Genomic DNA, 56,255 nt, shown 5'->3' on the forward strand with positions numbered 1-56,255 from the left:
GAACAGTCGACGATTCGAGTTCCCATACATCGGAACGATGACCCGCACCTCAATCCCATTGTCGGCCAGATCGTACTCTTTCAGAGCCGTCAACATTTGAAGTGCAGCCTCAAAGGAATAAGAGTTTGTTACGCTTATCCTTCGGGCGACCAGTTCCCTGCAGCGCTGGAAAGCTCATGTATGACGGCGCCCGGAAATTCCATCATCGGAACTTCCAGCTCGGCAACAACTATGTCGTCAGACTCCTCGGGTTCCTCCAAGATGGCACGAGAAAGCCTCCCTTGCGGTGTGGCAACCCCGTAGAGAGATGGGATGACAGAGTCTCCAGGAAAGAATACAGGCACATTGATGCTCCGCGCCAGAAATATCGCTACCGCACCCTCTGTAGGCTGCACAGGAACCGAACCGGAGGCGTATATCCAGAACTCCCACCGGAGATCACCCTCCAGTTTGTCGATATCACATGTAACAGATGCGTGGGAATTTCGGACATCCCAATCGGTGTCCCGTGGCGCAATATCGACTTCGGATTCAGCTACTTGAAACAGTTCGGAAAGTATTCTCTGCAGAGAATCAGAGACATCACCACTGCCCGCCATTAAGGTATAGATCATTTAAAATACTCTCTATACAGTTCCCATGCCTTTAGTACAGCATCCAGATTGTCTCTGTACTGCGGAGCATTGCCGAATATCTTCTCCAAGCGTACCATGTCCCCGTTGGAGTTTATAATGTCCTGCAGCGCGCGATATTCGGTGCGACTCATTTCGATAAGCCCCGGGCCGGACATCGGATACACCCGACCGTTGGCTTCGACGCCGTAACTCCGACCATTAACCGTATAGGCGCCCGTCTTGCCATCGAATTCCGCTTTACCTTCAGCGATCTTCGCAATATCCTCACGAACGGCCTGTGCAGTCTCTGGCGGAATGACTGTATTCTTTTCATCTGCCCTACCCTTCCGCATCTGACTCATATCATGCCGACGGCGATTCGGGTACTTGAGATCCTTGCCTTTAGCTGGGCCGGGAATGTCGTCCCCACCCTTCCATGATTCTTCTTTTTTAGGCGGAGGGGAATCTTTATTCTTTTCGACTTCCGCCTCTTCGGCCTTTCTTTTCCCTGCCTCCCTTGCAGCTTGCTTTTGCCTCTCGACCTCCTCGGTGGCGGCACGCCGATCAGCCTCTTCAGCTGCTGCTTTTTTGGCCCTTTCCGCCTCTTCTGCAGCCTTTTTCTTACCTCCTCCAAAGATCCCGCCGATCATTTCGCCAGCTTTATTCCAAGCCGACTTGACACCATCTATCACAGCCTTGGCGCTGTCCGCGATTTTCTTGGCAGCCGCAGCGGCGGCGTCGGCTATCGCCTTTTTGACAGCTGCACTCTCGAGGAGACTCTTGCCCAACTTGAACAGAAGCTTGCCGCCGGCCTTGGCAAGCGCGCCAACGCCGAGCAGATCGGTAATTGCCAGAATGGCATTGATGGTGCCCATGACCCAGCGTCCGTTTTGGAAGTCGTCGATCGAGGATCGGGCGGAACCCCATACCGGGATCATGCCTTCCCAGAAGCCAGGCTGGCCGATCCCGTGTTCTTCCTCAGGTTCTTCGGATTGCGGTTGAGGATCTTCCTGATTCGTTTCAGGCGGAAGGTCGTCTTGTTCCTTCGGTTGAGGCTCAGGTTCGGATTCCGTCGGCGCGGCCGGGTCGGATGGATCTGAGTTCTCGTTCTCTGACGCGTCGGCAGTGGGCGCGGTGTCTTGTTGCTGCTCCGAATCGTCAGGCTCGGCGGGATCTGGGGCGGTGTTGTTGGTTGTCGGCCGCGAGCCCTGGTTGTCGGCGTCGCTCGGCGCCTTGGTCGAGCCTCCGCCATTCCCCGAGGTCGACGGCTTTGGCTGTTGCCCCGAGTCGCTGTGGTCTCTGGCAGGCTTGTTTTCAGCCGGGGCGTCGTCCACAGTGCCAGGAACGGGCTCCGGATAGCCGTAGCCGGTGACGTTGCCGTTCTCGTCCCGGTAGACATGTACTTCTCGGCCGTCTTCCCAGTGCGGGTGGTCGTTGTCCCAGATGACGTGATGGCCAGGAGGGTTTATGGTCTCCCGTTGTGTAGGCGGTGGCGCGCTTCCATTTTGGCCACCACCACCCGAGTCGCCCGGAGCGTTCTGATTGTTCCCGCCGGAAGTTCCACCGCCGCCACCACCCATGGAATTGCCGGAGTCCTGCTCCCATCGGTGCGGGAGCGTTTGATTGCCGCTCTCGTCCGGATAGGCTGGTTCCACATGGGAACCCGGCGGAATGTCCGACTGGATCTGCGGCATCGAGTCATCTGGTTTGCTGCCATCAGGCTTTGGTTTCTGGGGAATGACAATGTCGACGGGTTGCAGATGGGGGATTGCGTTGCTGGTCGATCGCGCTGTGGCCACCATGTCTCTGGTAGCAAAAACGCGTTCCAACCGTCTGCTGGCGCTAGCCGGTGTCATACCATTGAAGGTGTAGACGCGGCTCTCCTCAGCAGGTTTTGCAGTTTGGCGCTGGGCCGCACTGCCGGACGTCATCTGTTGGAATTGCGCTATACGATCGGCCCAGAAAGACGGCGGAGAAGGTTTCTGATCGAGCGGCTTTCGATAACTATCGGACACAACACAACCTTGAATGTTCGGGCGCCGAAGATTTCGGGCATTCATTTCCGGCGCCACTCCGAGAGCTTCGCTCGAAAGTAGGTCGGTTTCTAGGAGTAAGGATTCGCCGGTTTATCGTTCGGCACTGCGAAACCACCCCAATCGACGATCTCGTATCCTGGGTCGTAGTAGGTATTGGCCAGCTCCTCAATGAGCAGCTGCTTAACCGTCTTCCGACCCCAAACGCTCCTACCGAAGATACGGCACTCTCGCTTCGAATCCCCGTTCACCAGGTAAGGCTGGTAATACTCCGGGAAGAAAACGATCTCGAGCTGCGAATATGTCTTCCCCTGGAAATCAAGGTCTGGATAAAGATCGAAGACGTACGTCTTGGCGTCAGCACGCGCAAGCCGGGCATACCGGAAAGGCTCCGGCATCCACTTCACCAGGAGAGTTTCATCCTTCTTCAGGCTGATTTCACGCTGGACCATTACGAGCTCTCTTTCGTCTGCTCATGTCGTGCGTGCTCGATACGCTCACGCAACTGATCGACCACCCCCGCATACGCCTCGGTCTTCGTCGCCGCGTCGAACGACAACCCCCGCGGATGCACCGCGACCCACCGCCCGTCGTCGGTCTGGGTGACCTTGATGTCTTCCAGGTCGTAGAAGGATTCCGGGTCCGGGGACGGCCAGTGGCCGTTCTCGTCCTTGGTGATGTGTAGGCCGGTGTCGAAGGCGCCGGGTTGGCCGCCGGGGGTGGGGGCCCAGCGGATCTCCTCGAGTTCGGGGTGCATGCGGAGGCCTCGTTTGAAGAGGTATTCCGCTACGCGGGTGGCCTGTTTGAGGCCGGTTACCGTGGGCTCGGCCGTTTTCAGGGCATCGCGGCTGTGCCATTCGGGGAGGTGGATTACCGACAGTTCCTCGGCGAGGGCCTTCACCTCGGGGGTGGCGGCGTCCAATTCCTTCGAGGGGGCCAGTTTTCCGGTCAGGGTCTGCTGGATGAAGGCCAGGAATTCGGGGGTGACCAGCTGGCCGGTGTCGGTTTTCATGTAGTTCGAGGGGGACGGGTGGTCGCCGAAACTGACCGAGTCGATGATTTCCTTGCCGGACATGATGTTTGGGTTCGTCTCCAGATGAGGGGATTGGTCAGGCGGCGGGCGGGGGCACCACGGTGTCGGTGCAGCGCAGATACGTCCAGCCCGAGGGCGTGTAGGCGACACCCAGGTTGGTGCCGCCCGTGGTCGCGGCGCGATCCGGACCGGTCGCGGTGACCGAAACCTGGTGGATCTCCGTCACTTTCGCCGCGTCGTAACGGGCGTACAGCTCCACCTTGCCCTCGTCATCGATCTGCCGAACCTTGTCGATGGCAATGAAACCCGGGAGGTAGAAGTCGGTGCGGTCGATCTGACCCACCACCGCCGTGGTGCGCTCGCCCGTCATGGATTTAGCGGGTGCCACGACGTAATACAGGTACAGCCAGGTGCCATCCAGGAAGTAGACCTTGCCCAGGTCGACATACGGCTCCCCGCCGTTCGGCGGTGGGATTCGCGAATTCTTCACGGTGACGAGGGTGACCTCGTTCAGTTTCTGGTCGTCGTAGCGGATATACAGCTCGACCTTGCCGTGATCATTGATCTGTCGGAGCGGGTCGATTCGGAGAAATCCCGGGATCAGGAACTGTCCTGCGCTCGGGACGGTCAGTACGACTGCCTTGTCGGCCATCGCCATGCCTTTCGTGTCGAGGTGCGGTCAGCGACTCACGGCTTCCAGGTCGGGTCGTCCTTCTGCAGCGCCGTCACCAAATCGCCGATGAAGCCCGGGTTGGGAAAGGGCTGGGGCTGGGGCTGGGGCTGGCTCGGATCTCCGAAGAGCATCTGCTGGGTCGGGGTCAAGCCGCCATCGGAGTATTGCTGCACGATCAGACCCGCGCGATAAAGCTCGGATGCGAACTTCTTGGCGTAGACGTCGGTCGGCGTTCCGGATCCACTGCCGCGATCGTCGCGCTCGATCGTCGTCCTCAGGTTGAACACCAGGCTCCGAAGTGCCATCGCCATCCCCGATCCGGGCGAGTTCTCCCACGCGGACTTTCCGGCAGAGATCGTTTCGGCACGAGCCAGAAACGCCCTGGCATTGGCAAGCTTGTCGGTCATCGTCGATCTCCTCATCGTCCTTGGTTTGTCGTCATGCGATGTCGTGGTCCTGTTCGACCTCGGCCATCAGCTCGCGCGACATATGCAATTCGGGAATCCGCCCCTGCTGTGCGGCCTCTATCACGCCACGCAGTACCCCTAACGCCTCGCGGAAAAGCCCTGTGACCCGGTCCAATTCGCGGATCGAGGCCTCCTGCAACGCTTCGACGGCGTCCAGGCGCTGGGTGACCACGCGTAGTTCCTGCGAGACGCGGGCCAGCGTGGCCAAGGCCATATCGTTGACGTCCTTGGCGGCGGTGACCTCGTGCCGGAGCTTTTCCATCGGAACGCGTTTTCGATCGCGTAACCAGGTGAAGAAGGCGGTCGCGCCCGAGCCGCCGACGAAGGTGGCCGCACCTAAGGCGACGGTTTCGGCTAACGGCATCAGGCGGCCTCGTGCGGGTGTGCGATGGCGGTGACGAGTTCGGCGCCCGCGTCGACCGCGGCCTCGATGAGCGGTTCGTTCTTGACGATCCACACGTTGACGCTGCGCAGTACCTCCAGGACCGTCAGTGCTGCGGCGCCGAAACCGGCCAACTCGGCGGGGGCGTAATGGAACAGAAGGGCTGCTGCCGCAACGACATTGATCAGACCGCCGATGACGGAGACCACGGTCTTCGCATTGCGCGCGACCAGCTCACGGGGGCTCACGCCGCGGATCCTGTTCCACCCGCACAGATCTCGCCCGACAGTTTCGCCAGGGCGTCCACCAGCGTGAGGTGTCGACCGTCGGTGTCCTGGCCGAGCTGCGGCCAGCCCTGGCCGTCGGGACCGAGCAGCTGGTCCCAGATCTCGGTGACCTTGCGGTAGAGGTCGGACTGCTGCGCCTCGTCGAGCGCCATGAGAACTCCTTCGGTTGCGGGGGTGGGATGCCCGAGCAGGCGGCGCAGATCGTCGAGGCTGCCGCGGAACGCGTCGGCGTCGACGTGGTGGCCGGCCACCAGGGCGCTGTCGGTGAACTGCAGAATGTCGACGGTCTTGCCGCCGAAGCCGTTCCAGAACCGCGAGTCGTCGCCCGGGTAGAGCTCGGAGGCGTAACCGACGCCGGAAACGTAGCTGGATTGGATGAGGCCGGGCACCTGCGACAGATCGGGACTGCCGATCCGCTGCCAGTACCAGCGCGGGATATAGGACAGATCGACCTGCCGGCCGCGGGCGTTCATCGCCCGGACGAAAGCCCAAAAGGTCGACAGATCACCGGAATTCTCCTCGAAGTCGACCATCGAGGGTGCGTCGCCGAGATGTTCGAGGAACAGATCCGCCTGCGCCTGCACATCACAGTCGGCGCGCAGATAGTGATAGCCCGCCAGCAGCAGGCCGTTGGCCCGCGCGGCGTCGCGATAACGCGGCCAGGTGCGGTCCACGAAGTAATCGCCCTCGGTGACCTTCGCGAAGACGAACGAAAAGCCTTCGCGGGCAACCTGTGCCAGATCGATATCGGGGCCGTTGTTATTGGATATGTCGATGCCGAAGACGGTCACGAAGGGATTCCTCGAGGTCGGGCACGGCGATCAGCCGTGAACGTTGATAATTGCGGCGAGGCGGGCGCAGTAGCCGTTGTCGATATATCCGGTGGTATGAGTGCCTCCGACGAGGTATCCCTCCATCAGAGTCGCGGCGCGGGACCACTGCTCCCAGGCGTGGGCCGGATGCCGCCACCATTCGATTCGATTGGGCTGCCACCGATTTCGGCGCAGCCGGTCCGCGAGGTCGGCGGACCAGCCGCCCAGCTCGGCGAAGCCGAACGCCGAAATCCCGTCGGCCAGACCGCGTAGCGGTGAATCGGCGGGACAGGAGGTGATGCCGTCCACGGGGGCGGCCACCTCCCAGGTGAAGATGTCATCGGGCCAGGCGCCGCGCTGCCCGTTGATGCCGAATCCGATGGGATCGGGATCGATCGAATCGCCTTCTAGCCGTAGAGGATTGGCGATATTGGCGGCCCATACGAGCTCGCAGTCGTCGAAGGCACCACGCGCCTTCGCCTCCAGGAAGCGGGTGACCACCTGCGCACCGAGGCTGTAGCCGAGCAGCCCGACCTTGTCGGGGACCCGGCGGATGGCCGCGGCCAATGCCGCGACCCCGGCCTCGATGGACTGCCGCTCCGAGCAGCCGTCGGTCGCTCGGAGCGGATTGACCGGACCGATACTCGCCGGATAGTCGACATCTCCGCCGAGGGCGTACTTGCCCGGATCGAGCCGCTGCGTCACCGCGGTGAGCAGATTGGCGCTCCCACCCAGTGGTTCTCCGGTGCCGCGGCAGGTCAGGACGGTGATCATCGGATCTCCCTTCGAGTCACAGGCCGAGGATTCGCAGGATCACGGGCAGGACGACCGGGGCGACCCGGTAGGCCAGCTCGATCAGGTCGAGGGCGAGGGCGAGCATCTGTTCACCTCCTTTCAGGAGCTATGGGGGCGGCCCCACCCGCGTGAACGGGGTGCGGGTGGGGCCGCCCGTGCGCCCCGGCTTCCGGTGGCCTGCAACCGCTTTCGAGGGTGAGAAGGGCGGGAGGCGCGGCCGGGCGGGGCGGGTCGGGAAAGTCGTGTGCCCTGCCCCCGACCGCTCGGGCCGGGGGCAGGGCAATGGCGCCTCCACCGCTCTACACCGTCTGCGACCGCTGGCTATGGGGCGACGGGAACGAGGGAGGCGAGTTTGCGGCGCGCTCTACCCGGCCCGATAAACAAGGGGGTAAAGGGTTTTCATCGGGGGCGTGCCGCAGTCTGTGGTGCTTGTTGTCATGGTTGGTTCGGCGCGAGGAATCCGGAACCATCCGGCCCGCCGTGATCAGAGCCTGAGCGACACCCTTTCGGGTCAATCTCCGACGGCTCGTAGCCTAACACCATGTGCTGTGACAGAACGCGAGTAAGTGTTGAACAGCGCAGGTAGAAGGCCATTTTCGGGATAACGGCGGACTGCCGTGCGATCGCCGGTGTGCGGTGGCGAGAAGCTCGCAGGCACGAGCGGCGCAGTTCGGGAGGTCTTGCTGAGCGGATTGGCGCAAAATGCGCTGTGCGGGATGCCGTTTCGAGTGAGTCTCGAATCGCAGGCACAACTGTGGCGCTGCACATAGCTTCACGTAAGCGAAACGATTTGTCAAACCCCCTGTCGAAGATTTCTTGAAACTGACTGGTAGACAGCATTTTTGGTGACCGCTACCACCGTCTGGAGGAGTCGGGAACGACGTGCCCCGCGGCGATCAGAACATCGAAGGCGGCGCTCTTGTGCCCGCAGGAATCGACCGCGCATTCGCGATGGATGCGCATGAGCTCGTGGGCCGCCTCGACGGCCGGAGGCGTTCTCGGCGCGGCATGTGCGGCCATATCGAACAGCTGAGTCAGGGTGTAAGGCATGGGAATTGCTCCGGATACGGATCAGGCCGGCGAGTTCGTGGAACTCGTCGGCCTGGTGGGGGTGAATGGGGACGTGAGCGCGGCCGGATCAACCTGCGCGTCGGATTTCGATTCCGACCGTCTTCTTCGGAGGTGCGGAATCCTTGGCGGCAGTGCGCCGTCGGCGTAGCGGGTGGATCAGATGCGCGTCGAGCACCTCGCCCACCGCATACTGTTCGGGCCAGTCCGGCGCCCATGGGCCGGGTGCGGCGGCGATCCGTCCCGCCTCACGCAGGGTCTGGATGCGCCGCACCGTGAGACCGCGGTACTGCGCGCCCAGTTCCTTCGCCAATGTGGCGATTCCGGACGCATTCAATCGGCTGCGGCGGGCGAGCGCGAGCGCGGCGGTATCGAGTTCGATGACGGTCGCCGGGGGACACACGATCCGGGTCGCGGCCTCGACCACCGCCCGGATCTCGCCGGGCGCGTCCTCGACGCCCGGAGTCATGGCCAGGGCGATCAGATTTCGGTCCAGCCAGCGGGCCAGCCCGCCGGTGGAGGTCGGGCCGTCGTAATCCAGGCCGCGATGTTCGCAGACCAGCCGGACCCAGCCCACGAGCGCGGTATGTAGCCGATCCGAGGCCTCGGACGCCACCGGATTGAACGGCAGCGGCTGGGTGTCCGAATGCTGCCACCGTTGTTCCCGGGTGCCCAGGCGCGCCCGGCGGGTCACCGAATCGAGTAGATCCGTTGCCAGGTCCGGGATCTCGCGCAGTAGTTCGGCCAGTTCACGCACGGCGGCGCCATCGATGTAGAGCTGATCGCTCACTGGACCACCACCGCGGCACTCGCCGTGGACCCGAGCAGCACAAGCTTCCCCACTTCGCTGTTCGGGGTCCACGGCTTCGATGAACGATTCATGCGACCGCACCCCGTCGGCAGCATGCCGGAAACTCGCCACCGGCCGCGCAGCCCATCAAATCCGCCGGACTGCGGTCCAGTGCCAAGGCGAGACGCCCGAGTTCGGTCAGCCGCAGCGTCGCGGATGCGGCCAGCCGCTCGCTCAGGGCCGCCTCCGAGAGTCCGGTGCGTCGAGCCAGCTCGGGCAAATCCACCCCGGCCGCACTCATGGCACCTTCGACCCTGAAGGCGATGCATCTCTCTTCTAGTTCCATACGGAATACTTTAAGGTCCGTATGGACCTTCGGCAAGTCCATACGGACCGGCGGCCATGTCGACACGCGGAACTGGCGTCTCTGCGCCAACACGCCGAATGTGTTTGCAAGAACGCCGTTCGGACTTCACAATGGTCCGTATGGAATTGCGGGACATGGACGACGAGATCAATCGCGCGGTCGGCAGCGAGCTGCGGGCCGCGCGCGCCCGGCGTGGCCTCACCCGGCCGCAGCTGGCGGCGGCGTCGGGCTTGGCGGTGAGCACGATTCAGCGCTTCGAGGGCGGTGAGCGCTCGCCGGACATGCTTCAGCTACATGCCCTGTGCAATGCTCTCGGCATCTCGCCGCAGGAGATCGTCGCCAAGACGATCGAGATCATCGAACGACACCGGGAATAGCTCCCGCGGATCCCGCCCCAATTCCCACGCCGCTCGGATCAGATCGCTGACCGTGGCCGTGCCCAGCTGTATCCGGCGCACGATCTCACCGCCCAACCCCGCCCCGACCACAGTCAGTGCTTCACCGTCCAGCAGCGTGGCGAACCACGCCGCCCATCCACTCGCCTCCATGCGGCTTTAATCCCCTCTGAATTCCAAGACCCACAACGGATCCCATGACCTCCCGGCCACACAGGGCCGAATTTCCCGTCGCCGGGGAGCTGCGCCGGCCGGAAAACGAAGTTAGGACGCCCACCCCGCGAACAGCAGCTCCCGTTCGCCTGTGCGACCCGTTGGGGGTGACAGTCCGCCTCGCGCTATCCCATACCTTCCATCCGTCCGTTATGCCCAGCCGCGCAATTCATTTCGGACATATCCGACGGCCGGAGTATACACAGTCAAACGGGGTTTTCATCAGATACTCACGTGGACAACACATCCCGGACCGATGAACACAAGACCCCCGTATCCGGGTCCGCCCCGTCGACTGCCAAGGGAGGCGGACCCGGGCCCGGGGAGCGAGGACTCAGACCTCGCTACCGCCCCCGACCGCCAGCGCCGTCGTGATGACCACCGATAGGGGTGGGAGTTTGTTGTCCCGACTCGGCGGAACGACCCAGTGGCACCCTTCCCGGGTCCATCGGCCGAGTCCGGTCGGCAACATCACGGCGCTACCGAGGGCGGGGATGCCGATATCCAGCCGATTCAAAACGTCGAGAACCTGTGTGCCCGGTCGACTGTCGGGCACCACCAGGAAGCTCCACCGAATCTGACGCGCCAGCATGGGACCGGCCATCCCCTGTTCGGACAGGGAGTTTCGAACACGTTCGGCGCGCATCGTGGGTAGATGTACGACGCCGATGCGGCCGGTGATCGGCAGCATGACGAAGCCACCGCGTTCGGTGACCGGCAGCCCGAATTCGTGCCGGTAGAACGCTACCCAATCCTCGACGGTCCTGAGTTTCTCCACGTTCACGGCGAACTCCCTCGATCCTCTCTCAGGATCGCGCCCGCCGACCCCGCTCCGAAACGCCCGGCAGCCCTCCTAGCGCTGCCCTTACGCTGCCTTTGATCTCCGCACCTGCAAAGTCGCTGATACCAGCTCGGTTTCGGCTGTGGCCATGATCACCATGCGCTCGTACCCTGGATTATGGAGTAGGTTGCGGAAGGGATGACATCGTGGTCCGGCAGTGGTCAGGGAAAGAAGCCCGTGCCCTCCGCGATGCGAAGCGGATGAGTATCCGGGAGTTCGCCGCACATCTCGGTGTGCACGAGCGCCTGGTCTCGAAATGGGAAGCTGGTGGCGCCCGGGTGCATCCCCGCCCGGTGAATCAGGCCGCCCTCGATACATCTCTTGCCAGGTCCGACGATGTTGTGCGGGCACGGTTCGCGGCGTTGATCGATCATCCCCTTATCGATCGGCCCGCACCTGAATTCGATGTGCGCGGTGAAAGCTCCGCGCACACCCAGTATTCGAGCGACGCGGAACTTTTGGCACTCGTAGACGCCGGTGCGATGAGAGGTGATGCGTTAGCAGCGATTTCGGAGAGGGATCTGATCATGGCGGCTGCCCACGAAGCAAGCGAGCACGCCGGCCGGGCCGAGGCCACCAATGTCGGTGCGTCCACGCTGGAGCAACTCGACGCTGACGTCACGCGCATCGCAAACGATTACGTCCACGTGCCGCCGGTGCCGATGATGGTGGAGATGCTACGGGTCCGGCGGCGGGTGTACCGACTGCTCGAGGGTCACCAAAGACCCTCGGACACAGGCCATTTGTACCTGCTGGCCGGTACCCTTTCGGGCCTGCTGGCCAATGCCAGCACCGATCTCGGCTATCACGACGCCGCCGGCGAACAGGCAAGGTCCTCTTGGGCTTACGCGGAGCTGTGCGGGCACAACGGATTACGGGCCTGGACACGCGGTATGCAGGCGCTGATCGAGTACAAATCCGAACGCCCGCGCCGCGGGGTGCTGCTGGCCCAGAACGGACAGCAGTACGCCGAATCGGCCACGGCACGGGTACGGCTGCACAACATCGAGGCCCGCATCTGGTCGAAGCTGGGTAGCGTCAGCGACACCCAGCGATGCATCAGCGCCGCGGATTCCGCCCGGGAGAGCAGCGCCACCGATTCGCTGCACGATGAGGTCGGCGGAGTATTCGGCTTCAACGAACCCAAGAGCCAGTACTACGCCGGGGCCACCTATATCCACCTCGACCAGGCCGAGCCCGCGCTGGAGGCGACCCAGCGCGCGATCGATCTCTATGCCAGCGGTCCGGAGGAGCAACGCTCCTACGGTGCCGAATCGCTGGCACGGGTCGACAACGCGGCCGCACATCTCATCAACGGCAGCCTCGACGGCGCCACCGAGGCGCTGCGGCCCGTGCTGGAGCTGGCCGAGGACAAACGGATCGCACAGTTGGAGGAGCGCCTGACGAAACTGCGGCGCCGCATCGCGGCACCGCCGTACCGGGATGCGGTCGAGGCTCGCCACCTCGACGAACGCATCGAGGAGTTCTGCGGGGTGACGGCCGCCGTGCGGATGATTCCGGTACATCTGTCCGCATAGGGGCCGGGCCGGATAAGGGCTTGCCGACCAGTGGCACCATGGGACGGGTGAGCCCTACCAGCCAGTCACCTCATCTACCGCCGCGCGTCCTGGAGCAGTCCACCAAGCTCCAGAACGTCGTCTACGAGATCCGAGGTCCGGTACACGCCCATGCGGCGCGGCTGGAGGGCGAGGGCCATCGCATCCTCAAGCTGAACATCGGCAATCCGGCCCCGTTCGGATTCGAGGCGCCGGACGTGATCATGCGGGACATGATCGCGGCGCTGCCGTATGCGCAGGGCTACTCCGAATCCAAGGGCATCCTGTCCGCGCGCCGGGCCATCGTCACTCGCTACGAACTGGTGCCGGGCTTCCCGGAATTCGACGTCGACGACGTGTATCTGGGTAACGGCGTCTCCGAGCTGATCACCATCACCATGCAGGCACTGCTGAACAACGGCGACGAGGTGCTCATCCCCGCCCCGGACTATCCGCTGTGGACGGCCATGACCAGCCTCGCGGGCGGCACGCCGGTGCATTATCTCTGCGACGAATCCAACGACTGGCAGCCCGATATCGCCGATATCGAGTCCAAGATCACCGACCGGACCAAGGCACTGTTGGTCATCAACCCGAACAATCCGACCGGCGCGGTGTATTCGGCCGAGGTGTTGACGCAACTGGTGGCCCTGGCGCGCAAGCATCGGCTGTTGCTGCTGGCCGACGAGATCTACGACAAGATCCTCTACGACGATGCCGAGCACATCTCGCTGGCGACGCTCGCACCTGATCTGCTGTGCCTGACCTTCAACGGATTGTCCAAGGCCTACCGGGTCGCCGGATATCGCTCGGGATGGCTGGTGATCACCGGGCCGAAGGAGCATGCGGCCGGATTCCTCGAGGGTATCGACCTGCTGGCCTCGTCGCGATTGTGCCCGAATGTGCCTGCGCAGCATGCGATTCAGGTGGCGCTCGGAGGTCATCAGAGCATCGATGATCTGGTGCTGCCGGGCGGCAGGCTACTCGAGCAGCGCGATGTGGCCTGGGAGCGGCTGAACCTGATCCCTGGTGTGTCGTGCGTGCGGCCCCGGGGTGCGCTGTATGCCTTCCCGCGCCTGGATCCCGAGGTGCACGAGATCCACGACGATTCCAAGCTGGTCCTGGATCTGTTGCTGCAGGAGAAGATCCTGATGGTGCAGGGCACCGGGTTCAACTGGCCGTATCACGATCATCTGCGGATCGTGACGCTGCCGTGGGCGCGCGATCTGGCGGTCGCGATCGAGCGGTTCGGCAACTTCCTGGCCAGCTATCGGCAGTGACGATCCGGCGATAGGGACTGCGGGTCTAAACAAACTCCGAGTTCGAAAAACCGAGGTTTTTGAAGACTTAGCTAGCGCAAAGATCGGCCGTTTGTGTACAGTAGTCCATGGCACTTCAAGGTGCCCGGCCGAGCCGCCTACCCCCTGGGCCGCTCGGCTTTGGATTCGACCGCCTACCCCCCTGGGCCGTCGGGTCCCTGGGCGGCGGAGACATCCCCCTGCTCTCCGCCGCCCCCTCCCGCCTCTCAGCTGCGAATTCCTCGAAACCCCTCGCGCCGAACCACTTTCGGCACCGGTGCCGGATCGCGGCCCTCGTCCAGAGATCTTGAAAATCAAATCCGTTAAGCTCGCTTCGGTCAGGTACGCAATGGACAGGTAGGGACCGGTGAGCGACCACCATCACCACCACCATCACTCGGGGCCGATCGCCATCGGCGCCACCGCGGCTCGCGTGGTGGTCGGGCTACTCGCCGGCATCGGCGTGCTCGTCGTCATCGCCGCGATCTGGCTGTGGCCGAGTCATCAGCACATCGCCATTCCGCTGCCGATGCAGAACGGTGGCGGCGGTGCGGTGCAGACCGAGGCCGGCACGGTGGATATGCAGGACATCGGACCGTGCGGCAGCCAGTCCAACGGCAAGGTCTTCGACGACACTCCCCTACCGCCGCCGGCCAATTCCTATACCTGCCAACGCAGTATGGTCGCCATCGGCTCCGGCCCGCATCAGGGCAAGCACACACTGCTCGAAATCGCGCCCGGCCCAGGACAACCCGATCTGCACGCCGGTGACAAGATCCGGCTCGTGCGGCAGAACGATCCGAGCGGCACACCGGTCTATTCCTTCGACGACTATTCGCGCGGCTGGCCGCTGGCGTTGATCGGACTCGCGTTCACGGTCGTGATCGTCGCGGTGGCGCGCTGGCGTGGATTGCGCGCGGTCCTCGGGCTGGTATTCGCCTTCGGCGTGCTGGTGGTGTTCATGCTGCCCGCCATCCTGGACGGAAAGCCCGCGCTGCCAGTGGCTTTGGTTGCGGGGGCGATGATCCTCTATGCCGTGTTGTATCTGGCGCACGGGGTGAATCTGCGGACCAGTTCGGCGCTGCTGGGCACATTGAGCGCGATGGTGCTGGCGGCGGTGCTGTCGCTGCTGACGCTGAAGCTCACGCATGTCACCGGGTTGTCGCAGGAGGACAACACCAACGTCGCCACCTATATCCAGCACGTCAGCATCACCGGATTGCTGTTGGCGGGGTTCATCATCGGCTCGCTCGGCGTGCTCAACGACGTCACCATCACACAGGCCTCCGCCGCCTTCGAAATGGCCGCACTGGACGAGGAGGCCTCGCGCCGTGAGGTTTTCGCCGCGGCCATGCGCGTGGGCCGCGACCACATCGCCAGCACCGTCTACACCCTGGTGCTGGCCTATGCGGGCGGCGCACTGCCGCTGCTGCTGATGTTCTCCGTGGCGGGCCGCTCGATCCGCGACGTACTGACCGGCGATGCGGTCGCGATCGAGATCACCCGCTCGGCCGTGGGCGGTATCTGCCTGGCCCTGTCGGTGCCGCTGACGACGGCGATCGCGGTGCTGCTGGCCCGGCCGTTCTCCCTGCGCACCGAGCCCGCCGCGCCGGTGCGCCGCCGGGCGGGCGGGCGCGCACACCGGCACGACGATGAGGACGAGCACGAATCCGGCTCGCCGAGAAGGCGTTTCGCCACCAGGTCACGGGTCGACGACGATGACGACGAGCGGTATCCGGACGACGATTACGAAGATTTCGAGGATTACCGAAGCCCCAGCCGGACAGCCGGATTCGCCTCGCGGCAGGCCGGGCGAATTCCACAGGGCGGCTATGCCTCCGGGCAGACGCATGAGACCGAACCGCCCCGGCAATACGGCGAGAGCCGACCCCAAGCGGGCTACTCGGCGGCGGCCGGATATCGGGGCGAGGAAACCGCGTACGACAGTGAGCAATTCGACGGCTTCACGGATCCGGGCCAGGGTGGCCATCATGCCCGGCACGGGGACTATGACAGCGACCCGCGGGGCTCCTATGCCCAACCGGGTTATCTCGGGGATGGATCTCAGCAGCCATATCCCAGGCACGGGCGCGCGGAGGATCAGCGGGATACCGATCGGCCGCGGCATCGGTACCGAAGGGATTCGACCGACGATTACGACCGCTAGCGCCTGGCTACTGCGGCGGCGGCCCGGGGAACAGCGGGGGCAGCGGCGGGATCACCGGGACGACGATCGGCGGGAGGCCGGGGACCATGATGGTATTCGGCCCGGGCGCCGGCGGGGGCGGGTCGGTGGTGGGCTCCCAGCGCGGCGGCGGGGCGGCGACCGACTCGTTGGTGGTGTCGGTGGGCGACGGGGTGGTCGTGGGCTGGAGGAGGACCGGGCGCGGGGTGCTGGTGGTGCTCGTGACGGTCGAGGACTTACTGCTCTGCGAATTGCCCTGCAGCACTTGCGGCGCCCAGCCCAGGCCCAATCCGAGGGCGGCGACGACCACGAGCGCGCCCACCGCGACGCCCGCGACACTCATCTCCCGGCGCCGCCCGCGGGGTAGTTCGATGCCGAGTCCGCGCGACGATTCGCGGCGGCCGTGCGCGGCGGGTTCGTCGGCCAGCCAGGCGGGCTGCAGCTGCTCGGTGTCCTCGGTCCCCATCGGGCCCGGCTGCGGCGCGGCGACCGGGCGGGAGGGGCGCGCCAGCAATGCCGCACCGCGGGCCACCACCGATTCCGGATGCGCGGGGACGACCACGGGCATGCCCAGCCAGCGCCCCAAAATCCGAGTGACCAGCGGAATCTGGGCGCAGCCGCCGATCGCGACCACGGCCTGCACGGCCTGTTCGGAGCGCATGATCACATCGCGGGCCATCCGGGCCGAGGACTCCACGGCCAACATGATCAGCGCCTCGAAGTTCTCCTGCGAGATCAGCACCAGGCCGTGTTCGGACGGCAGCGCCACCGCGGTATCGACCGAAAGCTGTTCCTTGGCTTGGCGGCACAGCGCGTCCAGGGCGGCCAGGCCCTCCTGATCCGGCGGATGGGCGATCCGGCCCGAGGCGATCTGCTGTTCGCGGATCAGCGAATCCAGATAGTCGCCGCTGATATCGCTGGTGCGCTCGCTGTAGAGGATCTGCCGGCTGGCGACATCGACGATGCTCACCGACAGGCCGGAGCTGCCCAGGTCGTAGAGCGCGATCGTGCGGTAGCCGGACAGTTCACCGGCCGACTGGAGGAACTCCAGCGCGGCGACGACCTCGGGCACCAGTTCGTAATTGGTCAGCTGCCGACGGGCCAGCGCGGCGCGCAGGGCGCGGGCATGCTGTTCGCTGCGGAAGGCGAGGGCGGTGGCGGCGATATCCGGGGTGAACGCGGCGCCGAGGCCATCCGCGGCCACCTCCTCGACGCGCTGCTCGGCCACGAGCAAGGTCTGCACATCGAAACCATCGGGCTCGAAACGCTCGGCGGAGTTTCCCGGATGGGGACGCGCGACGCGGATCGCGCCCGCTCCCACCGAAACTCCCAATACCGAACTCATCTGCTGCCCATCTCGTATTTCACTCCACGACGTGCGCGGCTGCCGCCGCCTGCGGATGACCAGCGTCGCCTCACGGTGGGGCCACTGTACCTGTTCCCGACACCCTACGACGTGCCGAGCCCGGCGTACACCCATCCCTCCGCGCGCCATTCGGCACGATCCAGACAATTCCGGCCATCGATAATCGACCGGGACCGAACCACCCGATCCAGATCCTGCGGCCGCAGGGCCGTGAATTCCGCCCATTCGGTCAGCACGAGCACCACATCGGCGCGCTCACAGGCTTCGGTGATCGAGGTCGCATAGTTGAGTGTCGGGAAAACCTTGCGCGAATTCTCGAGTGCCTTCGGGTCGTACACGGTGACCACCGCACCGTGCAGCTGAATCATTCCGGCCACATTCAGTGCCGGTGAATCGCGCACATCGTCGGATTCGGGTTTGAAGGCCGCACCGAGCACGGCGACATTGGCGCCCAGCAGCGATCCGCCGCATGCCTTCGCGGCCATATCGACCACCTTGGTGCGGCGGCGCATATTGATGTTGTCCACCTCGCGCAGGAACGACAGGGCATGATCGGCGCCCAGCTCACCGGCGCGGGCCATGAAGGCGCGGATGTCCTTGGGCAGGCAGCCGCCGCCGAAGCCGAGACCCGCGTTGAGGAAGCGGCGGCCGATGCGGGCGTCGTGGCCCAGCGCGTCGGCGAGCACGGTGACGTCGGCTCCGGTCGCCTCACAGACCTCCGAGACCGCGTTGATGAACGAGATCTTCGTCGCCAGAAAGGCATTGGCGGAGACCTTCACCAATTCCGCTGTGGCCAAATCGGTCAGGATATAGGGCACCTCGGCGGCGATCAGGTCGGCGTAGATCTCGCGCACGAGTTTCTCGACCCAGGCGGAGTTTTCGCGAGCACGATCGAGGCCGACCACCAGCCGGTCCGGGCGCAGCGTGTCCTGGACGGCGAAGCCCTCGCGCAGGAACTCCGGATTCCAGGCGACCTCCACCTCGGTCGAGGCGACGGCCCGGGCCCGCGCACCCAGGTCGGCGGCGGTGCCGACCGGAACGGTCGACTTGCCGATGATCACCGCCGGACGCTCGAGCATCGGCACCAGCGTGTCCACCACGGCATGCACGTACCGCAGATCGGCGGCGTATTCGCCCTTCTTCTGCGGCGTCCCGACCCCCAGGAAATGCACATCGGCATGTGCCGCGGCCTCTTCATAGGAGGTGGTGAACCGCAACCGCTGCCGATCGAGGTTGCGCCGCAGCACCTCCTCGAGCCCCGGCTCGTAGAAGGGCACCACCCCATCGGACAGCTTGGCGACCTTCCCCGGGTCGACATCGACCCCGACCACCTCATGCCCGAGCTCGGCCATGCACGCGGCATGGGTCGCTCCCAGATACCCAGTACCGAACACCGTGAGACGCATGATCGATTGGTAAGCGCCGGCGATGGCCTCCCCGCATCCTCGAGGCAAGTCCCCGGGCAACATCAGATGTACATGCGGAAACCCGCAGCTCGGCAGGGGTAACAAGGTGTCCGGGGGTATGCACGAGCCGTACAACGACACCAGCTCCTACCCGGCGCCGTCGACCGTCTCGGCGTCGCAGATCAAAGTCGGCTCCTGGACTCCCTGGTTCGTCCTCGGCCAGTAACACCCCACTCATCCCCATTCCGTCCTGGAAGGCGGTATCCCCCCATGCCCCTTGGAATCGACTATGCCGCCGGGCGCCCTTCCGGTGCCATCATCGCCGCCGCCGGATACGCATTCGTCGTCCGCCACCTCTCCGACGGCGGCCCCGGCCTGCCCGGCAAACTACTCACCCCCGATGAGGCGAACGATCTGCGTGCCAACAACATTCAGATCGTGTCCAACTGGGAGACCACCGCGACCCGAATGCTCGACGGCTACGACGCCGGAGTAGCCGACGCGACAACAGCGCTGGCGCAAGTGCTTGCCTGCGCCGGGCGCACGGATCGGCCGATCTACTTCTCCGCCGATTTCGACGCCACCGTCGATCAGCAGTCCGCGATCGATGCCTATCTCCGAGGCGCGGGCAGCGTGATCGGTACCGAGAACGTCGGCATCTACGGCGGTTACTGGCCTGTCAGCCGCGCCCTCGACGGCGGCACGGCCACATGGGCATGGCAAACAGACGCCTGGTCCGGTGGGCAACTCGACCCGCGGATCCACATCCACCAGCGCAACAGCGACGGTTACGCCTACGTCGACGGCGTGGCATGCGACGTCAACGAAAGCCGCACAACAGATTACGGCCAATGGTCAACACCCAACACCGACCCAGGAGGCGACATGCAACTGTCCGACACCCTCACCGACGCTTACGGCAACCCCGTCACCGTCGCCGACGTCTTCCGATGGATCAGCTACCACCAAGACCTCACCCTCGACCTACTCGGCGGAAACGGCTCTCGCCTCGGCCTACCCGACACCCAGAAGATGACCGGTCACCCCGAACTCGGCGGCCGCGACGTCGTCGCCGCGCTCGCGGCGATCGGAAAGGCCCTCAACATCACCGGTTTCGACCCCACCAAGGAGCAGTGACATGGCCATCTCCCGATACGCCAAAGCAGCCATGAGCATCACCGGCGGGATCGTCGCATGGGGGACCGCCCTCGTGGGTCTGCTCGAGCTGGTCCCCGACAAGCGCGCCGTCGCGGTCATCGCGGTCCTTCTGGCGATCGTGCATGCGGCACAATCATTTTCGGTGTGGCTCGCACGCAACGAACCCGCCGCCGAGACCACCCCGCAGCCGGTCGGAACGAATGGAAACCCCGCGCTATGACGTGGGCCTCGATCTTCACCCCGTTGCTGACCTTCGCCGGTGGCGCCGAAGCCATCCGGACACTGCACAACCGGTCCCGCTCCAAAGCCGAAAACCATCGCGACACCGCCGTCGCCGAATCCGCCGTCAGCTCCGCCGCCTTGGCACTGCTCGGCCCCTACCGGCAAGAGGTCGTCGAACTACGTCACAAAGTCGACGCCATCCAACTCGAGCGTGAAGCCGACCGCCACGAACAGTCCCGCATCTCTGCATTGCTGCACCACGCGATCGAGGTCATCCGCGACTGCATCGACGTTATGCACCAACACGATATCCCGGCCCCAACGATGTCGGCCGAGTTGCTGGCCGAGATCGAGCGCAGCACTTGATCAAAGTTCTTCTGCGGCTATCCGTGTGGTCCGGGCTGGGTGTGTCTCTCATTGATTTGATGGGTTGTGCGGCAGCATGTTTCGGGTGGTGGATGGGGACCGGTTACGGTTACCCGGTCTTGGTCTTGGTCTTGCTAAACCGGTTGATCTTCACCGATTCCAGACCCTTGAACACCTTTCGCGACGCTTCCACAGCCTTCTCCTCCGCCTCCGCCGCCTTATTAGCCTTCTGCCCATTCTTAGGCGCGTCGGCGGCGGCGCTGGCGGCGGTTTCGGCGGCGTCGGCGGCGGCAGCGGCGGCGACGCGGGCGGCGGCGGAGTCGCTGATGGCAGAGGAGGCGCTAGCGGCCTCGCGAGCGGCGTCGGCAGCAGCAGCAGCGTCGGCGGCGTTGTAGGCGCGGTCGGCGGCGTCGGCGGAGTCGGCGGCAGAGGGGTCGGGGCCTTTGCTTTCGGGGCCCGCGTTGTCTTTGGAGCGTGCGTCTTTGGAGCGTGCGTCGTAGGAGGGTGCGTCAGAGGGTGGGGAGGAGCGTGCGGCGCGGTCGTCGGCGGCGCGAGCGGCGGCGGCGCGAGCGGCGGCGGCGCGAGCGGCAGCGCTGTAGGCGCGCTGGCACGCTGCGACGACAAACGGTTTGTCCGCTTTCTCCTCGACGTTCGGGGCGGTGCACTTTCCTTCCTAGGGCGGTGCCGCTGACGCCGAGGCCGCGGTACCGATCCCCGCACACAGCACGGCCGCGGTCACCACGACCACCGAACACATATCCCGAACATGAACTCCCATACCAACCTCCCGTGACGACGTTGAATGACCACTGAACACCGAAAACTCCGGACCGATCGCCTCCCCCGGTAATGCACCGACCCGGCAAGTATTCGGCACCGACCACACCACGGATCGGTGACACACCGCGCACCCCTTATCGGGCGTTATTCGCTGGTCGCAGCTGGTGCAGGCAGTACCGGGTGTCCGCTCGTCGAGCACCTGCTGTGGCTCGATGGTGTTGTACAGAAATGCGGAACGATGAACCCCCGCGTCCAGGGCGTCCCTGACAGCGATCACTCCTCGGTACATGTGCTCACACTGCGCGACGCGAAGTCGCATGCGCGAGTGGGTTTTTCGACCCTCGAAACCCGTATACGCACCGAACCACAGAGGGGCGCCCCGCTATCAGTGCGGCAGGTGCATGAGGCGAAACCGTCCTCGCAATCTGAGTGCAAAATGTCATCCGAATCATCCGCAGCTACGAATACGATGGGTGGCGCCACAGAGCGCCGGACCTCCCCCGATGGAAGGCAACCATGTATCGCAGTCCACGCGTCCTTGCACGAACTGCCACCGCATCGGTAGGCATCCTTGTCAGTACCACCGCGATCTTCACCGGAATGGCCAGCTCGGCAGCGGAATCAACGGTTGACAGCAATGTGGTAACGACAAAGTTCGATGTACCACCAAGGAAATATAGCTGCACCTCCGGCGCAAGCATAGCGAACTGCCCGAAAATTAAAGGCACCGGCACCGTTACGATCAACCATGACACCCATTGGTGGGGTGTGGCATTAAAACTCGATGGTACCGAATGCGACAATGCCAAATTCGAGATCTACAAAGATTTCAAGGACAACGACGGTAAGGACCTCTACGGCGGCTGGGGTCGAATGATCTACCAAGAAACCTGCGATACGACCGAAGCGCGAATCAAAAACGACGAAACGTTCCTTTTTCACGGGAACTGGGATGCGAGCGACAGGGATATCGAGTTACGATTCGTCGTCAACCGAACTGCCGGCAGCCGCATCTTCAGCGAATGGCAGCATATCAAGTACGCCGGAACTGATCACGCCCACGTGGACGTTTTCGGGAGAACTTCGGGACGGTAGATTTGCCTTGGCATCGGCTAGTTGTTACTCGGGGTTGATGCGGCTACTGGGGAGGCGGCGCTTTCCAGCAGTCGGCGTTGCTCGCGCCCTCGAGCATCACGCCGACCATTGCACGATCGGCGATCTTTCCCGAGGGGAACGGCGGCGCTAGTTCGAACTCCGGAACATAGTGGTCGTCCTGTTCGGCAGGCCGCACGTGGCAGTGGGCGCGGGGATCGGCCGGCACGCACGTGCCACGGCCATCTGTTCCATGGGCCTCGAACACACCGCCGATGTCCGCGCAGGACAAGCCACTGGCTGCCACTGGCCCGTTCGGGCCGAGTGGGTCGACGATTGTCGTCATCTCCAACGTGGTCGCGGAAGGTGGCGCAGTGTTCGAACCGCCGCACGCGGTGAGTGTCAGTGTAGTGATCAGGACTGACACGGCTAACATGGTGCGTCGCAATGGGATTCCCCTTGAAAGTAGTTGGTAGACGCCAGTAAACGATGTCGCACGGTTCATACAGCTGGCCCCCCGACCTCGTTACGAGCCGGGCCTTGGTCGACCGTGGACCTGGCGTAGGGTTCTCGCCGACATCCCGGCCAGCGAGGAGACCTGCCGATGGCGGACCGCCACCTGATCGACGTTCACGTGTTGCTGACCCGCGATGATCGGCTGTTGCTCACTCGGCGCGGCGGGAACAACGAGTTCGCAGGTCGATGGCATATGCCCAGCGGCAAACTGGACGCCGGGGAGTCGATCACGATGGCCGCAGCCCGCGAGGCGTTCGAAGAGGTCGGCGTGACCATCAACCCCACCGATTTCCGGGTTGTTCACATCACCCACGTCGCTGGATCCGGGCCCGAGCCGAGGCTCGGGGTCTTCTTGCACGCGGCTCGGTGGCTGGGGGAGCCGACCAACCGGGAGCCCGAGAAGTGCCTCGCGCTGGACTGGTTCCCGGTCGATCAGCTGCACACCGTCGACGTCATCGAGTACCCGGCCGTCGGCATTCAAGCCTTCCTGGCCGGTGACAGTGTCTCGTTCAGCGAGCACGGCTGGCCTGTCCCCGCCACCGTCTAGCAGGCCAGCCGCGCCCACTGGGTCCGTGACAGATAGGTCAGCTTGTCGCGCACGTATCCGGGCGGTGCGTCCGACAACCGCACGGGCACCGCGAAGTTGAATTCGTCGCGGCCGAGCATTGCTGCGTCGACCCCGCCGCCGGTGAGGTCGACCGGCTCGTAGTCGAGTAGCTGCTGCGGGGTGTATCGGCCGGTCGCCATCAGGCGATGCCATTCCGGTGTCGCTGGATATGGCCGGAACTCGAACACGCTGGCCCGGAATGTCCCCGGCTGATGGTCGGAGATGTCCCACAGGCGATGGATCAGGTTTTCGGTGTCGTCCATCTGCGGGGGTGTCTCACCGGGGAACCCGAGAATGAAGTAGCCCTTGACGTTGATTCCGCGCTCGAGAAGCCGTGTCACGGCCTGGACCGCCATGTCTGCGGTGATGCGCTTGTCGATATAGGCGAGCATGGCGTCGTTGCCTGATTCGACACCGAGCGCGACCTCGCGTAAACCGTTGTCCACCAAAAGATTCAACGCGATGTCGCTGGCGCGGTTGAGGACGTTGATCCGGCCTGTAGCGTCCCAGCGGGCCCATTCGCCGATCCGTTCCGTCGAGAAACCGGTCATCATGGTGTCGATCACCCGTCGCGCCCCAAGGAACAGGTCGTCGACGAACCTGAATGCCGTCACGCCGTGCTCGTCACGCAATGCGAGCATCTCGTGAATGATGTTCTCCGGCTTGCGCACCCGGATCTTCACATCCGGGTTCGCCGAGACGGCGGCACCGCAGAACGAGCAGTCGTACGGGCAACCTCTCGCCCCGACCACGTTGGCCTCGATCCGGCCCGCTTCCTCGTGCGGGTCCTGTACCAGGTACCGGCGGTCGACGAACGGCAGCGCGTCGATATCCGGTGCGAGGTAGTGCCCTTTGCCGGGCATCCCGCCTGTGACCGGCGTCCGCATGATCGGGTCGAGCCACATCACGCCCGGTAGCTCGGCCCGCTTGCGGTGGTCGTCGAGCAGCTCGGCGACTCTGGTCTCGGCTTCACCGATCACCAGCGCTGCGCACCGGCTCATCCGCGGGTCGGTTAGCAGTTCGGTCGGCATTGCCTTGGCCTGGTGGCCGCCGAGCATCACATGAATCGTCGGGTCGAGCCCTGCTGCGATGGTCGCGGAAATCTCGGCCGTCGGTGCCAGCATGTTGAATCCTGCCCAACGCGGGCGGGCGGCATTCACGATTGCGGTTGTCTCACCGATACCGAGCCCCAGCGCTTCGGCATCCAACACCCCGACGTTGAAACCGCGCAGCGAGGCGTAGGTCGCGATGTAGCCGAGGCCGAGCACGGGCAACGTGAAGTCGTTTACGCGTGGCCTGATCGAGTAGTCGCGTAGCGGCGCATTGACCATCACCAAGTCGAGCGGATGGTCGGGATGTGCCCCCGCGATCAGGTCATGATGCGGTCGAGCGGTCGAGTTCTTTTCCATCACTGATCCCCCATGCGAGTGTGAGAAGTGTCCACGCGGACAACTGATTTCCGGCCGTCTCTTCCCAAGCGGCCTTGAATGCGGGTGCACCCTGCGGCCACTCCCGATCAGGGTTGAGCCGCTGCGCCCATGCCTGGACGGCCATATCGGAGTAGTCGTAAAGGCTGAAATCGTTGGTGTAGTCGGCGACGGCGGCCCGTGCCGTCCATGGCCCGATGCGGTCGACCGTCTGTAGCGCAGTCACCAATTCCGAGGCCGTCAGTGCTTCCCATTGGTCACAGTGGGCCAGGTAGGCGCGGGCAGCGTTCCGCAGTGCCGCGCGAGGGAACGCCGCCCCCACGGTTTGGAAGTCCTCGTCGGACAGGGCGAGGATCCGGTGCGGGTCAGGAAACGCCCGCGCGGTCGCGCCGTTGCGGTGGCTTGGTGTGCCGTAGGCGGCACAGAATCGGAGGAACCGAGTACGGGCGTGACCTGCCTGGACCACCTGCCGCATGATCGCCGTCGCCATTGCATCCCACAGCGACGGATTCGCCACCCGCGCAACGACTCCGGCGGCCTTCAACGGTCCGAGAAGATCATCGGGCCCGGCGAGCACCGCAGGGTCAACCCAGTCCACACGAACCCCAGCACCCGCCAGATCGACGATGAAATCGCCGTGGATGGTCCGGCTGGTCGTGACGATCGCGGCGGTGCCACCCGGCGGGGTAAACGCACGATACGGATCGCCGGCGGCGGTAGTCAGCCAACCGGGATGGTCTGTCATGATCGACATTCGGTCTCCTGTCGCGGTTTGAGGATGTCGTCGGGCAGCTGTGGCAGCACGAGATTCGCGATCATCAATCCGATCTCGCAGAGTTCGAGCCCGGCACAGTCGATCAGGTGTACGGGCCAACCGAGCCGAATCAGGTCGTCGGCCACGGTGGCGAACATAGCCAGTTCGCGCACAACGCATCCGGGGTCGGCCTCGAACCGATTGTGTGCGCCGCGCGTAGTGAGCCGCCGGTGAATGGCCTCCGGTTCGTCGTACAGGAACACCGCGACATCAGGCGGCCGGACCGTTCGGTTCAACTCCCACACCGTTTCCGGTGAGACACCATCGCGTACCTGTAGCACCAGAGAGGACGGCAAATAACGGTCGCAGACCACCACACGACCAGCGTCGAGCCGCGGACCTATCTCGACCGTCTGTTGATGAAGGCGGTCACCGGCCACCAGGCACGCCAGCGCCATCCCCTGATAGGTGTTGGCGTGGGCCCGAACGAAACGCCCGAGGGCGCTGCTACTCGGCTGGGCGGTGCTGTGCACGGGCGCGCCGATCTTCCGCAGGTATCCGGTAGTCGCTGCCACGGCGGTCGATTTGCCGACGCCGCCCGGTCCGTCGATCGTGACGAAGACCCCACGCCCACATGACCTCTCACCGATCTTGATGTTCATTCCGGCTTCTCCATATAGGTGTGGGCATCCTCGTGTGGTGTCTGGGCAGTGATGAACCGGTCACGGGCTGCATTCAGCCGGTCGAGCACCGGGCCTTCTCGTGGCTCACCGGTGTGGTTCCACTGGTCCGTGGCAGCACGCAACTCGGCGAGCGCCTTCTCGTATTCAGCCCGTCTCGGATCCGACTGGCGTGCAACGTTCATCGCTCGCCGCCCCGCCGTGCCGAAGGCCCTGCTGTAGCGGGCATTTCGCGAATCTCCGACGCCTGCCACGCGCCCGTGGAGTAGTCGTAGGCGAGGTGGTCCAGGGATGAAATGCGTGGTTCGTCGAGAGGGTTGACGGCATCCCAGTACGCCGCTTGGACTGCGTCCCACAAGCCGAAATGCTTCGGGACCCACTCGCGAACGAGCGGCAGATCCGGTCGTTCTTCGTCCTCGCCGAAGAACACCATTCCCGGTGTCCCATTCGGGATATCGACGGTCGATCCGTCCATCCGCAGCCGGTAGGCGGTGGCCTGACTGCGGTAGTCGGTGAACGACTCCATTTGGACCTTGCGGCCGACAATCTGCCAGGTGGCCTCGCCGTCCTCGGTCGAGGTGATGTGCAAGATGACTCGCCGCGCTGTCATCGGACCCTCCGCCCTGAATCGGGCACGAATTTGCCTGCGGCCTGCAAGGTGTCGCGCGCCGCTGTCTTCGCCGCGCACTCACCGACGACGCACTCGAGGTGTACCTGCATCGCGTGGTGTGCGGCCCCCACGCTCGAACTCGGCCATTTCGTATTCGTGCACGCGAGCTTGTCGAGCAAGCCCTTAACGGATGTCGTTGCAGGCCCCTCGAATTGGGGTGCGCGTCGCCGGTGTCGGGGGCTACACCACCCCGACACCGGGACGAATGATCAGCGAACAGCCGCACGCTGTCGCTGAGGCTGGATATTCTCGGTTCCGCGCAATCGGCGGTTGCGATCGACACGAGCGAGCTCCCCTGGTGTGTTGGGACACCCAGAGCGCCCGGGGCGGCAGAACCGGAACCGGGGTGTTCCGGGTGAAAGGTTCAGGTACGCACCACGCGGTCGGCCTCTCTCGTGTAGCCGGACGGCGAGCGGCGTATCCGAGATCCCGAGCCGGGAAGCTGCCCGGCCGCGTAGTGCGTGAACCCAACGATAGGTATCTGTCGCACCAAAGACTGATACGAAAATATCAGTCTGCCTCTGTACTCTCGTGCTATGAGCTCTGATGCCCTCGCCCTCACTGAGGGGATAGGCGCCCGCGTCAAGGTCTATCGCGAGGCTGCTGGAAAATCTCAAGTCGACCTAGCTGCGTCTATCGGGCGCTCGACACCATGGCTGTCTCAGGTCGAGCGCGGCATACGAGCCATCGACAGACTGACCGACATCGTGAACATTGCCAACGCATGTCGGTGCCGGGTGACCGATTTGCTTGGCGGCCCGCTCGACTCGTTGACCGCAGCACCGAGCACACGAGGCGAGCAGGTGGCGAGGGTCCGCGAGGTCATGATGCGCACCGCACTACCGATCGTGACTGCGTCGTCTACACCGCCGTTGCCGTTGTCGTTGGTCGGTGAACGCGTCGCGCAAGCCTGGCAGACTTGGCACACCTCACCGACCGCACACGACTCGGTCGGCCGCGTACTGCCGGACCTCATCGGCGACGCCAACACCGCATATCTGCTGTCCGATGACAAGCGCCGTGCCGCGCGCGCACTGTGCGGCACCTGGCAGATCACGCGGCTATGGCTGCATCACCTACCCGAGGCCGAACTCGCGTGGGTCGCCGCAGAACGATCGGTGGCAACCGCCCGTGAAGCCGACGACCCGCACCTGTTGGCGCTCGGCGCGTGGGCGATGTCGGCGAGCTACCGGCGCGCCGGTCAACAGGAAGAAGCGACCCGTGTATGTCTTTCTGCGGCAGATGATTTGCAGCGCCGCCTCGAACGCGATCCATCGAACGATCTCCTCGCGGCCTACGGAATGCTCAACTTGGCCGCCGCGATTTCGTCGGCTCAGGCGGACGAAGCCGGAAAGGCATGGGCATTGCACCAAGCCGCTGAGGATGCGGCACGGGCGCTCGGTTCCACCTACGACCCCTGGACGATGTTCGGGGCTGGCAACGTCGACATTCACGGACTCGCCATCTCGGCCGAGCTCGGAGACCATGACGCTGTTCTCGACCGAATCTCGCGGCTCGACATCGACCGTGTGCCCTCGGTCGAACGTCGCTCTAGGCCGCTGATCGACGCTGCACGCGGATACGTGCAGCGCAAGGAGGACTTGGCCGCGGTTCTCGCCTTGCTCGACGCCGAGAAGATCTCGGCCGACGAGGTGCACGACTCCGGCCTCGTTCGTGAGCTCGTGCGCGAGATGCTCATGCGCGATCACGCTCGCGCTCGGCCGCACGTGCGGGCGCTGGCCAAGCGATGCCATCTCCTTATCGACTGACCGCCCTTTCGTCTGATGGAATCGACCGGGTGACGACGACTTGGACCGCATACCGAGCCGCTGACGTACTGGCGACCGTGGCCGACGAGCTGAACCGCCAAGGCCCACCGGATCGGTTGTTGCAGCGCGCCGCGGCCGGTCTGGCGTTCATCACCGCCGAGGTACTCGACGAGCGAACCGGCGGCGTCTACGGGCGCCGAGTCGCATTGCTGGTCGGCTCCGGCAACAACGGCGCCGATGCCTTGCTAGCCGGTATCCGCCTTCGCCGCCGCGGCGTTCTCATCGACGCACTGCTCGTCTCGGGCACTGCCTACGAACCCGGAGTGCGCAAGCTGCGGGCCGCTGGTGGCCGCGTGATATCCGCCGTCGATACCGAAGCGGCAGGTTGGGCGGTGAGTAGCGCTGATCTCGTGCTCGACGGCATAGTCGGCGAGAACGGCGTCGGTCCGCTGAAAGGCCGCGCGGCCGAGCTGATTGCCGAAATCCCGGCAGCAACAACCGTGATCGCCGTCGACTTGCCCTCCGGAATCGACCCCGACAGCGGAGAAATCACCGGCACTCACGTCACCGCGGATATCACCGTGACGTTCTCCGCTGCGAAAGGCTGTGCACTGTTCCCGCCAGGCGCGCACGCAATCGGCGCGCTCCGCATGGTTGACGTGGGATTGCCGCCCGTCGAGGGCGAGGTGATCGCGCGCAGACTTGGCGACGCCGATATCGCAGCACGCTGGCCGGTGCCGCAACGTGCCGCACACAAATACACGCGCGGTGTGCTCGGTGTGGTCGCCGGATCCGACGCCTACCCCGGTGCCGCCGTCCTCGCCGTCCTCGGCGCAGTTCAATCCGGCGTCGCGGGAATCACCCGGTTCGTCGGCCCCGCGGGCGTAACCGCTCACGTCCTGGCAGCAGTACCCGAGGCCGTGCCAGGAATCGGCCAAGTGCAAGCCTGGCTGCTCGGCTCAGGGGTCGAGAACGACGGCGAGCAGGACCGCGCGATCGACACCGCGCTTTCGTCCGGTCTTCCATGTGTCGTCGACGCGGGCGCCCTTGAGGCGTGCGTACGGCGTCGTCTCGACGGCGACCGCCCGGCCTCGGCCGACCGAGTATTGCTTACCCCGCACGCGGGCGAGATGGCGCGCATCATGCGATGGCTCGGCCACGATGTGCCCCGCGCCGAGATCGAAGCGCGCCCAAGGTACTACGGCCTCGAAATCGCCAAGGCGCTCGATGTGACTGTGTTGGTTAAGGGCGCAGCGACCCTAATCGCCCGACCCGATGGGCTGGTCGCGAGTCAGGCCGAGGCCCCGGCGTGGTTGGCGACCGCTGGCGCGGGCGATGTCCTCGCCGGAATCGCCGGTGCGCTGATGGCCGCTGGCCTTGGCGCGTTCGATGCCGGTGAGATGGCCGCGTTTATTCACGGCCGAGCAGCCGCCGTGGCGCACAAGGCGCAGAGCGGCGGCCCGATCACAGCCAGCGCCGTTGCGCACGGCACGCCCAGAGCAATCGGTGAACTGCTTTCGGCAGCGGGCGTTCGTGACCGGTGATCGGTCACGCTCACCGATCTGCCTGAGAGTTCGACGGCCCCGGGCGCGGACGAAGGGCATAGGCGGGAACAAGCTGATCGGTCAGCCGTAGCGGCGCCCGGCCGTCGGCTCGTCATAGAGCAATTCTTCGGGGAACGGACGCCGGTACCGCTCGGCGCGACCGCGCTTGTGCGTCATATCGGGATTAGACGCTCCGACGTGCCACCCGGTTCCAGCCACACGAGCGACCCGCTATCGCACAGCTTCGCGAACCGCGCTGAGACGCCGTGAACCCGGACTCGCGGCCACGACACTGCGCCGTCGCCGGGCGTCCCCAACCACGGCCGGGTTCGGTTCGATTCGCGTTGCGGAGCCCGGCCGACGAGCTCGGCAGTCAACTCGGACACACGCACCGACTGCTCCTCCGCCCACTGCGCACGCTCGATATCGAGCTGCTCGCGCCATTTGCGGGCCTCGGCGGTCGCTTCCTCGGCCACCTGCGCCGCGGCTCTCCGCTGATCATCGGCGACGGCCGCAGCAGAACGGGCCGCCTCGACCCGCTGCGCGGCCTCCCGCAGCACTGCCTCGTCCTCTGCGTATATCCGATCGCGATCCTGCTCGACCTCGGCGATCTGCGCCTTCGCTTCGTCGACGATGCGGGTAGCCCGCGCCAGAGTGGCGTCATGCTCGGCGATCGCCTCATCGGCCGCCGCGGCGGCGATCTCAGCATCGGCACGCGCGGCGTCACGCTCACGCTCGGCGTCCGCGGCACGACGTTCCGCCATGGCCCGGGCCTCTCCCGCGACGGCGAGTTGCTCGGCACATTCGCGGCGGACGTGGGCGATCTCCTCGGCCAGGGCATGCGGATCGGTGATCGTGGCAACCAAGTCGCCGGCATCGACAAGTACCGCGGCGAACTCGTCACGCAGCTCGGAGAGACGACCGACAAGCTCGGCCAAGGTGGCGGTGCCGTCGGTCACCGGGCGCGTGGACGAAACCGGTTGACGCGCTGCGGCTTTCTCGGCCTGCTGGCGAAACTTCTTGCGACGATCGAAGGCGCAGCGTGCGGTGTGTTCGGGGTGCTCGCAGAAGAGCGAGGGCGCGCCAGGGCCGGAACGCTGCCGCACTGGCTTACCGCACAGGCGGTCCGCAGAGAGGGGGTACTGGCACGGTGCCGGTGTGCGCATTGCGGTGGTCATCTCCGACCGCCCCGGTCATGCTGGGACCCACATGGATTCATTCCGTCCCGGGCGGATGTATCGAATCGAATCGGGGTGGCGATGTCCGGATTGTCGGCGGGCAGGACGCCCTCGCCGACCCGGCTCCGGCCTATCTGGTTACCGGCGGCCCGTCCTTCGGCGGCGGCACCGGTAGCCGATCGATTGGCTCCAGATTTGGCTACAGCGGCCGTCTGGTCGAAAGTGAAGATGCCAGCATCCGCACTGGTAGAATACGGTTTTGAAGAAGAGCCGGTGACGAGAATCGAACTCGCACTCTCAGCTTGGGAAGCTGACAGTGCGTAGAATGAGACCTGCCGGTTTGTTGAATAACCGCAGGTGAGCACTCACCTCGTCATACCTCATCATTTCGGTTCATTCCACGACCATCACACCAACCATCACACCCGGAGCCGCCACTCCGGGCACCTCGGCTCCCGTTGCAGCTGAGGGAACCCCGATAGGAACCAACCCGGATATGACTGCGCAAGGCGAAGGCCGCATCCTCAAGGAAACCCGTAAGCGGAAGAACGGCACGGAATACGTTCTCTGGGCGTGGTACATGGAGATCGGTGTAAAGCCGAACGGCAAACCCGATCGACTCGCGATCCGACGCAAAAACCGCAACGACCTCATCGCCGCCAGACGCGAAGCCCTGGCGAAGCTCGCCATGGGGGAACCGCTGCGGAGGGACAAGACAACCGTCGAGGCGTGGCTTACGCACTGGCTCTACGAGATCGCGAAACCACGTATGCGGCCTCGACCGTGGCGAAACTACAAGTCCGCGATCTACCGCAACCTCGTGCCGTACATCGGGAACGTCAAGCTCGTCGATCTGGAGCCCCAGCACATCCGGCTCATGCTCAAAGAGATCCTGAAGACCGGCAAATCTGTGCGGACCGCCGAGGTGGCGTACAACGTGCTGCACGTCTCGGTCGAAGATGCGCGGAAGGAGCCCGCTTTCAGCCTGCGGCACAACGTCGTTGAGTCCGTCACCAAGCCGAAGCCCAACACGGCGAGCCAGGACACAACCGGCACTCAGCGCGCCCTCCCCGCCGGAAGCGAGGGGCGCCAGCAGAAGTCACGTAAGGCCCTGGCCTCCGACCAGGCGCGAACGGTCATCAGCACGTCGATCGAGCGCCGCGACCCGCTGGCGGTCCGCTGGGCGATGGCGCTGCTGACCGGGGTGCGGCAGGGTGAATGCCTCGGCCTCACGCTCGACCGCGTCAACTTGGAAAAGGGCACGTTCGACCTGTCCTGGGCACTACAAGTCATCCCGCTGAAAGAGACGCAGGAGAAGGGCGACCCATATCCGAAGGATGCGGCGTATCCGGTGTCAGCGTTCGACATCACCGCGGAATTCGAGATCATCCCTCTTCACCGCGCGCTGTGCCTGGTCCGACCGAAGACGGCCAAGTCACGACGCGTCGTGGTGATCCCAGAACCACTGCTGATACTGCTGCGCGCGCACTGCGCACAGATGGAGCCGAACCCGTGGGGCCTGCTGTGGACGACCAAGACCGGGAAACCGATCCGACCCGAGTACGACGAGGCCGCTTGGCTCGCCGCACTCGCAGCCGCGGACGTGCCCGAGGTGGTCCTCCACGCCGCCCGGCACACCACAGCCACGCTCCTGCTGGAAGCTAATGTGCCCGAAGACGTCCGAATGGCGATTATGGGTCACAGCTCGGCCGCCGCCCAGCGTGTCTACGCGCACGTCGACCTCGGCGTGAAACGTGCCAGCATGGCCAGGCTGGACGACCTGATCGACGCCGAGGTTATCGACGTATGGCATGAGGATCAGCTCGCGCTCGAGCCCGTTCGCGTGGAGCGCGCTGACGCCGACTTCAAGGGGGAGGTGATCGACGTCGAGTTCGGCATCGGCTTCGCCGATCCGCGTCCGATCGAACCTGCGTCTACGCCATCGCAGCCGTCTCTCGACTCTGCTGGAGACTGGCGGGCAGCCGTGTTCCAGTCCGCCTGATATCAGCACAGGCCGGGCGGCTCGTGAGTGCTCTCATGGGCTGGCCCGGCGAGGAGGGCACGGACGACGTAAATGACGTTGGTAACAACGCCGTGGCGGTGCCGGTGCCACGCAACCCCAAGGGCCAGGTGTCGAGAATTACACACCGAGAGGCGGTAGCACGGTCTATTTCCGATGGCCAGCGGATCCTGCGATTCGTTAACGCTCTCACTCGTCGCCAATAGTCACGTGAAACACTCGCCATTCCGTGCGCGAATGTGGTCACACTTACGCCTAGATATCCCGCAATTTGCACAGCATCCGTCGTCACACCCTCAAGTAGATTTGCGAGTTTGACCGGGGGGATCATCCATTCAGTGCACAGCTGTGACGCTTCCAGCTCGTGCCGGGCCTCGAAGGCGTGCCGACCGGCGGTCGAGCCGTGACCCAGGCGGAGATGCGCGAGCATATGCGCAGTATGGAGCTGTTGACCACGCTGCGGAAGCTTCGAGTCGATGAGGATCGCATGGTCCTCCTGGATGTACCAACAGGATCCAGCTGGAAGGTCAACGGCGGCAACGATTAAGCCCGGAAAATGGGTTCGGGCGATGTGCCGATAATCGGGCAATAGGGCCCCCTCGCGCACGTGGGTCTCCTCCAGTGGTGCAAACTGGTCATGTGACCAGATCGGTTTAGTCGATCCGTGAATGGTGCTCCGACCACACAGCCGTGCCTGTGTCACAAGGGGGATATAGGACCTCGGTGACGCTTGCCACATAAAGCGTGATCATCGCAGGGCCGAGTCACATCACCATCGCATTGCTCGCAGCTCGAACCCGCCATGAACAGCGTCCGTTATGTCCGATTATTCGTCAACGCGATCCGCACCAAAAGTGCGGAAGCGATCTGCAGAAGCTAGGAGACACAGTGCAAGAGGGGCATCCCAGCGTGGTCTGGCTGGGCAAGTTCCTACGGGAACGCCGGGAGACCAAGGGCTGGAAGCTCCAAGAACTGGCCGAACGAACCAGCAGGTCAGCCTCGTCACTGGAGAAGGTCGAACGGGGCAAGCTGTCGCCCGGCCTCGATTACCTGAGCGAGCTGTTCGACGAGCTGGACATCATTCGCAGCTACCGGGAAACGCTCATCAACGGGTTGTTCCCTGGTCTGCTCGGTCGCCTGTACGGGCCGTCGAATCTGCCGCCGACGGACAAGGAGCTCGCATACCTTCGTTCAATCAGCGTGCCCGCAGCCTATGTGTACTTTCCGTCCGGCGACGTTGCGGCGACCAACGAACACTGGGATCGGCGCCTGCTCAGGCTCAATGGCGGCTCCAACCTGTTCGAGTGGGGCTTCACCGATCCCGCCGCCAGGGTGCTCCTGCCCGACTGGGAGCGCCTGGCCCACATGCTCGTGTACGCATTGAAGTGGCTCGGCCCCAGCGCTCTCCCGGCTGCCCGAATCGAGCAGATCAGGGCAAACTGCTCCACGAATCCAGAGTTCAACAAGATGTGGACCACCCCCCTCCCGAACCCAAGTGAGGCGTTCACCAACCTCCGCGTCATCTACACGCTCGCCCCCAGCATCATGAACTACGACATCAACTTCCTCGAGCCGTCTTCCCAGGACCGCCGGTGGCTGGTATTCACCCTCGTACCCTTCGACCCGGACGAGTAAGCCGGCACCGCCGACCTGCCGCAGGATCTCCCGGTCACGGACTACGCGTTCCCCGTTGCACAGTCGATCATTGCTGCGACTTGAGGAACTGGACGAAGGCACGCACCTTCTCGACATCCGCCTCCGGCAGGCCAGCGACGTCGATCCACTCCAGGGAGATGCCATCGGAGATGTCGGCTGCCTCTGGGTCGAATCCTGCGATCTCCAGTAGCTCATGGACGTCGAGGTGGACAGCTTTTGCTATGTGAGCGACCGTCTCCGGCGTGGTCTTCACCGAGTAGGCCTGACCACGGACTGTCTCGAATCCCAGTTCCAGCTGCCGCCATCGACTGTCGCTGATTCCCGCCCGCTTGGCTGCAGCGCGTTTCGACAACCCGGCAGCTTCCCGCGCTTGCTGGATACGTCGACCGAACTCCCACTGCTCCATAGTTCTTATAGTCTGACCTGCGCAGTACCGCGAAGTAAAGTGGAGTTCCGTTAAGATTTCATTACAGCGCGCGCGAAGTACGCAGCCATTCCCTCGCTTCCGGGGATTATAGGCATGTCCAATCGGCACACCCCCGACCCTATCAGCAGCCACTGCGCATACACTGTGCAGTGGCTGCTCTGTTTCGGCTGGTTATACGAGTGCAATTTTCCCATGCCTGATCATACTGATTTGCACTACGCGCGCACTGCGCATATGTTGATCGAGTCAATGTGACAGCCCGGTGCGCCGCCACGCACCACCGGAAGGAACCAATCTATGACATCCAAGAGGGACGAACGGCAGAGAATCCCCCTCGATCAGCGACTCGCTCTGACCGTCCAGGAAGTCGCCGACATGACCGGGTTTTCCTATCCGTTTGTCTACCAGCAGATCGCCGCAGGCAACCTCGCCGCGTGCGCGCCGGGCGGCGACGGCCGCTCCAAGCGCGTCCGACCAGCGGATATCGACGACTGGCTGAAAGCAAGCCCCTGGGAACCCTTGAGCGCATGAACCGCGCAGAACCGTTGATATAGGACGGCCGACGCCTCCCCGCCAGGAGATGTGCGCCGGCCTATGCATCCGAAAGGAACCAACCTAAACCGATGCGCTCTAACCATATCACTCTCGCCGACGCCATTTCCGGGCTCCACCAGCGTGCACCGCACGTCATCGGTTCAAGACCGCTGTGGAGCCTGTCGAGCCGTTGGCGCAGCTTCGAGGTAGTCGTCGACCTCCCGAACGATTACGCCGATCTCGACGGCGTCGTCACTCGCGACCAGTTCTGCTGGATTGAATGCAGCGACCCCGACCCCGTCGAAGCCATCGTGAAGGCCATAGACCTGATCGACCAGCTCCGCGAAAAGTTGGCGCAGCTGCGGGTGCCCGCATGACCGGTATCGAGATCGCTCCTCTGGAGCCGGGCAGCACTCGATGGTCACGCAAGATCACCGCGTCCAAGATCCCCGGCATCTTCAACGCCAGCAAGTACAGCTCGCCCACCAAGGAATGGCACCTGCTGCGCGGCGAAATCGACCCCGACGGGCCGAACGAGGCGACCGAACGAGGCCAGGACTTCGAGGAGATCATTCTTCGCCGGTTCTTCCGCCGCCATCCCGAGCTACGCCGTTGCGGCACAAAGACATTCACCCGCTCGGGCCTGGAGGAGTGGGCGGCAGCGAACCCCGACGACATCGCCGTCAACGACCGCACCGGCGAGACATTCGGTGTGGAAGCCAAGACCGACGGGCGCGGCGACTACCAATGGGGGCCACCCGGCTCCGCCGACATCCCCCTCGGTTACTTCCTGCAAGTCCAGTGGCAGATGCACATGTCCGGATTGAGACGCACCTACGTGGTCTGCCTGGGGCCGTATTACGACGAGTCCGAGTACGTCATCAACTACGACCCCGACCTCGCGACCTCAATCGAGGACCACTGCGCCGAGTTCCACCGCAACGCAATGGATCTCGACGGGAGACCACCAGAGGTCGATGGGCATGGCGCGACCTACAACGCCATCCGCCGCGCACATCACGACATCGACCGGAACACGGACTGGCAGATATCGGTGGAGTTGGCCAGCGAGTTCGAATCGGCCGTCCAGGGTGTCGAAGCCGCCGACGAGGCCATGAATCTGGCCCGATCCCGCCTACTCCGTGTGATGGGCACAGCCCGCCGCGCCGTCATCGGGCACGGCAGGAACAAACAAGTTGTGGCCACCCGTCAGCCGACGAAAACCGGTGTGGCTCTTTACAAAATGCGCAAACCGATCGACTGGCACGCCGCCACGTTGCCAGCCGAAGCGAAAGGAACCAAGTAATGCCCCTCAAGACCCGCAAACCCACCGGCAAGACTCCGTGGCCGTTCATCCTGATCGAGGGCGGCGAGAAGACCGGAAAGTCCTGGGCCATGGCCGAACTCACCGCCAGCCCCCGCGTAGGCCGAGCGTTCTGGCTGGACCTCAGCGAAGGCGCAGCCGACGAATACGCCGCCATCCCCGGCGCGGACTACGAAGTGATCGAGCACGACGGCACCTTCCGCGACATCTACCACCAAGTCGCCGAAGCGCACGCCGTCGCGGCCCGCGCGAGCCGAGACGGCGAGCTGCCCGTGTGCCTGCTCATCGACTCCATGACTGCCGAATGGGAACTGCTCAAAGACATGGTTTCCGACCGTGCCCGCCGTTCCAAGTACGCCCGCAAGCTACTTCAGGACGACCCAGACGCCGAGATCAAACCGGCCATGAACCTATGGAACGACGCCGCCGAACGACACGGCCGCATGATGCGACTGCTCATGACGTTTCCCGGCATCGTCGTGGCAACAGCACGCGGCAAAGAGGTAGCCGCCCTCGATAACCAGGGCAAGCCGATCCCGAACACCAAGGAATACAAGGTCGAGGGGCACAAGAACCTGGCGTTCGACGCATCCGCCTGGGTGCGGCTGTCCCGCGATACCGCGCCCCGCGTGATCGGAGTCCGGTCCGTGCACGCCGGAATCCGACCCGGTGTCGACAAGCCCGTCCCCGCACCGTCGTTCACCCTCGAATGGCTGATCTTCGACGTGTTGAAGTGCGACCCGGCCACCGCGCAGCCGCGGAACTATGTCCAGCTCGCCGCCGAGCAGCGTAAAGAGCCCGAACCTGATCCGGCTCCGCTGTCGGTCGCAGACCGGGCACGGGCTGCGGTCGGTCGCATGACCGCCCGCACAGTCACCGAGGAGGACTGCGCCGAAGCGCTGCGAGTCGCGATCGACGCCGCGACCACCAAGGAGACCCTGCAGGAGATCTGGAAGTCCGCTGCCGATCTGCCACCGGCCCTGTGCGAAGAGCTGCGCGAACGGACCAAGGCGAGAGCCGCCGCGCTCACCGAGGTGGCGGCGTGAAATCTCCTACCGCCCACATGAATTGCGGCACCAATGCCGGTTACTACCGGCATTACCGGCGACACGAGCGCGCATGCGAATGGTGCAGAGATGCGCACAACGAGTCCGCCCGCCAGCGCCGCCGCGAACAGCAGGTCAGCGTAGATGCCCATCTCTTCACCGCTGTGTACCTCGACACCACGCCCGCCCGGCAGGTGGAGGTGGAGGCAGCGCTCGGCCGCACCGTGATCGACCGGCTCGTCGAACGATTCGACCGCGCCGCGCGGTAGGCCGCTCCGCGTCTGATCAACCTGCACGCCGCCCTGGCGCCGCTTGGCCGCCAGGGCGTCATCAGGCCCACCCTGCAGGCCGCAGGCCGCCGAAAACCTTCAGGCACAACCCATGGACGATGCTCGCCCGCTACAAGGCCGAGCAGCCAATCACCTACACGAGAGCCGAGGCCGGCACCCTGCCCGCCGAAGTTCTCACCCCGCATGGCCGACGGCTTCTGGTCCGCCAGCTGGTCGCCGACGGAATGACCAATCGCGTGATCGCCGAGCACACGCGATGGAGCCTCTACACCACCGCACGCATCCGCGACTCTATCCACTTGCGCCCCAACATCGCCCGAACAGAATGCGAGGCCGCCTGATGGGCAACTGTCTTGTCATCGATGCTTTCTACCCCGCCCGCCTCCGTAACGCGGCCGAGAACGTCTCCATCGAGCTGTACCGCGACGGCATGTCCCGCGCCCATCTTGCCGGGCTCGTTCCGGGCTGCCGTCAAGCGTTCTGGCGGGGCTTCGCAGGCGTCTGCGACTACTTACCCGGAACCTCCGAAAGCGCTTGGGCACTGGCTGGTTTCGATGCAGCGGCCGTCGTCTATCGGATCGCATCGGAGTTCGGTGTCGACGAGGACGACCTACGCGGAGAGGTCGTGACCACTCATGCCTAGAGATTCCCGGCCGTTCATCACCATTACCGTGGACATGCCCCGCAACCCGAAGTTTGCCGGGCTGACCAAGGCACAGAAGTTCCTCGTCGTCGAGGCGTGGTGCCACTGCGGCGAATACCTCACCGACGGCGTCGTCGACCCCGCGACGTGGCGCGGGCTGGCGACCAAACGAGACCGTGACGCGGTCCTCGCGACCGGTGTCGCCATCGAGTTCCGGAAGGGCGAAATCGTCCGGATTCCGTCCGGATTCCATCCGGATTGCGACGCGATTCGCGCAGAATTCGAGTCCAGCTCGGGCAGAACCTTGCCGACAGATTGCGTGCTGTTCTTGGACTACCTCGACCACCAGCAGAGCCGCGCCGAAGTCGAGTCGAAGCGCGAACAACGCAGGTCAGCAGGCCGCAAAGGCGGCGAGGCCAAGGCCCGGAACGCTGCCAAACCTGGTAGCGCACGGCTAGCCAGTGCTACAGCAGACGCCTACCAAACGCCTAGCAAAAACGTGCCAGAAAAAGAAGTAGATAAAGAAGTACCTACTTACGTAGGTACTAAAAACACTCCATCGACCGCTGCGCGGCCGACGCCGACCGCGACCCTTCCACCGGGCTTCACCGAGTTCTGGACGACCTACCCGCGCCGCACCGACAAGGGCGGAGCCCGCCGGGCCTACGCCAAGGCAATCGCGAAGGCAACCCCCGAAGCGATCCTTGCCGGTGCCTCCCGGTTCGCGGCTGACCCCAACCTGCCCGAGCAGCAGTTCATCCCGCACCCGGCAACGTGGCTCAACGGCGAACGCTGGTCGGACGACCCGCTACCGCCCCGCTCCCAGCTCGGCCGGGCAGCCGCGGAGCGCCCCGTGATGTCGAACGGCCGCCAGCTCACTCCGGCCGAAATGAAGTTCGCCCAGGCCGAAGCGCTCAAGATCCACCCGAATCCCGAGATCCTGCGCGCCGCAGGCATTCCCGTTCCACCGACTACACGCGCAGACGACGCGTTGACCGGGTTCGGGACACCCCGCGCGATCACCGCCTGACCTGAGGAGGCAACGCATGGCCAGCGATCCCCGTGACACCGTGGTCGCGCTGCTCCAGCTCGCCCAGTCGTACGACTCCCGCCACATCGACTCCCTCATGGTCGATTCGTGGCTCGACGCCGCCCACCGTGCCCGCTGGACACCCGAGGCGGCGGCTGAGGCGGTCCGCGCCCATTACGCCGAACAGACCGAGCGAATCATGCCGGGACACGTCACGGCCCGAATCCGTTCAGCGGCAAAAGCTCCGGGATACGCGCCGGAGTATCGGCCAGAGCTACCGACGGCACGGCCAGCGACCGCGGAACAGCGTGCCGCCGCAAGGGCGCTGTTCGTGTCGAAGGTCCGAACGCACGAACCTCGGAAGCCGGTATCTCGCCGGAGACACGCCTCCGTGCCGCCGACCATGCCGGACTCCGGGAGCGGACCGGTTCGTGCGTTCTCGGGCGATCTGGGAGGGGTTTTCGGGTGGTTGCGATCGAACGGAAGCGAGTAGCGAGATGATTGTGGACGATCTGCGTGTGATGCGTTGGTGCGCAGCAGATCTCAACCAGGACCCGCCGCCCCGTCATCCTCGTTACCGCCTGAAGCCCGGCTCTCGCCGTCACAAAAACTGCCAACTCCGGCTACCCATGCTCCAGCACAGGCCGAACCACGCTCAATACCGCAGCACTGCTACTCCGCCCCTACGGGCCATCGTCCCGTCCGCCCTCGTATTGTGCTACTGCCGCCTTCGTCTACGGCCCTCTTGGACAAAAAACAGGAGCAGTGGAAGCAACAACCCCAACGCTATATCCTTGACCTCGACTCGATTCAGGGCAAAAAGGACAATGCTGAATACAATGCAGATTATCAGTAGGATAGTTGCCCAATGGTTTTTCATCGTCGTTCCCAGCCAGGTGCTGCGAACTTTCCATCCCAAAGTCTCCAAGCGTTGGTTCCGCGCCTTTCCGCGGCGCGCCAGCATAGTATCGTCGCGCAACCAATCCAGGCGTTCCTGGCCGGAGAACGGAGTCAGCGTGCGCGCATCGGAAATCGCCACAATGAACGGATAGACGTCCCATATCGATCTGGGTGCAGACCCGTCGACATTCGGCCAGTGGCCATCCGGAAGTTGCGTTCTTACGATTGTAGCGAGCGCATTGAACGCGGCGGGCGGAGTGCCCTCGGGATGCCTCATCAAAGCGGAGAACACATATGGCAGGCCATGATGCCAGATCTGACCGTGCCAAGTGACGGACCGGTCATCCACTATTCCGGTGATGTTGTAGCTTTCCACACGCGAAGCGTTGTCGAATATCGTCGTCGGATCAAGGTTGTCTATAAGCCATTCGTATCCATCGGCAACCGCATCGCTATATTGCCAATCGGTTAGGAGGCCGGTCAACTGCCGCAGAACCAGCAGACAGAAGGCAGTATGAACCACGGTCGGATCCGAAAGGTGGGACTCACCCCACGCTGTCGGCGCGGTACGCGATCGCTGGCGCAGCAGCCAGTCCACCGCCGGCCCAATGGAAGGCTCATGAGGATTTGCGGCATTCAGTGCCTGCAGAGCGAGGCCGGTGAGCCAGGTCCGTGGCGGTTGACCGTAGAACGAGCCCCAGCCTCCGCAGGGATCCTGATTGTTGAGAATCCATGCGACCGCGCGGCGGATATCGGGACCGGCGGCCAGGAGTTCCACCCTCGCTGTGCCGAGGAACCTGGTGACAACGGATGTAGCCTCCAGGACCGGGTGTCCGAAACTGGTATTGACGGCCCATCCACCGTCCGCTTTTATCTCCGTGCTAGCAACCTGCCGTGCTTTCAAGAATGTCAGTCCATCCTGCAGGAAAGGCGACGGAACCGTGCAGCGATAGAAGAGCTCCAGAGCGACAGCGGTAGCGGACGGGCCAGGATTCGGATCATCCAAGCGGTGGTACCACCCACTACCGTTCGGCGTTGTCCGGGAATGCGTCCCCCGCAGCAGCTCGAATGTTCTCTCGGTTGCACGGTCAAGGGAAGTCAGATCGAATCTAATGGTCACAGTAGTTGTTTTCGAGATTGTTTTTTGGCTACGGCGCTTATGATCGCGCTTGGTGCGTCGCTCTCGTAGGTGTCTATCGTCTCATCGATATTTAGAATGTTCCAGTCGCAAAGCATTTCATGCGTGTAGTCAACCGTGAAGAAATGTCGGACATGCCCCTTCCTCCGATACATCCTTTCCTCTATTTTGTCACCCAGTGCGTAGTAAGGATCATTGTCCGACTTCACCGTGAAGGCGAATACGCCGTTCCACTTCGTGGCCGAATAGATTTCCGAGAATAGCATTCTTGTTATCCGATCGGTGAAGTAATGGAGGGAGAGGTTGCAGAAGACGCCATCGAATTCCGCCATCTCAAAGGTTGGCAATTGTCCGTTTCGGATGTCGAAGCAGCAGAATGTCACATCAGCGCCCGCCGATTCTGCGTTACGTTTGGCTTTCCCTATTGCGATTGAGGAAAGGTCGAATGCATAGACCTTTGCGCCATTGTTTGCAAACCAAATCGAGTCGATCCCCTGGCCGCATCCGACATCGAGGATCGCCTTGCCTTCGATCGAGCCGAGTGAGCTGGCCAGCTGAGTGGCGAGTTCTTTTTGAGACCTGGTCCGGTTGCAGATATCTCGTTCGCTGTGCCATTCGTCCCAGATGTCAAGTTGCGACACGCCGTTGTGCGCGGTCATGTGCGACATGCTCCTTCGGTTGGGTGTCGATCCAGTTGTTCGTTCATGTTTCTATTTGTCCGTATTTCGGGCGTGACAGAATGCTTCGATGGTTTGTGTTATGAACTTGCCATTCGGATATGCGAGGTAGTCCCACTCGAACGGACGGCCGAGTGCTGCCGCGATGTGGCGGCGTACGATCTGCGATATCTGAGGATCAGGCATGAACTGTACGGCATTCCCGGGCTCCTGGTACATAACATATCCTCGCGGTTCGCGACCCGAGCCGATGAACTCCGCAAGCGATCGCAGGCTGCACCTAGGGCTGGTGTCGGCGAGTGTGGCAAGCGAAAAGATGCCCGGAATCATCTGGAGGTGTGCATGTGTGACGCATGCGGAGCGACGGATATCCTCCGAACAGGTACCGTGTTCGAACACTGTGGTCGGGCCGAACATAACCTCGACTCTTCTGAGTACCTGCGTTGCGAATACCGAAAAGTCATGTGCTCCATCGAATATTGTGCTTGTGGAGGTCCAGTGCCCTTCGGGTACAACCAGCACATGTCCGGGAGCAAGCGCTCCGAGAGCGGGGACTGCGTATCCAATACCCTTGCGCGACATCAGAACACGGTCGTGCCAGGGTAGGGTGGTGGCCGCCTGCGGCAGGATGCCGCACAGGAAGCAATCAAGCGTTGTCATATTCTGTTGCCCGTCTGCTCCATGCAACTATCTCGTCGATGCTCTGGCTACGGGTTTTCGCAATCGATGTGGCGTGATATCTGAGCCAGTACCGTTCCGCATAGCCGGTTGAGCCGACATACACAAAGACTGGGAGATTCAGCAGGCGAGCATATACGAGCTCGCAGGAACATCCGATGTAATTCCTGCTGGAGATGGTCATGTCCATAAGCACGACATCCGATTCCTCCAGCAATTCGAGGTCTCTCGATACCACGTGTTCGGCGACTCGATCCAACTCGGCGGAATGTGCTGTCGGGGCCGGGAGTGCTACCTCCGCAAAAGTATCCACGATGTCCATACCGACATGCTTCAGCTCTCGCCTGACGGTGTCTGCAAGATTTTCTACGTCCCGCCGGGCCTCGCCTTCCATTGCTCGTGCGAAGTACACCCGGAATGGTCGGTTTGCGGCTTCGGGTTGCGTGATGGCAGATGCGGAGGGCGCCGGTGGCGGCATAGGTATATCTTCCGTTGCTTGACATTGCTTCGCGAGGAGTCGGGCGTGGGGTGTAAATATTTGCGAATCGCTGCCGATTTGATGGCAGAGTTCCTGCATCGACGGTGTGCTGGCCTTCTGGACTCGTAATGTTTCCGGTGCTGCGGGCCGGCCGAGTCGATCGTTCTGTCCTGGTCTCTGGCGCACTGGTCCGCTGGCGTGCCGGGGCAGGGGATGTCGGCACGTCATGTGCGGGCATACTGGCGATCGTGCAGTTCGGGGTTCTCGGTTCGGTCGCGGTGTATCGGGCTGACGGAAGTCCGGTTGTGGTGGTCGGACCGGCTGGTTGCGAGCCCTCGTCGGGCCAATGAGAACTGCAGCACGTCAGCGGCTAGCACCGCGACCGGCCGATGTTGCGAGCCCTCGTAGGGCCGATGAGAACTCATTCACGTGGAGCGGCACCCCGACCAAGATTGTGTTGCGAGCCCTCGTAGGGCCGATAAGAACCACCGATCGCCGAGTCCATCGCTTTGTCGCCCATGGGGTTCGAGCCCTCGTAGAGCTGATGAGACCTGACTGTGTAGTTGAAAAAGAACGGAAATCAGTTCCTGCTGCAAGCCCTCGTCAGGTCGGAGACCGCGGCATCAACAGCTGTGTGACCGTCACCGAACTCTAGCCGCGAGCCCTCGTCAGGCAGCTGAGGGAGCACAAACGGGGACAACCACGTTGTACCGCAACGGGTTATGGTTGCGAACCCTCGTAATGCCGGTGAGAACGGCGTGTGGCCGGTCATGTCGGGCTACGGGGTCTCCGATACCGTTGCGAGCCCTCGTAGGGCCAATAGGAACGCAAGCCAGCCTCGGCGTCGAGGAGGCGGCGCATCAGCAGGTGTTGCGAGCCCTCGTAGGGCCAATGAGAACCCGCAAATGGGCATCGAGGTGGCTGACCCACCAGGTGTTGCGAACCCTCGAAGGGCCGATGATAAGCGAGCGCGCCCTGCGCGCGATGTGGAACACCTACCACCACAAGTTGCGAGCCCTCGAAGGGGCGATGAGAACTTGAGTCGATGGTGCTGCGGGCGCTGATCGGCGGCAAGTTGCGAACCCTCGTAGGGGCGATAAGAACGAGTCGGCGCGATCACCGCGTCGGCGGCCATCATGTCCGGTTGCGAGCCCTCGTAGGGTCAATAAGAACGTTTATCTCGGCACTCACCCCGAGGGTATCTACGAGTTGCGAGCCCTCATAGGGCCAATCAGAACGTGCTCGCGGTGCTGAAGGTCGGGCCGGACGAGGTGTTGCGAGCCCTTGCAAGGCCGATAAGAACACACAGGCAAGATCTACCGCTGGTCCGGCAGCCAATACATGTTGCGAGCCCTCGTAGGGCCAATAAGAACCCGGTGACGTAGCTGACCGATCCGCCCAGCACCGACTGGTTGCGAGCCCTCGTAGGGTCGATGAAAACCGCACCGATGGTATCCGGACCGGGAAGAAGTCCTCTCGTTGCGAGCCCTCGTAGGGCCGATGAAAACCGCCGAGGCGCATGTGCTGACCCTGCTGGCCCGCTACGAGTTGCGAGCCCTCGTAGGGGCCAATAAGAACGCCGGTCTGCTCGCGTGGGCCGTGAAACTGCTGTTCACGTTGCGAGCCCTCGTAGGGCCAATAAGAACTGCGGTCCGATCGGAGTGCTCGCGGGCATCCGACAGGTTGCGAGCCCTCGTAGGGGCGATGAGAACTCTCCGCCCGCATCCACGTCACCCCTGTCGACGGCACGCGAATACTGGATCTGGCACGCCGTTGACAACAACCCCCACCCAAGGGGTTGCAAGCCCTCGTAGGGCCGATAAGAACGCACGGGACAGGCCAGCGAATTCCTGCGGATCAATGAGTTGCGAACCCTCGTCGGGCCAATAAGAACACACAGGCAAGATCTACCGCTGGTCCGGCAGCCAATACGTGTTGAGAGCCCTCGTAGGGCCAATAAGAACCGTGTCGGCACTCTTTGAAATCCGGCCGGTGCGTGCCCAGCGGTGCACGGTGTTGCGAGCCCTCGTAGGGGCGATGAAGACATGTGACTGTCGGCGCGCTGCTGGTCCGCAATGACACGTTGCGAGCCCTCGTAGGGGCCAATAAGAACCATGTGCCTGGGCAGCGGTTACGCATTGTGGGAGGCGTTGCGAGCCCTCGTAGGGCTGATGAGAACCTACGCGGTATGACCGTGCAGCGGGCGTTCTGCGAGTTGGGAGCCCTCGTAGGGCCAATGAGGATCGAGTGGAAACAACCGCTGCCGGACTGGATTCCGATGTTGCGAGCCCTCGAAGGGCCGATGAGAACGCGACACCGCAACAGCGGCAAGCCATGGACGAAGTTGTTGCGAGCCCTCGGAGGGCCGATGAGACCTGGCTGTGTAGTTGAGAAAGAACGAGACCCAGTTGCTGCGGCGAGCCCTCGTCAGGACGATGAGAACTGACCGTCAATGACGCCCTGGCTCCGCCTGCGGGCCAGGCTGTTACGAGCCCTCGCAGGGCCAATAAGAACCTTGCAGTAAAACTGCTGATGAGGCGGGTACTTGGCCCGGGGGTTGACGCCGATTCTGCAGCGAACCGTTGGTAGTGCATGCAAGCTTGGCGTGTCGCTAATTGATCTTGCTTGAAGTGTCGTGCTGCTGGGTGATCCCAGATCACTCCTCCGGCTGATAGGTGCGGCTGTCGTGGATCTGGCCGAGGCCGGTCTCGGCGTCGTAGTCGGCGCGGATGATGTGGATTTTCAGTTTCCTGTCGTAGGTGCTGTTCCGGCGGGCGTGGTGCGGCAGGGGGATCAGGAATTGGCTGCCGAGCAGTCGCCCTGCTCTGACGTCGGACGTCGCAGTGAGAGCCTGCCTGTAAGCGATGAGGTCGCTGCCGAGGATGGCTTCGATGCCGTCGAAGAGTTCATCGAATGTGTCAGCCAATTTAGCGCGTGTGTCGTCGAAGGGCATGCTGAAACTGAGAAACACCTCTTGGAACTGTCGGCGGCTGCGCTCGACGGCAGCTTCCCACCTGTCGCCCCAATCAGATTGGTACAACTCGTCGAGCCAGCAGCCGAGTTGATGTTCGTCCAGCAGGACACCATCGTTAGCGGTCAGGATGTTCATCGTGAGTTCTGTGAGCCTGTGGTCGTAGACGCCGTCGGCCCACTCGTCAGCACCGTTATGCCGTGAACGGAATTGGGGGGTGTGCACGACGACGTCAGCAGGTGACCGGTCGGCTGTGCGGTTGATCCGGCCGAAGCGTTGAATCAGTGCGTCCAGTGGTGCGCCGGAGGTATGCAGAGCATCGAATGACACATCAAGGGAGACCTCAACGACTTGTGTGGCTACGAGTAGGCCGGGCTGGTACGGCTGGTCAGTGCCGAAGCGGTCGCGGATGCGCCGTTCGATCGCGGCACGGTCGCCGGTTTTGAACTGCGAATGCAGTAGCAGCGCGGCGTGGTCACCATGGAGTTCGCGTGCGAGAGGCGCCAGGGCGGAGTAGATAGCGCGGGCATCGTCCACATTGTTGGCCACCACGAGAACCGATTGCCCGGCGCGGAGTCGGTTTTCGATCTCGGCGAGCGACTGCGGTGCGGTCGGGTGCGGGTGGCGCAGACACAGCCGATGTCGTTGCGGCCACGGCTGATTGCCTGCTTCCACTACCGTCAGATCGCGCTCACCGAGCGCAATGGTGAGGAGCTTCTCGAGCCGGTGCGGAAGTGTTGCCGATACGACAGCAATGCGTCCGCCGATCGTCGTCCAGAACTCGATCATCGCGAGGATCATGCCGAGTCGCTGCGGTTCGTAGGCATGTAGCTCGTCGAGAATGAATACCGAGTTGGCCGAGTCGATGAGGACGGAGCTGCAGGCCGGGCCCGCGAGCGCTCCCCGCAGCAGCTGGTACGGGGTGCCCACGCGGACGAGTTCACGAAACAGCCGGGTCGCCGCCGCTCTCGAGACTGCCAGCTGCGCGGCGTCGGTGTCGTCGAGATCCTCACTGGCACACAGGGAACGCGAAAGGTGGTAGGTGGCGGCTTTCGAATGCACGACCCCGACCACATCGCTGTCGCCGAGTAGGTCCGCAAGTCGGTCGGTCATCGCGTTGATGGAGGCGAGATAGGGCAACAGGTAGAACACCCGAGGCTGGCCGCCGGTGGTCTGTTTCACCTGTTCGACTTGGGTTGTCGCCCACAGCAGCGCGGCTTCGGTTTTGCCGGATCCGGTCGGTGTGCGCACCAGCAGATGCTTGCCGACCGCGGCCGCTTCGCGTTGGTGGTGGCGCAACGGTTTTCCGGAGGTCTCCATGCTGGTGACCAGTTGCAGCGCGAATGCCGCTCCGAGGGGTTGCTCGGTTAGCAGGACACCGTGTGCGGAGGAGACGTGATCGGCGAAGGTGACCGCACCCTGCATCAGCACTGCGGTCCGGCACGAGATCGGGCCGGGATCGTCGTATTCCCACTCCTCGCGGATCGCTTCCAGCAGTTGATGACCGGCTTCTCCAACCCCGGCGGACGTGTCGGAGACGGCGTCGGTGAGGCGGGTGCCGGTCAGCACGCGAGCCAGCCAATCCCGCAGTGCTGCTGCGGCGGCGGGATCGACGGTTCCGAACCGCCGAGCGAACTGGACCGGATCGTCGTCTCGGTAGGTCGGCAGGATTGCCCATCCGGCGAGACCGGTCAGCGGCCGATGATGGGTGAGCACCCCGATGGCGACCCAGAGTTGTTCGTGCTGGGGCCATTTCGCGAGCAGGTCGGCGACGAACCCTAGCGAGTACACCTCATGCCGGTACCTCCATAGGGGCCCTGTGGCCGTGGCGACCATCAGTTGGAAGCCGTCGGCGACCTTTCCGGCGTCGTGTAACAGCGCCGCTACCAGTACCCAGGTCCAAAACCGTTCCGGCACCACCGCGATGCGGCCGACGCGCTGTTTGAGGAGTTCAGCCCCGACGAGCGTTGCGGCGAGGTGCTCGGTGAGCGCTTCACCGTGTGGCGCTCCTGGCCGGGGGCTCTTGGCGCGTAGCCGCTGCAGTTCGTTCATCGGGCTGCCGTGGTATCGAACTGGGCGGGGTGTAGTCCGGTCACCAGGGCCACGGCCTGACTGAATTCGTCGGTGCCCTCGGGGATCGTACTGAGGCCGGTGTCGATCTGGGTGTCGGATCCGGTTGCGGCGTACCGGTATCCATCCCAGCAGGTGCGGGCACGCTCGATGCTCACTGCGGTCGGTAGCCGTAGAAGCGTGCCCGCTCGGGTGAGATGTTCAGGCGTGATGGCAAAGCCTTGCCGGCCGGTCGAGTCGCTCAACTCGATGTGTCGAGTGCGGGCGGTGGCGAGGTCTTGGCTGCGGCCCAGTCGCAACGGCCACACCGGACGCCGCAACGTCTGCTCCCAAAAGTCCATGTCGTCGATCAGCCACACGGTCAGTTGAACGTGGGCAAGGAAGTCACGGTCTTTGGGGGTCGGTTGAGTCGTTCGGCCACGACCGTCGAGAGGGTGGTAGGTCTCAAGGTCCACACCACCCCCGGCTGCGGTGAACGAGGCACCGAAACGCAGGTCGAACGGCACCTGGTCCCAGCTTCCGGCCGCAGCAGCGAGCATGCCCCCGATCGTGGCGGGAGGCGGGCACGGCAATCCGACCTGCACTCCGGCATACAGCGGGTTGCGGAACGACGCTACCGCCGCCGTGACAGTCACTTCCAGTGCGGCAGTCACCGCGCCTGGTCCTCGAACCAGTCGTCGTGCTCGCCGGCTTCGATCTGTTTGGCCAAGCCGCGCAACAACACTCGCGGGTGGTCGAGCACAACTGTTCCAGCTGAGATCAGGTCGTCGAGTTCGGTGCGGATATGGTCACGTTGGTCGCCGAGGAATCCTGGTGCCCAGCCGAGAAAGACCGGGCCGTCGAGTTCGTCGGACCACGCGGTGATTTCCTCGCGCAGCACCTGCGGGTCGAACACTGTCTCCCGGTGCGGGTAGCCCTGGTCTTCGCGCACCGCCTGGGCGGTCAGGACACGGGTGAACGGATTGTTACCGCCTTTCAGTGGCGCCAGCAGCACCAGCGCTGGAGATCGTTCACCGTAGTGCAGGGCTTGCTTCGCGCCGCCGCGGACCTCCGTCAGCGTGTTCAGCAGTACCGACACGCGACGGCGCCGCTCCTCGATCGGCATCGCAATGCTCGCGATCCTCCGGAAGAGAGTCTTCTGTGCGCCCGCGGTTTCGGCTTCCTCCGCGGCAGCGGCGGTGAGATTGCGGCGCAACCCGCTGCCTTCCAACTGGAAAACCCCTGCACGCGGCAGATCCAGCAGGATGTCGCCAGCCAGTTGCGCGGTGTAGTGCTCATGCTCGTGAATGACCGGGTTTTCGTCGGCTCCGAACCCTCGACTCATCGTGCCGAAATCCCGGGTCGGCCGCTGCGGCGTCACCGACACCAGGGTGCCTGTCGCCAGAACCGTATCGCGTTGGTAGCTACCGCCTTTCAGCGCAACCATATAGCCGAACAGGTCGTCGTCCAGATACAGATCCGGGCGACCGGCGGTGTAGGCCTGCTGGTTGGCTCCCGACCCTGACCGCGTCACCGGCGAGACCGGGAGGTCATCGGGCAGGCTGTCGCGCAGCCATCGCCGGAACGCCTGCGCCGACACATACGGATGGAGATTACGTCCAATCCACATCTTTTTGACTTCACCAACGTTGCTGTCGCCGCGGCCATTGTTCGGCGCACCGGCGGTGATGTCCAGCGCGATCTTGCCCACCAGATAGGTCACTGCCGCTCCTCTACAAGAAGATTGTCGTCCTGGTCGTTCCGCTCAGTCGCCGCGTCGGCGAGCCAGCCTTGTTTCGCCAAGTGCTGCAGCACCGAAATGAACAGCAGATCACGGTGGAGCCGGACCCGATCACCTGGCTCAAACAGCAGCCGCCACTGTTCGGTGCTGACCAGCGGTTCGGACACCTCTCTCCGAAGCGTCCAGTCCACTGCTTGTTTCTTCAGCCACGTCTGCAGTTTGTTCGGTTCGGAATGCACATGCTCGAATTCCTTGAGCGTGCCGCGTTCCGGCCTGGTGCGCAGTAGCTGCCCGATCCGGTCACCGAGCTGTTCGATCTGGTCTATCTCACGCTGCGTCACGCCGAGCACCTCTCTCACGAACGACTGATACAAAGCCACGAGTTCAACCGTTTCCCCCGGCGGCCCACCCAAGGCATCGGTCAACCGGGCCAAATACGCGACCGCAGTGCCAGCCAAACGCTCGGGGAGATGAAACGCGTTGTAGGCCAGACGCACTGACCCGAGCGTCTTCGAAGTATGGTGTGCCCGAACCAGATACCGGAACCCGCTGCCCAGCTGGCCCGGATGCAAAGTCTCGCGCAGCCACTCCGCCAACGGCTGCTCGATGCTGTGCACATCCAATGCCTGTTGCTTGTTGGAGTTGCTGAACACATACAACTCCACCCCGGCCCGCATCGGATGTTCGTATCTGCGCAGCCCCTGTAGCGCTTCGACTTCCCGCGAGTACCGGCCCGTTGCAGTCGTGTCGCCAGTTGACATCAGCGCCTGTTGTCGAGTGCGGTGCACTTGCCGTCTCGTCATCCTGGCCAGCACATCATCATCCCAGCTGTGCAACGCTGCGGCCCGACCGCCCCGGATCGAACAGCCATACGGCAGAGCATGGAAGCTGGCTAAACAACCCACGCACAAAGCCATCCCCTCGTGCCCCGGCACGGTGGTATTGCGGTGCTCGACACTGGCGCCGAGGGGAACATCGACCTTGCCGTAAAATCCGCACGCGGCTACTCCGCACAACGCGCATGGAACATCCAGCACCGTGGCCGAGTAGCTGCGCCACCGCCCTATCTGTGTACGTCGCTCGGCAATGGACAACGACTTGCGGTTGGTGGTGTTCATCTTCGAGTTCGGCCACAACAGATAACTCGCCGAGAGCCAAAACGCTTGTGGAGCCTTCGTATCCGGCAGATCGGCTGTGGCTACTACATCAGCGGTCATGCGGCGGCATGCGTGCTTGAACTCCGCGGCCGTGAGCGATTCCGGCGACCGCTGCTGGTCTGCTACCCCAGCCAGGGCCAGCAGCGCGTATGCGCCGACCCGCTGCAACGGGTGTGCGGTCAACCGCACGCCGTGACCCGACGCGCTAGGTGCGGAATTCATGCAGCCACCCAGCCGAAGCCTGCCGAGTTGGCCTGGCCTAAACCCCAGTCTCGAATTGCATTCAGTACGAGTGGGTTTCCCTTCAGCTCGGCCTCGACCGAGGCGCCGAGCTTCAGCCCGTCCCCCACAGCGAATGACCGCTTCGGGCCCACCCAGCTGATCTGCTCCAACGACACATCGGGCGCAAGATCCAGGCTCTCGGCCTTACGGCGCAGGTTCTGTTCGAAGTAGTGGTGGAATTCCGGCTCGGTCGGCAGCACCCATGCTTGTCGCGTCGACCGCTCGCCTCCATCGTCGCGACCAGATCCCTTCATCACCACCGGAGTTCGTGTCCGCAACCGCGCCGAGCCTCTTTCGACCGCCGTCTCGACCAGCGAGATGCCGTGAACGCGTAGCGCGACACCGCCCCAGTCCAGTAGATCCCGCCCAGCCAAAGCTACCGACCACGCGGCCACCACTTCGGGAAGCGGACTACCCAGCTCCAGGTAGCCCCGACCGCCCGCGGCGTAAACGCCGCGCCGCTTCCTCGCCTGAGGGAAGACCGGGCCGGAGTACCCGAACGGCACCATCCCGTGCCGACCGAACCCCTGCTCATGAAGCCTGTCAGCTAACACCGGAGCAGCAGCTCTGAGTAACGTGTAGCAAACCGCCCGGCCGGGTTCGAGAACCCTCTTCCACGGAATCGCATGCGCCGATGTCGACACCCCAACTCGCAGCCTCACGGAACCTCCTATTCCCCAGGGCGAAGCGCTTGGGCAACCGTACCGACGGCCACCGACAAGTTGGCCGAAACGAGAACATGCGCTAGCTCTGAAACCCTCTGCGCAACTTCGCCTTAGACTAGATTGTCGGTCTGGCCATCCTCGCCACCGCTGACACCAGCTTCCGCCGGCAGCCGGCCAGCCTCGCCGGGCGCACGCAAGACTCGAGCATCGTCTCCCGCGTGATCGCCAGCCGCGACAACTGCTGCTCGGCGGCAGCCAACTGCTCGCGCAACTCGGCCATCTGCTCGCGCAACTCCTCAGCCCGCCCCCGGGCCACCGTCTCCCGCCGCTCCAGCTCCTCGAGCCACGACGTCATCACCGCCTCCGCCACCCCCGTAACCGACGATAGAAGCTGGCCGACCACCACAACAGCACGAACCGTGTTTCACCAGCTCAACACCTGATCAACAGTCACTGGAGACGAACCACTCTCTTGGAAAGAGCTTTTCGCGACACGTGTCGACACGCCGATCTATCGTGCAACAAACATATGCTGAACTGAGGTCGGGTGGCGGAGGCGAGGTTTGGGGATGCTGAACAAGGATGGGTTTGAGCGGGATATTCGAGCGCTGTCCGACGAGGAGGCGGTGTGCGCACTGTCGGTTTTGCTGGACGAGCGCGGACTGCGAGGGGCGGCGCAGCGACTGTCGTTGGAGGTCGACCAGGCGCAGGGGGCGATTGACATCCCCGTGGTGTCCGATGCCGATCTGGCTCGATGTGCTCTGGAGTACCTCGCGGACGCCGATCGCGGCACGGTGCAAGAAGCGGTGGACTATGCTCTCTCGCCTTCGGAACGCATTGATCCCGTGACTATTTCGGTAACAGCTATCGTTCTCGCGCTGCTTCAGACCGAGGTGGTGGTGAAGCGAGACGTACGCGGGCGATGGAGCTTGACCGTTCACAAGAAGGCCGTGCGCGAGTCCGCGCTCGGTCGCGTGCTGAGCGCGCTGTATTCGCGCATCGGTGGCGGACGACAATTAGGGGATTGAGAGGTCATTCAGGTGACGGTCTCCGCGAGGGCGCCCTACACGTGGCGCTGCGAGAAGTGTCATCAAGAACGTACGGTACCGGTGTGGCGTGTCATCGATGCACGCGAGCGTCCAGATGTGCTGAGCGAGGTGGGGTCGGGCCTATCGTGGGTGGACTGCCCCGCATGCACAGCTAGGACCTACATCGAGTCGCCGCTTCTGGTGATCCGCTTGGGTTCGCCCGAGCCGCTGCTTCTGGCAACACCCATGCCCGAACTTCTTCATGGTGGGCCAGGGCCCCAGACGAGCATCCTGCTGAAGGAAGCCGACCGTGCGGGCGCGTTCAATGGACATCCCGTGGTGCGGTCGCCGATTCCGCTGCCCCGCGAGCTGGTCGCGGTTGCGCTCTCGCGCGACCTCGACCGTGACGTCGCGGACCCCGAATCGGCGTGTCGCCAGTTGGCGGCGCAGGATGCGTCGGTGGCCGCGCACTACCGCGTCTTCCTCGACAACGTGGCCGTGGGCCGTGGGCTCGCTCGGATCGCGGAGTTGCTCTATGCCATTGTCGTGAGCCCGCCCGCGCAAGTGCTGGAGCTTATCGGTACACATCCAGAGCTGACGACTGGTACGACTGTGCGTGATGCGGGGGAAAGGGAACTTCGCGCCGCGGTGGGCAGCGAGGTCGAAGTCGGGTTGCGGATGCGGCAACGGTTGCTCGACGAGCTATGTGACGGACGCACCCCGCCTACCGTGGCGATTCAACGCCACTTCGCGGCCATTGAAGCGTACGGCCACGACCTGAGAACGCGGGCGTATGCCATGTATCGCGAGGCAGTGGATGCCGACGGACCCGAGGGCATTGCGCTGATGCGGGCGGCGCTGAGGTTTGCCGGGCAGGTGGGGGAGGAGCGGATCGAAACCGATCTCGCCGCCATGCTCGGTGAGCGTTTGACACTCGCGATCGGCGACGGGTCGCAGGCCGACCCGTCGGAAGCGGTGGCCGTGCTCGAACTGGCGCTGAGTCGGCTGCCGGAGGGCAGTGTGCAGTGGGCGTGGGCGGCCAACGTTCTTGCCGGTCTGATTCGCCTGCGCGGGGACGGCGATCGCGGCGAGGACTGGGAGAACGCGCGTAGGTTGTACGCCGCCGCGGCGCTTGTGGACCGTCAGGCCTACCCGGACATGTGGTCGATGATTCAAACCAACTACGGGTTGCATCTGGCCGAGCGGCCGGACCGTGACGCCGCGGACCTGACTGATGGCCTCGCGCATATCTCGGCAGGACTCGAAGAACGTTCTGCCGAACGCGACACGGTCAACTGGGCATACTCGATGATCAACTTGGGCATGCTGCTGGAGCGTCGCGGTGAGCCGGGCGACCTGTCCCGTGCAGAGCAGTGCTATCGGAATGCTCTCGCACATTTGAGCCCTGCCGACGAGACGCTGCTGTGGTTGCGGTTGCAATGCAATCTGGCCCGACGATTGTTGAGGCGCGATCGGCCCGACGTAGTGGGGGCGAAGAACGTGCTGACAGTGGCGCTTGGTCTGGCCACGACACGCCGGTGGATCGGCGAGACGGCCCATATCAAGCGGTTACTCGCCGAGGCCGAGGGACATATTCACGGATCGGGGAGCGCCGAGGGCCTTCGCCTTCACCGCGAGGCTCTGGCCGCGGCTCCGGCGCGGGTTTCGCCAGCGCTGCATCTCGACATCGCAGGGCAGTTGTTCGAGTTGTACGCATCGGCGGCCCGCTGGACCGAGGCCGCCGACGTGGCAGCGGACATGGTCGTCGCCATGGACGCCCTCTACGACGCGCAGGTGACCGTAGCCGGTCGACGCAGCGTGCTTGCCGAGGGGTCACGTCTTGCACGGTGGGCGGCCGTAGCGCTGGCTCGGGCCGGGCGCGGCGAACGTGCGATTGAAGCACTCGAACACGGGCTGGCCCGCGAGTTCTCGGTCATTGCGGGCCGTGATGCCGCCGAATTGGACGCTCTGGAACACCTCGATCCCACAATGGCCGCCCGGTACCGGCACGCGAACACTCGATACCGCACGTCGATCGCGGAGCCGGTCATGGCGCGCCCCCACGGAGTCGGCGATGCAATGGATGAACAGGCAAGAGCCGAACGCGATTTGCGGGCTGTAACCGACGAGATTCGCGCGATTCCCGGCTTCGAGGGTTTTCTGCGCACAGAGGAATG

General features: G+C 63.8%; 58 protein-coding genes and 2 pseudogenes (1 of these 60 cut by a window edge). 25 read left to right on the forward strand and 35 right to left on the reverse strand.

Annotated elements, in window-relative coordinates; translation table 11 throughout:
• Positions 1-134: 134 nt before the first annotated feature.
• The 13 genes from ACIA76_RS28580 to ACIA76_RS28640 all read right to left on the reverse strand — a co-directional run bounded on the left by ACIA76_RS28580 (position 135) and on the right by ACIA76_RS28640 (position 9,255).
• The gene (locus ACIA76_RS28580) at positions 135-614 is read right to left on the reverse strand and encodes a hypothetical protein (protein ID WP_397155967.1); all 480 of its coding nucleotides are present in this window, start codon (positions 612-614) and stop codon (positions 135-137) included.
• On the reverse strand, positions 611-2,629 hold the full coding sequence (locus ACIA76_RS28585) for a hypothetical protein (protein WP_397155969.1): 2,019 nt from the start codon (positions 2,627-2,629) through the stop codon (positions 611-613). Before ACIA76_RS28585 ends, ACIA76_RS28580 begins: the two co-directional genes overlap by 4 nt.
• Before the next feature lie 89 nt (positions 2,630-2,718).
• Complete coding sequence (locus ACIA76_RS28590; protein WP_397155970.1) at positions 2,719-3,099, reverse strand: hypothetical protein; 381 nt, start codon at positions 3,097-3,099, stop codon at positions 2,719-2,721.
• On the reverse strand, positions 3,099-3,722 hold the full coding sequence (locus tag ACIA76_RS28595; RefSeq protein ID WP_397155972.1) for a hypothetical protein: 624 nt from the start codon (positions 3,720-3,722) through the stop codon (positions 3,099-3,101). The genes ACIA76_RS28590 and ACIA76_RS28595 overlap by 1 nt, the downstream gene beginning before the upstream one ends.
• A 34-nt stretch (positions 3,723-3,756) precedes the next feature.
• Complete coding sequence (locus ACIA76_RS28600; protein ID WP_397155974.1) at positions 3,757-4,332, reverse strand: hypothetical protein; 576 nt, start codon at positions 4,330-4,332, stop codon at positions 3,757-3,759.
• A gap of 35 nt (positions 4,333-4,367) precedes the next feature.
• Positions 4,368-4,760 (reverse strand): hypothetical protein, encoded by a 393-nt coding sequence (locus tag ACIA76_RS28605; RefSeq protein ID WP_397155976.1) that lies wholly within the window; start codon positions 4,758-4,760, stop codon positions 4,368-4,370.
• Positions 4,761-4,791: 31 nt separating this feature from the next.
• On the reverse strand, positions 4,792-5,184 hold the full coding sequence (locus ACIA76_RS28610; protein ID WP_397155978.1) for a hypothetical protein: 393 nt from the start codon (positions 5,182-5,184) through the stop codon (positions 4,792-4,794).
• Positions 5,184-5,450 (reverse strand): hypothetical protein, encoded by a 267-nt coding sequence (locus ACIA76_RS28615; protein ID WP_397155980.1) that lies wholly within the window; start codon positions 5,448-5,450, stop codon positions 5,184-5,186. Before ACIA76_RS28615 ends, ACIA76_RS28610 begins: the two co-directional genes overlap by 1 nt.
• A complete protein-coding gene (locus ACIA76_RS28620; protein ID WP_397155982.1) occupies positions 5,447-6,280 on the reverse strand; it encodes a glycoside hydrolase family 25 protein in 834 nt (277 codons plus the stop codon). The genes ACIA76_RS28615 and ACIA76_RS28620 overlap by 4 nt, the downstream gene beginning before the upstream one ends.
• 30 nt (positions 6,281-6,310) lie before the next feature.
• Positions 6,311-7,075 (reverse strand): PE-PPE domain-containing protein, encoded by a 765-nt coding sequence (locus ACIA76_RS28625; protein ID WP_397155984.1) that lies wholly within the window; start codon positions 7,073-7,075, stop codon positions 6,311-6,313.
• A gap of 873 nt (positions 7,076-7,948) precedes the next feature.
• Complete coding sequence (locus ACIA76_RS28630; RefSeq protein ID WP_397155986.1) at positions 7,949-8,146, reverse strand: hypothetical protein; 198 nt, start codon at positions 8,144-8,146, stop codon at positions 7,949-7,951.
• 88 nt (positions 8,147-8,234) lie between these two features.
• On the reverse strand, positions 8,235-8,954 hold the full coding sequence (locus ACIA76_RS28635; protein ID WP_397155987.1) for a hypothetical protein: 720 nt from the start codon (positions 8,952-8,954) through the stop codon (positions 8,235-8,237).
• An 88-nt stretch (positions 8,955-9,042) separates the two neighbouring features.
• A complete protein-coding gene (locus ACIA76_RS28640; protein WP_397155989.1) occupies positions 9,043-9,255 on the reverse strand; it encodes a helix-turn-helix domain-containing protein in 213 nt (70 codons plus the stop codon).
• Between the two features lie 185 nt (positions 9,256-9,440).
• Between ACIA76_RS28640 and ACIA76_RS28645 the strand changes: the two genes are divergently transcribed.
• Positions 9,441-9,698, forward strand: a complete 258-nt coding sequence (locus ACIA76_RS28645; RefSeq protein WP_397155991.1) for a helix-turn-helix domain-containing protein — start codon at positions 9,441-9,443, stop codon at positions 9,696-9,698.
• 565 nt (positions 9,699-10,263) lie between these two features.
• Here the strand turns inward: ACIA76_RS28645 and ACIA76_RS28650 are convergent.
• Positions 10,264-10,713 carry a hypothetical protein gene (locus ACIA76_RS28650; protein ID WP_397155993.1) on the reverse strand — a complete coding sequence of 150 codons (450 nt, stop codon included), beginning with the start codon at positions 10,711-10,713 and terminating at the stop codon, positions 10,264-10,266.
• 257 nt (positions 10,714-10,970) lie between these two features.
• Here ACIA76_RS28650 and ACIA76_RS28655 point away from each other — a divergent pair, with 257 nt between their 5' ends.
• The 3 genes and pseudogenes from ACIA76_RS28655 to ACIA76_RS28665 all read left to right on the forward strand — a co-directional run.
• Positions 10,971-12,308, forward strand: coding sequence for a helix-turn-helix domain-containing protein (locus ACIA76_RS28655; RefSeq protein ID WP_397155995.1), 1,338 nt, complete (start codon positions 10,971-10,973; stop codon positions 12,306-12,308).
• 38 nt (positions 12,309-12,346) lie between these two features.
• The gene (locus ACIA76_RS28660; RefSeq protein WP_397156162.1) at positions 12,347-13,606 is read left to right on the forward strand and encodes a pyridoxal phosphate-dependent aminotransferase; all 1,260 of its coding nucleotides are present in this window, start codon (positions 12,347-12,349) and stop codon (positions 13,604-13,606) included.
• A 385-nt stretch (positions 13,607-13,991) separates the two neighbouring features.
• Positions 13,992-15,251: pseudogene (locus ACIA76_RS28665) on the forward strand (YibE/F family protein); the annotation flags it as partial.
• A gap of 547 nt (positions 15,252-15,798) precedes the next feature.
• Here ACIA76_RS28665 and ACIA76_RS28670 read toward each other — a convergent pair.
• Both ACIA76_RS28670 and ACIA76_RS28675 read right to left on the reverse strand, forming a co-directional pair.
• Positions 15,799-17,154, reverse strand: a complete 1,356-nt coding sequence (locus tag ACIA76_RS28670) for an Hsp70 family protein (RefSeq protein WP_397155996.1) — start codon at positions 17,152-17,154, stop codon at positions 15,799-15,801.
• 104 nt (positions 17,155-17,258) lie between these two features.
• The gene (locus ACIA76_RS28675) at positions 17,259-18,581 is read right to left on the reverse strand and encodes a UDP-glucose dehydrogenase family protein (RefSeq protein ID WP_397155998.1); all 1,323 of its coding nucleotides are present in this window, start codon (positions 18,579-18,581) and stop codon (positions 17,259-17,261) included.
• A 270-nt stretch (positions 18,582-18,851) separates the two neighbouring features.
• On the opposite strand from ACIA76_RS28675, the gene ACIA76_RS28680 reads away from it, so the two are divergent.
• From ACIA76_RS28680 to ACIA76_RS28695, 4 genes are all read left to right on the forward strand, one after another.
• Positions 18,852-19,718, forward strand: coding sequence for a glycoside hydrolase domain-containing protein (locus ACIA76_RS28680; protein WP_397156000.1), 867 nt, complete (start codon positions 18,852-18,854; stop codon positions 19,716-19,718).
• Between the two features lies 1 nt (position 19,719).
• Entirely contained in the window at positions 19,720-19,959 is a 240-nt protein-coding gene (locus ACIA76_RS28685; RefSeq protein ID WP_397156002.1) for a hypothetical protein, read from the forward strand.
• Between the two features lie 23 nt (positions 19,960-19,982).
• Positions 19,983-20,327: a hypothetical protein gene (locus tag ACIA76_RS28690; RefSeq protein ID WP_397156004.1), complete on the forward strand. Its 345-nt coding sequence runs from the start codon at positions 19,983-19,985 to the stop codon at positions 20,325-20,327.
• 1,296 nt (positions 20,328-21,623) lie between these two features.
• The gene (locus ACIA76_RS28695) at positions 21,624-22,202 is read left to right on the forward strand and encodes a hypothetical protein (protein ID WP_397156006.1); all 579 of its coding nucleotides are present in this window, start codon (positions 21,624-21,626) and stop codon (positions 22,200-22,202) included.
• 43 nt (positions 22,203-22,245) lie between these two features.
• Here ACIA76_RS28695 and ACIA76_RS28700 read toward each other — a convergent pair whose 3' ends face one another.
• Positions 22,246-22,545 (reverse strand): hypothetical protein, encoded by a 300-nt coding sequence (locus ACIA76_RS28700; protein ID WP_397156008.1) that lies wholly within the window; start codon positions 22,543-22,545, stop codon positions 22,246-22,248.
• Positions 22,546-22,803: 258 nt separating this feature from the next.
• Here ACIA76_RS28700 and ACIA76_RS28705 point away from each other — a divergent pair, with 258 nt between their 5' ends.
• Entirely contained in the window at positions 22,804-23,262 is a 459-nt protein-coding gene (locus ACIA76_RS28705) for an NUDIX domain-containing protein (RefSeq protein ID WP_397156010.1), read from the forward strand.
• Here the strand turns inward: ACIA76_RS28705 and ACIA76_RS28710 are convergent.
• Genes ACIA76_RS28710 through ACIA76_RS28730 form a run of 5 tightly spaced genes read right to left on the reverse strand, consistent with a single transcriptional unit; the run spans position 23,259 to position 26,793 of the window.
• Positions 23,259-24,731: a B12-binding domain-containing radical SAM protein gene (locus tag ACIA76_RS28710; protein ID WP_397156012.1), complete on the reverse strand. Its 1,473-nt coding sequence runs from the start codon at positions 24,729-24,731 to the stop codon at positions 23,259-23,261. The two genes, ACIA76_RS28705 and ACIA76_RS28710, sit on opposite strands and share 4 nt — an antisense overlap.
• Complete coding sequence (locus ACIA76_RS28715) at positions 24,697-25,503, reverse strand: hypothetical protein (RefSeq protein ID WP_397156014.1); 807 nt, start codon at positions 25,501-25,503, stop codon at positions 24,697-24,699. Before ACIA76_RS28715 ends, ACIA76_RS28710 begins: the two co-directional genes overlap by 35 nt.
• Positions 25,491-26,165, reverse strand: a complete 675-nt coding sequence (locus ACIA76_RS28720; RefSeq protein WP_397156016.1) for a dTMP kinase — start codon at positions 26,163-26,165, stop codon at positions 25,491-25,493. The genes ACIA76_RS28715 and ACIA76_RS28720 overlap by 13 nt, the downstream gene beginning before the upstream one ends.
• On the reverse strand, positions 26,162-26,368 hold the full coding sequence (locus tag ACIA76_RS28725; protein ID WP_397156018.1) for a hypothetical protein: 207 nt from the start codon (positions 26,366-26,368) through the stop codon (positions 26,162-26,164). The genes ACIA76_RS28720 and ACIA76_RS28725 overlap by 4 nt, the downstream gene beginning before the upstream one ends.
• Complete coding sequence (locus ACIA76_RS28730; protein ID WP_397156020.1) at positions 26,365-26,793, reverse strand: hypothetical protein; 429 nt, start codon at positions 26,791-26,793, stop codon at positions 26,365-26,367. Before ACIA76_RS28730 ends, ACIA76_RS28725 begins: the two co-directional genes overlap by 4 nt.
• A 596-nt stretch (positions 26,794-27,389) precedes the next feature.
• Between ACIA76_RS28730 and ACIA76_RS28735 the strand changes: the two genes are divergently transcribed.
• Positions 27,390-28,622, forward strand: coding sequence for a helix-turn-helix domain-containing protein (locus tag ACIA76_RS28735; protein WP_397156022.1), 1,233 nt, complete (start codon positions 27,390-27,392; stop codon positions 28,620-28,622).
• Positions 28,623-28,699: 77 nt separating this feature from the next.
• Positions 28,700-30,166, forward strand: coding sequence for a bifunctional ADP-dependent NAD(P)H-hydrate dehydratase/NAD(P)H-hydrate epimerase (locus ACIA76_RS28740; protein WP_397156024.1), 1,467 nt, complete (start codon positions 28,700-28,702; stop codon positions 30,164-30,166).
• A gap of 173 nt (positions 30,167-30,339) precedes the next feature.
• On the opposite strand, the gene ACIA76_RS28745 is transcribed toward ACIA76_RS28740, so the two are convergent.
• Positions 30,340-31,344, reverse strand: coding sequence for a hypothetical protein (locus ACIA76_RS28745; RefSeq protein WP_397156025.1), 1,005 nt, complete (start codon positions 31,342-31,344; stop codon positions 30,340-30,342).
• A 496-nt stretch (positions 31,345-31,840) separates the two neighbouring features.
• Between ACIA76_RS28745 and ACIA76_RS28750 the strand changes: the two genes are divergently transcribed.
• A complete protein-coding gene (locus tag ACIA76_RS28750; protein ID WP_397156027.1) occupies positions 31,841-33,346 on the forward strand; it encodes a tyrosine-type recombinase/integrase in 1,506 nt (501 codons plus the stop codon).
• Here ACIA76_RS28750 and ACIA76_RS28755 read toward each other — a convergent pair.
• Positions 33,279-34,103, reverse strand: coding sequence for an ImmA/IrrE family metallo-endopeptidase (locus tag ACIA76_RS28755; protein ID WP_397156029.1), 825 nt, complete (start codon positions 34,101-34,103; stop codon positions 33,279-33,281). The two genes, ACIA76_RS28750 and ACIA76_RS28755, sit on opposite strands and share 68 nt — an antisense overlap.
• 149 nt (positions 34,104-34,252) lie before the next feature.
• Here ACIA76_RS28755 and ACIA76_RS28760 point away from each other — a divergent pair, with 149 nt between their 5' ends.
• Positions 34,253-34,999 carry a helix-turn-helix domain-containing protein gene (locus tag ACIA76_RS28760; protein WP_397156031.1) on the forward strand — a complete coding sequence of 249 codons (747 nt, stop codon included), beginning with the start codon at positions 34,253-34,255 and terminating at the stop codon, positions 34,997-34,999.
• Between the two features lie 67 nt (positions 35,000-35,066).
• On the opposite strand, the gene ACIA76_RS28765 is transcribed toward ACIA76_RS28760, so the two are convergent.
• Complete coding sequence (locus ACIA76_RS28765; RefSeq protein ID WP_397156033.1) at positions 35,067-35,426, reverse strand: helix-turn-helix domain-containing protein; 360 nt, start codon at positions 35,424-35,426, stop codon at positions 35,067-35,069.
• Between the two features lie 318 nt (positions 35,427-35,744).
• Here ACIA76_RS28765 and ACIA76_RS28770 point away from each other — a divergent pair, with 318 nt between their 5' ends.
• The 9 genes from ACIA76_RS28770 (at position 35,745) to ACIA76_RS28810 (ending at position 40,807) form a co-directional block, all read left to right on the forward strand.
• Positions 35,745-35,978, forward strand: a complete 234-nt coding sequence (locus ACIA76_RS28770; RefSeq protein ID WP_397156035.1) for a helix-turn-helix domain-containing protein — start codon at positions 35,745-35,747, stop codon at positions 35,976-35,978.
• Between the two features lie 92 nt (positions 35,979-36,070).
• Positions 36,071-36,358: a hypothetical protein gene (locus ACIA76_RS28775; RefSeq protein ID WP_397156036.1), complete on the forward strand. Its 288-nt coding sequence runs from the start codon at positions 36,071-36,073 to the stop codon at positions 36,356-36,358.
• Positions 36,355-37,287, forward strand: coding sequence for a YqaJ viral recombinase family protein (locus ACIA76_RS28780; protein WP_397156038.1), 933 nt, complete (start codon positions 36,355-36,357; stop codon positions 37,285-37,287). The genes ACIA76_RS28775 and ACIA76_RS28780 overlap by 4 nt, the downstream gene beginning before the upstream one ends.
• Positions 37,287-38,351 (forward strand): hypothetical protein, encoded by a 1,065-nt coding sequence (locus ACIA76_RS28785; protein ID WP_397156040.1) that lies wholly within the window; start codon positions 37,287-37,289, stop codon positions 38,349-38,351. Before ACIA76_RS28780 ends, ACIA76_RS28785 begins: the two co-directional genes overlap by 1 nt.
• Complete coding sequence (locus tag ACIA76_RS28790) at positions 38,348-38,620, forward strand: hypothetical protein (protein ID WP_397156042.1); 273 nt, start codon at positions 38,348-38,350, stop codon at positions 38,618-38,620. The genes ACIA76_RS28785 and ACIA76_RS28790 overlap by 4 nt, the downstream gene beginning before the upstream one ends.
• A 119-nt stretch (positions 38,621-38,739) precedes the next feature.
• Positions 38,740-38,982 (forward strand): hypothetical protein, encoded by a 243-nt coding sequence (locus ACIA76_RS28795; RefSeq protein WP_397156043.1) that lies wholly within the window; start codon positions 38,740-38,742, stop codon positions 38,980-38,982.
• Positions 38,982-39,284, forward strand: coding sequence for a hypothetical protein (locus ACIA76_RS28800; protein ID WP_397156045.1), 303 nt, complete (start codon positions 38,982-38,984; stop codon positions 39,282-39,284). Before ACIA76_RS28795 ends, ACIA76_RS28800 begins: the two co-directional genes overlap by 1 nt.
• Positions 39,285-39,312: 28 nt before the next feature.
• Entirely contained in the window at positions 39,313-40,314 is a 1,002-nt protein-coding gene (locus ACIA76_RS28805; RefSeq protein WP_397156047.1) for a hypothetical protein, read from the forward strand.
• A 16-nt stretch (positions 40,315-40,330) separates the two neighbouring features.
• The gene (locus tag ACIA76_RS28810) at positions 40,331-40,807 is read left to right on the forward strand and encodes a hypothetical protein (RefSeq protein ID WP_397156049.1); all 477 of its coding nucleotides are present in this window, start codon (positions 40,331-40,333) and stop codon (positions 40,805-40,807) included.
• A gap of 225 nt (positions 40,808-41,032) precedes the next feature.
• Here ACIA76_RS28810 and ACIA76_RS28815 read toward each other — a convergent pair whose 3' ends face one another.
• The 10 genes from ACIA76_RS28815 to ACIA76_RS28860 all read right to left on the reverse strand — a co-directional run bounded on the left by ACIA76_RS28815 (position 41,033) and on the right by ACIA76_RS28860 (position 53,405).
• Complete coding sequence (locus tag ACIA76_RS28815; RefSeq protein ID WP_397156051.1) at positions 41,033-42,220, reverse strand: prenyltransferase/squalene oxidase repeat-containing protein; 1,188 nt, start codon at positions 42,218-42,220, stop codon at positions 41,033-41,035.
• 110 nt (positions 42,221-42,330) lie between these two features.
• Positions 42,331-43,011 (reverse strand): class I SAM-dependent methyltransferase, encoded by a 681-nt coding sequence (locus tag ACIA76_RS28820; protein WP_397156053.1) that lies wholly within the window; start codon positions 43,009-43,011, stop codon positions 42,331-42,333.
• 51 nt (positions 43,012-43,062) lie between these two features.
• Positions 43,063-43,689: a hypothetical protein gene (locus tag ACIA76_RS28825; protein ID WP_397156055.1), complete on the reverse strand. Its 627-nt coding sequence runs from the start codon at positions 43,687-43,689 to the stop codon at positions 43,063-43,065.
• Positions 43,676-44,101 (reverse strand): hypothetical protein, encoded by a 426-nt coding sequence (locus tag ACIA76_RS28830; RefSeq protein WP_397156056.1) that lies wholly within the window; start codon positions 44,099-44,101, stop codon positions 43,676-43,678. Before ACIA76_RS28830 ends, ACIA76_RS28825 begins: the two co-directional genes overlap by 14 nt.
• 2,740 nt (positions 44,102-46,841) lie before the next feature.
• A complete protein-coding gene (gene cas3, locus ACIA76_RS28835; RefSeq protein WP_397156058.1) occupies positions 46,842-49,208 on the reverse strand; it encodes a CRISPR-associated helicase Cas3' in 2,367 nt (788 codons plus the stop codon).
• Positions 49,205-49,879, reverse strand: a complete 675-nt coding sequence (gene cas5 / locus ACIA76_RS28840) for a CRISPR-associated protein Cas5 (protein ID WP_397156060.1) — start codon at positions 49,877-49,879, stop codon at positions 49,205-49,207. The genes cas3 and cas5 overlap by 4 nt, the downstream gene beginning before the upstream one ends.
• On the reverse strand, positions 49,876-50,928 hold the full coding sequence (cas7i, locus tag ACIA76_RS28845) for a type I-B CRISPR-associated protein Cas7/Cst2/DevR (protein WP_397156062.1): 1,053 nt from the start codon (positions 50,926-50,928) through the stop codon (positions 49,876-49,878). The genes cas5 and cas7i overlap by 4 nt, the downstream gene beginning before the upstream one ends.
• Positions 50,925-52,325 (reverse strand): hypothetical protein, encoded by a 1,401-nt coding sequence (locus tag ACIA76_RS28850; RefSeq protein ID WP_397156064.1) that lies wholly within the window; start codon positions 52,323-52,325, stop codon positions 50,925-50,927. Before ACIA76_RS28850 ends, cas7i begins: the two co-directional genes overlap by 4 nt.
• Complete coding sequence (locus ACIA76_RS28855; RefSeq protein WP_397156066.1) at positions 52,322-53,047, reverse strand: CRISPR-associated endoribonuclease Cas6; 726 nt, start codon at positions 53,045-53,047, stop codon at positions 52,322-52,324. The genes ACIA76_RS28850 and ACIA76_RS28855 overlap by 4 nt, the downstream gene beginning before the upstream one ends.
• Before the next feature lie 118 nt (positions 53,048-53,165).
• Positions 53,166-53,405 (reverse strand): hypothetical protein, encoded by a 240-nt coding sequence (locus ACIA76_RS28860; protein WP_397156068.1) that lies wholly within the window; start codon positions 53,403-53,405, stop codon positions 53,166-53,168.
• Between the two features lie 214 nt (positions 53,406-53,619).
• On the opposite strand from ACIA76_RS28860, the gene ACIA76_RS28865 reads away from it, so the two are divergent.
• The 3 genes and pseudogenes from ACIA76_RS28865 to ACIA76_RS28875 all read left to right on the forward strand — a co-directional run.
• A complete protein-coding gene (locus ACIA76_RS28865; protein ID WP_397156069.1) occupies positions 53,620-54,078 on the forward strand; it encodes a hypothetical protein in 459 nt (152 codons plus the stop codon).
• 12 nt (positions 54,079-54,090) lie between these two features.
• Positions 54,091-54,276 (forward strand): annotated as a pseudogene (locus tag ACIA76_RS28870) (CpXC domain-containing protein); the annotation flags it as partial.
• Positions 54,277-54,288: 12 nt separating this feature from the next.
• Positions 54,289-56,255 carry the 5' portion of a CHAT domain-containing protein gene (locus tag ACIA76_RS28875; RefSeq protein WP_397156164.1) on the forward strand. The gene runs 1,171 nt beyond the window's last position, so 1,967 of the gene's 3,138 nt are visible here — the first part of the coding sequence; the start codon lies at positions 54,289-54,291; its stop codon lies beyond the right edge, outside the window.

This window comes from Nocardia sp. NPDC051570 (genome assembly GCF_044454005.1).
In the GTDB taxonomy this organism is placed as follows: Bacteria; Actinomycetota; Actinomycetes; order Mycobacteriales; family Mycobacteriaceae; genus Nocardia.

Bases quoted from the DNA above. Each gene is read 5' to 3' on its own strand.
- ACIA76_RS28725 (WP_397156018.1), bottom strand. From the start codon at position 26,368: ATGAACGTTGCACGCCAGTCGGATCCGAGACGGGCTGAATACGAGAAG.
- ACIA76_RS28720 (WP_397156016.1), bottom strand. From the start codon at position 26,165: ATGAACATCAAGATCGGTGAGAGGTCATGTGGGCGTGGGGTCTTCGTC.
- ACIA76_RS28580 (WP_397155967.1), bottom strand. From the start codon at position 614: ATGATCTATACCTTAATGGCGGGCAGTGGTGATGTCTCTGATTCTCTG.
- ACIA76_RS28715 (WP_397156014.1), bottom strand. From the start codon at position 25,503: ATGTCGATCATGACAGACCATCCCGGTTGGCTGACTACCGCCGCCGGC.
- ACIA76_RS28660 (WP_397156162.1), top strand. From the start codon at position 12,347: ATGGGACGGGTGAGCCCTACCAGCCAGTCACCTCATCTACCGCCGCGC.
- ACIA76_RS28865 (WP_397156069.1), top strand. From the start codon at position 53,620: ATGCTGAACAAGGATGGGTTTGAGCGGGATATTCGAGCGCTGTCCGAC.
- ACIA76_RS28810 (WP_397156049.1), top strand. From the start codon at position 40,331: ATGGCCAGCGATCCCCGTGACACCGTGGTCGCGCTGCTCCAGCTCGCC.
- ACIA76_RS28850 (WP_397156064.1), bottom strand. From the start codon at position 52,325: ATGAATTCCGCACCTAGCGCGTCGGGTCACGGCGTGCGGTTGACCGCA.
- ACIA76_RS28600 (WP_397155974.1), bottom strand. From the start codon at position 4,332: ATGGCCGACAAGGCAGTCGTACTGACCGTCCCGAGCGCAGGACAGTTC.
- ACIA76_RS28735 (WP_397156022.1), top strand. From the start codon at position 27,390: ATGAGCTCTGATGCCCTCGCCCTCACTGAGGGGATAGGCGCCCGCGTC.
- ACIA76_RS28645 (WP_397155991.1), top strand. From the start codon at position 9,441: ATGGAATTGCGGGACATGGACGACGAGATCAATCGCGCGGTCGGCAGC.
- ACIA76_RS28770 (WP_397156035.1), top strand. From the start codon at position 35,745: ATGACATCCAAGAGGGACGAACGGCAGAGAATCCCCCTCGATCAGCGA.
- ACIA76_RS28685 (WP_397156002.1), top strand. From the start codon at position 19,720: ATGGCCATCTCCCGATACGCCAAAGCAGCCATGAGCATCACCGGCGGG.
- ACIA76_RS28630 (WP_397155986.1), bottom strand. From the start codon at position 8,146: ATGCCTTACACCCTGACTCAGCTGTTCGATATGGCCGCACATGCCGCG.
- ACIA76_RS28625 (WP_397155984.1), bottom strand. From the start codon at position 7,075: ATGATCACCGTCCTGACCTGCCGCGGCACCGGAGAACCACTGGGTGGG.
- ACIA76_RS28765 (WP_397156033.1), bottom strand. From the start codon at position 35,426: ATGGAGCAGTGGGAGTTCGGTCGACGTATCCAGCAAGCGCGGGAAGCT.
- ACIA76_RS28695 (WP_397156006.1), top strand. From the start codon at position 21,624: ATGTATCGCAGTCCACGCGTCCTTGCACGAACTGCCACCGCATCGGTA.
- ACIA76_RS28755 (WP_397156029.1), bottom strand. From the start codon at position 34,103: ATGTGGCAAGCGTCACCGAGGTCCTATATCCCCCTTGTGACACAGGCA.
- ACIA76_RS28860 (WP_397156068.1), bottom strand. From the start codon at position 53,405: ATGACGTCGTGGCTCGAGGAGCTGGAGCGGCGGGAGACGGTGGCCCGG.
- ACIA76_RS28705 (WP_397156010.1), top strand. From the start codon at position 22,804: ATGGCGGACCGCCACCTGATCGACGTTCACGTGTTGCTGACCCGCGAT.
- ACIA76_RS28785 (WP_397156040.1), top strand. From the start codon at position 37,287: ATGCCCCTCAAGACCCGCAAACCCACCGGCAAGACTCCGTGGCCGTTC.
- ACIA76_RS28750 (WP_397156027.1), top strand. From the start codon at position 31,841: ATGACTGCGCAAGGCGAAGGCCGCATCCTCAAGGAAACCCGTAAGCGG.
- ACIA76_RS28605 (WP_397155976.1), bottom strand. From the start codon at position 4,760: ATGACCGACAAGCTTGCCAATGCCAGGGCGTTTCTGGCTCGTGCCGAA.
- ACIA76_RS28745 (WP_397156025.1), bottom strand. From the start codon at position 31,344: ATGACCACCGCAATGCGCACACCGGCACCGTGCCAGTACCCCCTCTCT.
- ACIA76_RS28590 (WP_397155970.1), bottom strand. From the start codon at position 3,099: ATGGTCCAGCGTGAAATCAGCCTGAAGAAGGATGAAACTCTCCTGGTG.
- ACIA76_RS28780 (WP_397156038.1), top strand. From the start codon at position 36,355: ATGACCGGTATCGAGATCGCTCCTCTGGAGCCGGGCAGCACTCGATGG.
- ACIA76_RS28595 (WP_397155972.1), bottom strand. From the start codon at position 3,722: ATGTCCGGCAAGGAAATCATCGACTCGGTCAGTTTCGGCGACCACCCG.
- ACIA76_RS28775 (WP_397156036.1), top strand. From the start codon at position 36,071: ATGCGCTCTAACCATATCACTCTCGCCGACGCCATTTCCGGGCTCCAC.
- ACIA76_RS28655 (WP_397155995.1), top strand. From the start codon at position 10,971: ATGAGTATCCGGGAGTTCGCCGCACATCTCGGTGTGCACGAGCGCCTG.
- ACIA76_RS28680 (WP_397156000.1), top strand. From the start codon at position 18,852: ATGCCCCTTGGAATCGACTATGCCGCCGGGCGCCCTTCCGGTGCCATC.
- ACIA76_RS28640 (WP_397155989.1), bottom strand. From the start codon at position 9,255: ATGAGTGCGGCCGGGGTGGATTTGCCCGAGCTGGCTCGACGCACCGGA.
- ACIA76_RS28795 (WP_397156043.1), top strand. From the start codon at position 38,740: ATGCTCGCCCGCTACAAGGCCGAGCAGCCAATCACCTACACGAGAGCC.
- ACIA76_RS28820 (WP_397156053.1), bottom strand. From the start codon at position 43,011: ATGACCGCGCACAACGGCGTGTCGCAACTTGACATCTGGGACGAATGG.
- ACIA76_RS28800 (WP_397156045.1), top strand. From the start codon at position 38,982: ATGGGCAACTGTCTTGTCATCGATGCTTTCTACCCCGCCCGCCTCCGT.
- ACIA76_RS28700 (WP_397156008.1), bottom strand. From the start codon at position 22,545: ATGACGACAATCGTCGACCCACTCGGCCCGAACGGGCCAGTGGCAGCC.
- ACIA76_RS28830 (WP_397156056.1), bottom strand. From the start codon at position 44,101: ATGGAAGGCGAGGCCCGGCGGGACGTAGAAAATCTTGCAGACACCGTC.
- ACIA76_RS28730 (WP_397156020.1), bottom strand. From the start codon at position 26,793: ATGACAGCGCGGCGAGTCATCTTGCACATCACCTCGACCGAGGACGGC.
- ACIA76_RS28710 (WP_397156012.1), bottom strand. From the start codon at position 24,731: ATGGAAAAGAACTCGACCGCTCGACCGCATCATGACCTGATCGCGGGG.
- ACIA76_RS28670 (WP_397155996.1), bottom strand. From the start codon at position 17,154: ATGAGTTCGGTATTGGGAGTTTCGGTGGGAGCGGGCGCGATCCGCGTC.
- ACIA76_RS28610 (WP_397155978.1), bottom strand. From the start codon at position 5,184: ATGCCGTTAGCCGAAACCGTCGCCTTAGGTGCGGCCACCTTCGTCGGC.
- cas3 (WP_397156058.1), bottom strand. From the start codon at position 49,208: ATGAACGAACTGCAGCGGCTACGCGCCAAGAGCCCCCGGCCAGGAGCG.
- ACIA76_RS28675 (WP_397155998.1), bottom strand. From the start codon at position 18,581: ATGCGTCTCACGGTGTTCGGTACTGGGTATCTGGGAGCGACCCATGCC.
- ACIA76_RS28825 (WP_397156055.1), bottom strand. From the start codon at position 43,689: ATGACAACGCTTGATTGCTTCCTGTGCGGCATCCTGCCGCAGGCGGCC.